The following is a 56,193-nucleotide window of genomic DNA, read 5'->3' as shown; positions in this document are numbered from 1 at the left end:
CGCTCGGCCAGGTCCACCTGGCCGGGTACGGCGACCGGCGCATCGACCAGCTCTCCGGCGGCCAGCAGCAGCGCGTCGCGCTGGCCCGGGCCCTGGTGATCCGCCCCCGCACGCTGCTGCTCGACGAGCCGCTGTCCAACCTCGACGCCAAGCTGCGCGAGGAGACCCGGGTGGAGATCCGTCGGATCCAGAAGGACAGCGGCACCACCGCCCTCTACGTCACCCACGACCAGGCCGAGGCGATGGCCATGTCCGACCGGATCGCGGTGATGGAGTCCGGCCGGGTCCGCCAGGTCGGCACGCCGCAGGAGATCTACCACCGGCCTGCCACCGCGTTCGTGGCCCGGTTCATCGGCCGCAGCAACGTGCTCGACCTGCCGGTGGCCGCGGCCGGCCCGGAACGCGTCACCGTGGCGCCGCCCGGCGGCTCGGAGGTCCCGGTCGCCGCGCCCGCCGACCACGGGCTCACCGCGGGTGCGACCGCCCTGGTCAGCGTCCGGCCCGAGCACATCACGCTCACCTCCGCCACCGACGAGGGCGCGCTCAGCGGCCGGGTGACCGAGCTGGAGTTCACCGGCATGGCCACCAACCTGCTGGTCGACGTGGCCGGTGAACCGGTCCAGGTGGCCGCGATCGACGTGCCGGCCGGGCTGGGCGTGGGCGACCAGGTCGGGCTGCGGCTGCCGCCGGAGCGGATGTGGGTGGTGGGCGAGTGAGCGCGAGGAGTGAGCCGGTTTTGCGAGCCCCGCAGTCGCGATCTGAGGTGACGCTGTGAGCGCGAGGAGTGAGCCGGTTTTGCGAGCCCCGCAGTCGCGATCTGAGGTGACGCTGTGAGCGCGAGGAGTGAGCCGGTTTTGCGAGCCCCGCAGTCGCGAACTGAGGTGACGCTGTGAGCACGATTCCCGCGACCCCGAGCGCGGCCACCGTCCCGCCGATCACCGAGGACCCCACCCCGCCGTCGGGCCGGCGGTCCCGCCGGCCGGGGCTCAACGCCAACTCGCGCTGGTTCCCGTACGTCCTGGTGTTCCCGCTGGCGCTGGTGCTGTTCGGCTACGTGGTCCAGCCGATGCTCGCGACCTTCGGCGAAAGCGTCGGGGTGGACGGGGCGGCGAACTGGGCCCGTTTCCTCACCGGCGACGGCGTGGCCCGTTCCGCGCTGGTCACCTCGCTGCTGATCTCGGCGGCGAGCGTGCTGCTCTGCGGCGTCGTCGGCGTGGCCATGGCGTTCCTGCTCAAGCGGTTCTCGTTCCCCGGCCGGCGGATCATCGAAGCGATCATCCTGGTGCCGGCGGCGCTGCCGCCGCTGATCGGGGCGATCTCGTTCCAACTGCTCTACAGCGAGACCGGCATCCTGCCGCGCGCCCTGCAACAGCTGTTCGGCACGGAGAACCCGGTGCTGCCGTTCAGCGGCATCGCCGGCGTGCTGGTGGTGCACACGTTCACCATGTACCCGTTCTTCTACCTCGCCACGTCCGCCGCGCTCGTCGGCATGGACCCGTCGGTCGAGGAGGCCGCCTACAACCTCGGCGCGGGCCGGGTCCGGGTGTGGCGGACGGTGCTGCTGCCGATGCTCACCCCGGCGCTGGTCTCCGCCTCGCTGCTGGTCTTCATGACCTCGCTGGCCTCGTACACCGCCCCGCTGCTGTTCGGCGTGGACCGGACCATGACCATGCAGATCTACATCAACCGCACCAACGGCGACCTGCCGATGGCCTCGACCTACGCGTCGGTGCTGGCCGTGGTGTCGGTGCTGTTCCTGCTCGGGATGCGCTGGTACGAGGGGCGGCGCAGCTACCGCTCCCAGTCCAAGGGCGTGGCCGGCCACCGCCGCGAGCTGACCAACCCGTTCGCCCGTTGGCTGGCGCTGCTCGCCTCGCTGCTCGCCGTGGTGGTGCTCCTCGCGCCGGTGGCGACCATCGCCCTGGTGGCGTTCTCCCGGGACGGGTCGTGGACCACCGAAGTGATCCCGTCCGGCTACACCACGCAGAACTTCGTCACCATCTTCTCCGACCCGGACGCGTACCGACCGATCCTCAATTCGCTGCAGATGAGCCTGCTCGCCACCGTCGGCTGCGTCGTGGTCGGCGTGCTCATCGCGTACGCGGTGCGCCGGCTGGACTTCCGCGGGCGCGGCCTGCTGGACGTGGCGGTCATGCTGGCCTGGGCGCTGCCCGGCACGGTGGTCGCGATCAACCTGATCTCGGCGTTCAGCACCGGCAACGCGTTCAGCTTCGGCCAGGTGCTGATCGGCACCTTCTGGATCATGCCGCTGGCCTACTTCGTCCGCTTCCTGCCGCTGGTGTTCCGCTCCAGCTCGGCGACGCTGGCCCAGCTCGACCCGTCGCTGGAGGAGGCCGCCCGCAACCTCGGCGCGTCCTGGTGGCGGGCGTTCGGCACGGTGACCCTGCGGCTCATGCTGCCCGGCGTGCTGGCCGGCGCGTTGCTCGCGTTCGTCAACGGCGTCGGCGAGTTCGTCGCCTCGGTGCTGATCTACACCTCGGAGACCGCGCCGATCTCGGTGGAGATCAACAACCGGATGTACTCGTTCGAGGTCGGCACCGCCGCCGCGTACGGGATGCTCCAGGTTGTGTTGATCTTCGTGGTGATGGTGATCTCCGGCCGGATGCAGAACGGCGGCCGGGCGGCGCGGGAGGCGACGAAGTGGACGGCGTGACCGGCCGCTGGGCCGACGGCGGCGGGCTGCTGCCCGCCGCCGGCATCCCCGGCGGCGAACTGGCCGACGTGGTCGCGGCGGCGGACTTCGCGGTGCTGCCGGTCGGCGCGGTGGAGTGGCACGGACCGCACCTCCCGCTGGGCGCGGACCTCGTCCTCGCCGAGGGCTTCGCCTCCGAGAGCGCCGCGCCCGGGCCCGGCCCGCGCGGCGTGCTGTTCCCGCCGGTGGCCTACGCGGCCTGCCCCGGGCAGACCCGGCCCTGGCCCGGCACGGTGGCGATCCGGCCGGAGATCGCCGTCGGTTACCTGGCCGACGTGATCGAGGGCATCGTCGCCGCCGGCTTCCCCCGGCTGCTGGTGGTCAACGGCCACGACGCCAACATGTCCACCGTCCGGGCCGCCATGGAGTGGGTCTCCGGCCGGCGCACCGCCAGCCTGCTGCTGGTCAACTGGTTCCAGCTGGTCACCCCGGCGGAGACCGCCGAACTCTACGGCGACGCGATCGCCCGCGGGCACGGCGGCGCGTACGAGACCTCGGGCGTGCTCGGCTTCGCGCCCGAGGCGGTACGCCTGGACGCCGTCGCCGACCTGCCGCCCCGGCCCAAGCTGCCGGTGGACCACCCGTACGTCCTGGTGGAGTCCCGCCCCGACCCGTGGCAGGGCTGGTCCGGGCACGTCTCGCTGGCCACCGAGGAGGCCGGGCGGACGGTCCGCGCCACCGCGGGAGCGCGGTTGCGGGAGATCGTGGCCGCCTGGGTGGCCGCCCCGCCACCGGCCCCGCCCACCGCCGACCCGCTGCCGCAACCGCCCACCGCCGACCCGCCGCCCGAGGAGGACACGTGACCGTCGACCGGGGACTGGACGTCGTCGACTTCCACCTGCACTTCCGCATCGGCGCCGACCAGACGGTGCACGCCTGCGAGGAGGCCGCCGGGATGCATCCGGGTGGCGAGCGCGAACGGGCCGTGCGGGCCGCCGGGTCCGCTCCGTACGCCCGCGGGTGGCGTCGGGCCTGGGCCTTCCCGGACCCCGAGCCGCCGGCCGAGCGCTGGCAGGACGAGGCGGACCGGTGGGCCGAGGAGCTGCGCGCCGCGCGGGTCCGGCGGGCCGTGTTCGTCACCGGCGGCGGCAACGACGCGGTCGCCGACGTGGTCGACCGGCACCCGGACCTGCTGCTCGGCTTCGCCCACCACGACCCGTACGGACCGGACGCCGCGGCCGAGCTGGAACGCGCGGTCACCGAGCGGGGCCTGCGCGGGCTGAAGCTGTTCGCCCCGCTGCTGCGGGGCCCGCTCGACCACGCCGACCTGGACCCGCTCTGGGGCACCGCCCAGCGCCTCGGTGTGCCCGTCCTGATCCACATCGGGCACTACGGCAGCGCCGGCGGGCTCAGCGTCGGCCGCCACGGCGGACCGGACGAGTTGGCCCGGATGGCCCGCCGCTTCCCCGAGCTGGCCGTGGTGGTGCCGCACTTCGGCGTGCAGCACGTGCAGGAGCTGTTCTTCACCGCGTGGGGCTGCCCGAACGTGCACATCGACACGTCCGGCTCCAACCAGTGGGTGCGCTGGATGCCGTACCGGCTCACGCTGGAGGACCTGTTCCGCCGCTGCTACGAGACGATCGGGCCGGACCGCATCGTGTTCGGCAGCGACTCGTCCTGGTTCCCCCGCGGCTACGTCACCCGCTACCTCGACGACCAGCTCCGGATCTGCCACGAGATGGGCGTGCCCGAGGAGCACCTGCGCGCGATCTTCGCCGGGAACGCCGAGCGACTGCTCGGCCTGACCGCGGACCGGAAGGAAACCCGATGAGCACGCTGACCACCTACCAGCGCAACCACCTGGCCCCGACCTACGACCACCACGTCGGACGCCTCTACCCGGCGATGGTGCGGGCCAGCCAGGCGCACGTGGTGATGCTGACCGAGCAGGGGCTGATCCCGGCCGACCGGGGCGCCCGGCTGCTGCGCGGGCTGGCCGAGCTGCGCGCCGACCCCAGCGCGCCGCCGGCGTACGACGGCGGCTTCGAGGACACCTACTACCTGCTGGAGAAGCGGCTCGCCGAAGCGTGCGGCATCCCCACCTCCGAGCTGGACGTGCAGCTGGCCCGCAGCCGCAACGACCTGGACGCCGGTGTGTTCCGGATGCTGCTGCGCGACCAGCTCGTCGAGGTGCTCCAGCGGGTGGTCGACACCGGCCGCACCGCGCTCGACCGGGCCGACCGGTACGCCGACGTGGTCATCACCGGCTACACCCACCGCCGGCCGGCGCAGCCCACCACGATCGGGCACGCCCTGGCCGGCTACGCCGAGGCGCTGACCCAGCAGGCGGCCACCTACGCCGACGTGATCGACCAGCTCAACGTCTCCCCGCTGGGCTCCTGCGCCTTCGCCGGCACCGACCTGGACATCGCCCCGGCCCGGGTGGCCGAGCTGCTCGGCTTCGCCGGCCTGGTCACCAACTCGTACGAGGCGGTGGCCGGCGCCGACCACCTGGTCCGGGTCGGCACGCTCAACGCGCGGGCCCTGGCCACCGGCGCGCGGCTGGCCCGCACGCTGATGGACTGGCTGAGCTGGAACTGGGTCACCACCCCCGGCGACTTCACCCAGGGCAGCAGCATCATGCCGCAGAAGCGCAACCCGGTCGTGCTGGAGCACCTGGTCTCGTACGCCGGGCAGGCCGCCGCGGACGCCGCCTCGGTGCTCAACAACGTGGGCGCCGCCTGGTGGGAGGACTCCAACAACGCCACCACGGACGTGCAGGTGCGGCTCTGGGAGAGCAACGACCGGGCCGAGCGCTTCTTCGCCCTGGTCGGTGGCTTCCTGGCCGAGATCGCACCGCTCAACCCGCCCAGCCGGGAGGAGATCGTCGCGTCCGGCGCCACCACCACCGCCGCCGCGGACGCGCTGACCCGCCACGGCGTACCGTTCCGGGCCGCCCACTCGGTGGTCGGCCGGCTGGTCCGCGCCGGCGGGCCGGACACCTGGACGCCCGAGGGCGTGCGGGCCGCCGCCGACCCGATCGCCGGCCCGCTGGACGACGCGGCCGTGGCCGACCTGATCGCCGCCGCCGTCCGTCCGGAGCTGGTGCTGCGGCGGGCGCAGGCGGACGGTCCGGGCGCCGCGGCGGTCCGCGCCCAGGTGGGCGCGCTGCGCGCCGCCCTCGACCCGGTGGCGGAGCGGCTGGGCGCGGTGCGGGACCTGCTGCGTGTGGCGGACGAGGCGCTGGACGCCGTGGCCGCCGAACTGGTGGCGCGGTGAGCGTGCGCCTGTCCGGCCCGCCCGTCGCCGGCGCCCACGGGGCCGGGCTGCTGCTCGGCATCGACTTCGGCGGCACCAAGATGGCCGTCGGGGTCTCCGACGCCGACGGTCGGCTGCTGGCCCACCGCCGGGTACCCACCCTGGCCGAACAGGGCGCCCCGCAGGCGCTGGCCCGGGCGCTGGACCTCGCCGGCGACCTGGTCGGTGAGGTCGGCGGCCCGGTCGCCGCGGCCGGGGTCGCCTCGCCCGGCGTGGTCCGCCCGGACGGCATCGACCTGGCGCCCAACGTGCCCGGCTGGGAACGGCTCCGCCTCGCCGACGCGGTCCGCGACGCGCTGGACGTGCCCCGGGTCGCGGTCGACAACGACCTGAACGCCGCCGCCCTGGCCGAGCTGCGGCTGGGCGCCCTGCGCGGGGTCGACCCCGGCCTCGTGGTGGGAATCGGCACCGGGATCGCGGCGGCCGTGACGGTCGGCGGCGCGGTGCTGGCCGGGCACCGCGGCGCGGCCGGCGAGATCGGGTACGCGGTGGCCGGCGGTCCCTGGCCGGGGACCATGCTGGAGCGGGACTTCTCCGGGCTGGCGCTGGACCGGCTCGCCGCCGACCTCGGCCTGCCGGGCGGGGCCGCCGGGCTGGCCGCCGAGGCCGAGCGGCCCGGCCCGGCCCGCGACGCGCTGGCCGCCCGGGTGGACGAGGCGGCCCGGGCGCTGGCGACCTGCTGCCTGCTCCTCGACCCCCAGCGGCTCGTGCTGGTCGGCGGCGTGACCCGCAGCGACCTGATCCGGCGGATGCTGGTCGACCGGCTGACCGAGGCGCTGCCGCACCCGCCCGACGTGGTGCGCTCCCGCTTCGCCGACGACGCCGCGTTGTTCGGCGCGCTCACCCTGGCCCGGGAGGCCGTGCCGGCGGCGCGCTGAGGGACGTTCCACGCGGCGGCGCGGCTGTCGTCTGCGTCACATTTTCCGGCGTCCCGGGAAGTGGACGCGGGTGCGCCGTCGAGCAGCCGATCCCTTGTCACGCAACAACTGCGAGCCGGGCGCGGTCCGGTCGCCAGCCGGGCGTCGGGGGTCACGCCGGCACACACCGGAACGGCCCCGACACCGGTGGTGAAGAACGATCAGACTTCGGCGATCTGCGAATTTGCGGCCGTCATTACGCTGCGGGTGGTTGATCGCCGGAACCACGGACGACAGGTGGAAGAACCTCAGATGAGTGACAATCACCCTCCCTACGGAGGCTATCCGGACCCGAACGCCGGAGCGTGGGGCAACCAGCCCGACCCGAACGCCCCGTACGGTGCGCAGCCGGGCTCCGGCGCGCCCTACGGCGCCCAGCCGGCGTCCGGCGCCCCCTACGGCGCCCAGCCGGCGTCCGGCGCCCCCTACGGCGCCCAGCCGGCGTCCGGCGCCCCCTACGGCGCCCAGCCGGCGTCCGGCGCCCCCTACGGGACCCCGCCGGGCTCCGGCGCGCCGTACGGCGCCCAGCCCGCGGCGCCCTACCCGGGCCAGCCGGGCGGCTATCCCGGGCAGCCCGCGCCGTTCGCGCCGGTCCCGCCGAAGCGCGGGATGACGAAGGGCCTGATCGTGGGCCTCGTCGCCGGCGCGGTCACGCTGACGCTGCTCTGCTGCGGCGGTGGGCTCGCCTACGTCGCCTTCAGCGGGGACGAGGACGACCCGAAGCCGGTCGCGTCCGGGAGCGCGACCCCCGGGCCGGGCACGCCGACCGCCGCCCCCAGCGAGTCCGGACCGGCGTCGACCGGACCGGACGAGCCGTCCAACAACGACGCGCTGACCGCCCGGTACTCCAGCGAGATGTCAGCCGTCTGCGAGGGCGGCGCGATCCTCAACGCCGCCGCGTACACCGGACCGTCGAGCGCGAAGGCGTTCGTCTTCTCCAACGCCCCGGACCGGCCCACGTTCTGGTCGCAGAAGTCGTTCAGCTCGGACAAGAGCTACTACACCAAGTCGGCGGACTTCGCGACCGCGTCGGTGATCGGCTGCCTGAAGGTGGTCGAGGGCAGCGAGGGCACGCCGAAGAAGTGCCAGTACAAGAACACCGACGGCAAGGTCGTCACGGTCAACTACATCTCGTCGCGATACACGCTGACGTTCCACGCGGCCAAGACCGGTGAGAAGATCGGCGACGGTGGCACCGTGACCGCGCCGGCCAGCCGCTGCCCGAGCTTCATCTCCTACAACAAGGTGACGTTGAAGTCGTACGCCGCGCCGGACAGCGGCACCATCGAGGCCGCGCTCGACCGCTTCCTCAAGTAACGCGTCACGCCCACGCCACGGCCCGGAACGTCGACCCGACGCTCCGGGCCGTTCGCGTCGCCGGCTCAGGCGGTGACGTCGACCGGGCCGTCCCGCTCCGCGCGGGCGCCGCCGTTGGGCCCGACCGGCGGCTCGGCACGCGGCCGGGGCGGGCGGGGGAACGGGGCGCAGACGGCCAGCACCCCGAGGCCGAGAGCGACGAAGAAGCCGCCGAGCGGCACCACGTCGCCGAGCAGGCCGGCCGCCGCCGCGCCCAGGACGGTCGCCACGCCGACGCCCAGCCGCAGCACGCTGCTCGTCCGGCCCAGCTCGTCGCGGGCCACCACCCGCTGGCGGTGGGTGGCGGCCAGCACCGCGGTCCAGACCGCGGCGGCGAGGTTCACCGCGAGCAGGCCACCGATCACCGGCACGCCGGCGCCCAGCGGGAGCGACGCGAAGGAGAGGCCGAAGGCGATGTTCGCCACCCAGGTGCTCCGCCACAACGGGACGCGGTCGCCGTACCGCGACACCAACCAGCCGCCGAGCACCCCGCCGACCGCGCCGACCGCGAGCACGTATCCGTAGTGGCTGACCGGAAGCCCTCGTTCGGTGACCACGAAGACCGCCAGCACGGAGAGCACCGCCGCCGCGGCGAAGGCCCGCGCCACCGCGAAGGCGAAGAGCCCGCGCAGGACCGGGTCGGAGAAGGTGGCCCGGAAGCCGGCGGCGAGCAGCGCCACCGCGCCGGCCGGTCCGGTCCGACCGGCCGGCGCCCCGCCCGGGGTCCGCCTCGGGGTGGGCACCCGCCCGTTGCAGACCGCCGCCGCCACGAACGAGACGGCGTCGACGAGGAAGGGCAGGACCGGTGCGAGCCCGAACAGGAAGGCGCCGGCGCCGGGTCCGGCGAGACTGTTGGCCGTGGTGGTGACCGACGCGACGCGGCCGTTGACCACGCCCAGGTCGGACCGGTCGAGCGCGTCGGCGAGGAACACCTGGACCGCGCTGAAGTAGACGACCTCGGCCGTCGCGAGGACGAAGATCAGCAGGTAGACCCACCACACCGTGACCACGTCGAGGACGAGGGCCACGGTGAACACGGTCGCGGCGACGGCCCGGACGAGATCGACTAGGACCACGACGCGCTTGGCCGGGTAGCGGTCGGAGATGAGGCCACCGAAGAGCACGAAGAGCACGCCGGGAACGCTGTTGACCACGTACGCCGTCGACAGGGTGTCGGTTCCCGCACCCACCGACAGCAGCAGCAGCGGCAGCGCGGTGTAGCGGAAGCCGTCGCCCAGCGCGGAGAAGCTGGTGGCGGCGAGGATCAACCGGCCGGCGCGGGCACCGGGACGGGGCACGGCCGTCACCTCCGGCGGACGACGATCGCGGGTCCGGCCGGCGCGACGTGGTCGCGGACCAGGGCCCGGATCGTCTCCGGCGCGCTGTCCCGCAGCACCGTGGGCGTGTCCACGGCGGCATCGACCGCGAGCAGGCCGGCGCGCGCGTCGTACTGCGCGAGCGTCTTCGGCTCGTCCAGGTACGCGCCCAGGTAGCCGGCGCCGGCGGCGGCCAGGCTCGCCGCGTCGACGTCGTGCCGCAGCAGGTCGAAGGAGCGCTCCAGCAGCCGGCACACGTCCGCGGCGACCTCGCCCCGGCACTCGGTGACGGCGACCACGACGGCCCGGTCGGCGAGGAACTCCTGCCGGTACTCGATCGACCGGATCGCGTGCCGGCGCTTGAGCTCCCGCTGGATCTCGACGGTCAGGCCCCGGTCGAGCGCGCCGTTGAGGCAGTGGCCCGCGGCGGCGCGCGGGGACCGCCGGCCCGGCACCTCCCGGGCGCAGCACACCACCACCCGGTCGGCGTCGGGGATGTCCCGGGGCGCCGGCGACGAGGTGAACGACGTCCAGGGCAGGTCGGGAAGCGCCACCGCGTCGCCCGGCTTCGGCTCCGTGTACCGGCCGGAGCCCCGCCACGGGTCCCGGGGGCCGACCGCGGTCAGGTGGGCGCCGAGCCCGACCGCCCCGCGCTGCCAGTCGAGCAACTGGTCGACGCCCAGCCCGGCGAGGTCCTCGACCGGCCCGGAGAGCGGCCGGGCGGCCCAACTTCCCGGGGCGTACCTGCCGAACACCAGCGGCCACAGGCGGGGCATCAGCTCGAAGCGTCGCTCCGCCAGCTCCTCTCGGATCACCGGCAGCTCCTCGGCGACCAGACGGGCGGTCAGCCGGAAGTCGAGCCACCACCGCTCGAGCAGGGCGACGATGCCCGGCGCGGCCTCCGGCGCGCAGACGACGTCGACCTGCATGGTCTCCCGCGAGGTGAACATGCCCAGCCGGGCCCCGCGCAACGGCGAGTCCGGCGGCTCGGTCTCGACCCGCCGGAACAGCAGGTGCTCCAGCAGGTGACTGGTGCCGGTGGGCGCGCCCACCAGCTGTTCGAGCGCCGGCCCGCCCACGGTGGCCAGGCAGAGATAGGTGTTGGCCAGCGGGCGTTCGAGCCAGCGGTGCGTCATCGTCGGCCGCATCGGGTCCTCCGGTGTGTGCGGGGTGGTCGCGCGGCCCGCCTCAGCGGCCCAGCGCGATGAGGTACAGCGGCAGTTGGTCCGCTCCGCGCAGACCGAGGGTCTCGGCGAGACCCTCGTCGTCGAAGGCGCCGACCGGCAACGCGCGCAGGCCGGCCCGGGCGGCCGCGTCGAGCAGGCACTGCGCCAGGTGCCCGGCCTCCAGCAGCAGGTAGCGGTAGCCGCGCAAGCCGTAGCGCTCCTGGTAGCGGGGCTGGCGGCCGGTCAGCACCACCCAGTTCGGTTCGCCGGCCACCTGGGCGAAGGCGCGTGCCCGCACCTCACCGGCGTCGACCACGCCGACCGTGGGCTGCTCGTCGCCGGCACAGGCCAGCACCGCACCGGCGTGCGACTGCACGAGGTGACCACGCACCGCGTACAGCCCGCCGGCCGACGGATACGCGCGGCGGCCGTCGCGGTCCCGGCCGAACACCTCCCCGGTCACCTGACGGGCCGCGGCGTCGACGTCCGGTCCGGCCGGGCCGAAGCGGCGCGCCGACGCGGGCCGCGTCACCGCCGGACGTCGGCCGGGCTGCTGTCGGGGTACCCGGAGCGTGGCCACCGGCGGTCCCTCCGGTGGCAGCCCGGTGAGGGCGTGGAACACCAGGGCCGCCGACCGTCGGTCGGTGACCGTACGTTCCTGGTCTCGGTCTCGCACCGGCGCCGCCTCAGCCCGTCTGGAACAGTCGCAGCAGTTCGGCGCCACGGATCGCCGCGGCGTCCAGCAGCCGTTCGGGCAGCGGCCCGCCGGGCATCGGAAGGTCGGCCGCGACCGGTGAGATCACCTTGCGCACCACGATGCCGTCGGCGCGCAGCCCGGGGGTGTCGAGGTCCACGCTCACCGCCCGGTAGTGCCGGCGCAGCCGGTCGAAGTGGAAGTCCGCCTCGAACGCGGCCACGCCGGCCCGGTCGAGCGGGTCCGCCACCACCGGCGCGGCCAGCGGCGCCGGCGCGCCGACCGGTACGCCCCGGTGGTGCAGCATCAGGGCCTCCTCGAAGGCGTGGGCGGCGGCCTCGGCGACGGTGGGTGCGGCGGCACAGCCGCCGACGTGCGCGGCTCCGGTGTCCGGGTCGTGCAGCGTGACCACGCAGACCGACGCCAACGGGTCGGCGCACAGGTACAGGTGGGGGTCCCGGCCGAGCTGCCGGGCGACCTGGTCCAGCTCCCGGGCCCAGACGCCCGGGTCCAGCCGGTGCAGCCGGCCGGCGGGCCAGTGGCGCGCGACCAGGTCCCGCTCCGCCACTTCGAGCAGCCCGCCCTGCTCGGCGAGCAGGGCGCTGGTGTGCGCCGCGGTGCCGGTGCTGGTACGCGGTACGCACGGGCGGTCACCGGCGACGGCGGGAACGAGGCAGGCCACCTCGGTCGGCACCCAGCACGGCCGTCCGTCCACCAGCGAGGTCGCCGACGTCCACGGCCGGGGCGCGCGCGGGTCCACGGCCGGGTGGGGGAAGTCCGCGGCGGTCCGCTGCGCGTCGGTGAACGGCTCCGGCGTCACGACGGACTGGCCGGCGGGCAGGTCCTCGCGGGCGCAGGTGACGGTCCGGGCGGGACGGCGGTTGAGCGCGAAGCGTTCGGCGGCCTCCAGCGCCGCCCGGGCGGTGGCGAGGCCGGCCAGCGGGGAGACCGCGGCCGACCGGACCGGGCGTACCGGATCGCTCGCGGCGCCGAGCGCGACGGTCAGGGGGATAGCCGCGTCGATCTCCTCGTGGTCCACCCACGGCTGGAAGACCGGGCCGTCCGGCGGGTCCGTCCGCGCCGCCCGCCGCACCGAGCGGGGTGGCCGGACCCGCTGGCGCGACCCGCCGCGCAGGTCGCGCAGGTGGATGTCGGCGCCGTCCGGGTCCACCTCGCGGGCGGCGACGACCGCCGACACCACCGAGGCGGGCAGCGCCCGGCCGGCGGGATGCGCGAGCCGGTGGTCGCCGTCGATCCGGGCCGACAGCTGCGGGTCGAGCTGGCCCAGCAGGGACCGGAGCCAGCGGTGGTCGGTGCGGTTGCGGACCACCGGGCCCACGACCAGCCAGCGGCCGAGGACGAGGACGGGTTGGTGCGGCACGGCGCCGGCGAGGTCGGCCAGCGCCGCCGCCCACGGCGCCGGGCGGTACGCGCAGGCCGCCACCGGCACCGTCGCGTCCGGCGCGTTCCGGCAGGCCGTGACCAGGTCGTCGGCCGTCCACCAGCGGCCCAGCCGCCAGCCGTCGTCAGGCGCGTCGAGCAGGACGTGCTCCGGCAGCGGGGCCGAGCGTTCGCGCGGTTCTCCGCCCGGGACCGGCGCGTCGCCGGCGAGACGCCGCGCCTGGGCGAGCACCGCGGCCGGGTCGGGGGAGCGCAGCCGCCAGCCCCGCGCCCCGTGCCGGAGCAGGGCTGCGGCGCCCCGGTCGTCCACGCTGACGATGTCGCAGGTCGCGGCGACGTCCCGCCACGCTCCCGCGACGTCCACGGCCTCCGGCGCCCTCACGCGGGTTCCAGCCGGGCCCCGCTCGCCAGCGCGTGCCAGTCGGTCGGCAGGTTGCCCCGGCTGCCGTGGTCGCACCCGTCGCAGATGGCGAACTCGGCCGGCCGCCCGAGCAGCTCGGTGCGCCAGCGGCTCATGATCGTGTCGGTGTCGTCCGCGTTCAGGTTCGCGTAGCGGTGACGGCTACCGACGTCGTTGCTGCACGGCAGCAGGTCGCCGTCCCAGGCGACGAAGAGGGACTGCTTGCGGAACAGGCAGTGCGCCTGGTCGGCGGCGCCGGGACGCGAGGTGAGCTGCATGATCGGCAGGGTGCCGCCGCGGCCCTGGACCTCGATCTGGCGGAACCTGCCCCGGGACAGTCCCCGTTCCTCGATCCAGCGGTGGAAGTCGTCCACCTCGTCCTGGTTGATGTCCATCTTGACGAAGTTGAGGGCCACCAGGTCGGGCGCCACCCGGATCGCCGCCTCCAGGTTCGCCACCGAGGCGTCCCGCTTGTCCCGCCCGAAGATGGTGGCGAACCGTTCCCGGCGCAGGCTGTGGATCGACCACTTCAGCAACGACAGGCCGGCGTCGCGCAGCGCCGTCACCGTGTCGGCGTCCATCCGGAAGCCGTTGGTGACCGCGACGATCGGGAACCGCTCCTCCGGCCCGAGGGCCTCCCGCATCCGCCGGACCCACGGCACCAGCCGCCGGTGCAGCGTGGGCTCGCCGATGCCCTGCAGGATGATCCCGGGCGCCTCGATCGCGGCGGCGAACTCCAGGAACCGGTCGAACGTCTCCTCGCTCATGTCGCCGAGCGGGCGCAGCTCCTGGCGGGGGCACATCATGCAGTCCGCGTTGCACCGGTTGGTGATCTCCAGCTCCAACGACGGTCGCGGCGTGCGGATGGCCGACACGTCCACCAGCAGCCCCACCTCGACCAGCGTGGCCAGCGTGCGGGCCAGGTCGTCGGCGTGCGACCCGGCGGAGAGCACCAGCGCGGCAGTGGACTGCGGGTGTTCGAACCGGCCGAGCAGGCGGGTGATCCGGTCGGTGGCGGCCACGCCCCGCTTCGCCCCGCGCCAGAGGTCGAGCCGGCGGTAGACCCGGGGGGTGTCCCCGGTGTACCGCCGGGTGCCGGTGAGCTTGACGAACGGCGCCAGCACCAGCTCGGCGGGGAGGTCACCGATGGTCTGTGTGGTCATGGGTTCACTCTCATCTTCCAGCGGTCGAGGTCGACGGTGACCGTGCGGCCCAGGGACGGAGACCGGAACGACTCGCCGACCGGCTTGGCGCCGACCGGCGCCTCCGGCCGCCCGTCCTGGGCCACGGCCATGAACATCGCGAAGGACCGGTCCACCGCCCGTTCGAAGATCGGGTCGAGGTCGGGGAACTCCGCGTGCAGTTCCGCCAGCCGGCGGTCCAGCCGCGTGCGTTGCCGGTCCACCTCGGGGCCCGGGGCGTCGGCGGTGGTGTAGTTCTGCGCGAGGGCGTACGGCACGTGCGCCTCGAGCAGGTTGATCCGGTAGCGGGTGGGGTCGTTCCAGACCGGCGAGTCCCGTTCCAGGGCGAAGGTCCCGACGGAGGCGTACGAGATGTGGTCCCGGTTGCGTCGGATCATCTCGAAGGTGGCGCGGGCCTCCTCGTCGGTCTCGCCGGGGAAGCCGATGAAGAACATCCAGCCGACCGGAATGCCGGCCCGCTTGAGCAGTTCGGCGTGCCGCTCCACGTCGGTGAGCCGGATGCCCTTGCGCATCAGGTCGGCCACCCGCTGGGAGCCGGCCTCGATGCCGTTGACCAGCAGCACGCAGCCGGAGTCGACCAGGCTGCGCACGGCCGCCTCGGTGAGCATCGGCTTGTCCACCCGCGCCTCGGCGGTCCACCGGAACCGCCGGTCCGCGGTCGGCCGCGCCGTCGTGGTCTCCGCCGGGACGTCGGCGATCGCGGCGAGCCGGCGGGCCAGGTCGTTGATCTCCCGCGGTGGGATGGCCTCGTCGACGAAGTACAGGTAGGAGCCGCCGACCGCGGTGATCGCCTTCAGGGCGTCGTCGACGGCGTCGGCGCCGAGCCGGAAGTAGCCGTCGCCGTATCCCTCGTGGTGGGTGCAGAACGCGCACTTGCCCCAGTAGCAGCCCTTGCTGGTCAGCAGCGGGTAGATCGGCTCCGGGGTGGGGTAGAGGTGGTCCAGGTCGGTGAAGTCGGGCGCCCCCGCCGGCGGACCGGTCTGCGGGGCGGCGCGTTGGTAGGCGACGGCCCCGTCCCGGATCCGGGCGACACCGTCGACGTCGACGTCGGTCGCCCCGGCGGCCAGCGCGGTCAGCAACGCGGTGAGCGGCTCCTCGCCCTGGAAGGCCACCGCGTAGTCGATGTCGCGCCAGAACGAGGTGTCGTGCGCCAACACCTCCCGTCGGACGTGGGTGACGGCGTTGCCCCCGATCACCACCACGGTGCCCGGCTGGTGTTCCTTGACCAGTCGGGCGATGAGCAGCGCCGGCGCGAGTTGTTCCAGGTAGGCGGCGCTGAGGCAGACCACCGCGCAGTCGCGGTAGCGCCCGTCCCGGACGTCCCGCTCCAGCCACCGGCCGAGGACGCTGTGCCGCAGGCGGTCGACCAGGGTGGGCCAGTCCTGCTCCGGCGTGGGCACCGGTCGGGTCAGGCCGTGGTGCCGCAGGTCGTAGGAGAGCGCCAGGTCGGCGAAGCGCAGCGTCCGGGACGCCCGGGCGACCGCGCGGGTGCTCCGGTAGGTCGCCAGGTCCCGCAGCGCCTCCCAGGCCGACGACCCGCGGGCCGCCAGGTACTCCAGGCTGAGCCGGACCCGCGTCGGGGTCGAGGGGTCCAGCTCCGTCGGCTCGACGCCGCCGGTCCACAGGGCGTGGAAGAACCGGATGTTCGCGTCGTCGGTCCGGCAGGTCACCGGGCTGCTGGCGTGCAGGTGCCCCTTGAGCAGGTACGGAGCGAGGTACGGCATGTGGTAGTAGGTGGCCGGGGGAAAGATCAGGGAGGTGTGCACGACGGGGGCTCTCCTCCGGTCGTCGGGTGCCGGGCGGGACGTGGCGTACCGGCTGGCCGCCACGTCCCGCCGGCGTTCCGTACTGCTCAGGCCGGATCGGTCAGAACGCGACGTTGCAGCACATCGACAGCGACTCGAAGCGTCCGAGCTCGTCGAACTCGATCTCGACCACCTCGACCTCGTTGACGTCCGTGAGTTCGATCGCGGCACTCTCCGTGATGGTCGCGTCGGTCATGGTGGACATCGCGATCACCTTCCCTTCGTATCGCGCGTCGGCTCGTGATCCACGCCGCGAGCCGTGGACGGCAATCTATGGCAAAGGTTTGTCGAGCTGAACCCCTTGATCCAAGGGGTGGTGGCGGAGGGCGCAAAGTTTCCTGCTGCTGAGCCGCTAATCAGTATCGATTCGCTTCACCTCTCTGTCGGACGGCACGGTTTGCTACCGAGGGTGAGGGGTGGGTCGGGATGGCCCGAGCCGAGGCAGGGGTGCCCCCGGCGTGCTCAGGGGTTGCCATCGGGCGAGCCCCGTGCGGACCTGACCGGAGACCGAACCGGTCTCGAGCGCGGTTCGAGCGCCGTCCCGGACGCTGGGGCGCGACGCCGGTTCCTGACCCCGGCGTCGCCGTTCCCGCCGTCGCGAAGGGACCCATCGGTGACGCATCGCCCATCCCGTCCGGCTTCCGCCCCGGGCCGCCCGACCGCCCGGGAGGTCCGCCGATGAACCGCCGAGTCGTCATCACCGGCATCGGTGTCCGCACCCCCGGAGGGCGCGGCGCCAAGGAGTTCTGGGACCTGATCTCCAGCGGACGCACCGCGACCCGGCGGATCTCCTTCTTCGACCCCGCGCCGTTCCGCTCCCGGGTGGCCGGCGAGTGCGACTTCGACCCCGAACTGGAGGGGCTCAGCCCGCGGGAGATCCGCCGCATGGACCGGGCGAGCCAGTTCGCCGTGGTCTGCGCCCGGGAGGCGGTGGAGGACAGCGGGCTCGACCCGTCCGAGGTCGACCCGACCCGGATCGGGGTGAGCCTCGGCAGCGCGGTGGCCGCCGCGACCAGCCTGGAGCGGGAGTACCTGGTGCTCTCGGACAGCGGGCGACGGTGGCTGGTCGACCACGACTACCTGTCACCGCACATGTTCGACTACCTGATCCCCAGCGTGATGCCGGCCGAGGTCGCCTGGACGGTGGGCGCCGAGGGTCCGGTCACTATGGTCTCCGACGGCTGCACCTCCGGCCTGGACGCGGTCAGCCACGCCGCCGACCTGATCCGCGAGGCAGCGTCGACGTGGCGCTGACCGGCGCGGCGGACACCCCGGTGACCCCGATCGTGGTCGCCTGCTTCGACGCGATCAAGGCCACCACGCCCCGCGACGGCACGCCGGTGACCCCGGGCGCCCCGGCCTCGGCGCGGACCTGTGCCGCGTACCGGTCGCCGTCGAGCACCCGCCGGGTCTCCGCCGGGTCCAGGCCGACCTCGGTGGCGAGGCCGACCAGCACGTCGTGCTCGGCCACGTTGACGTTCTCGGTGAGGTGGGCCCGGAACAGCCGTTCGGTCATCTCGTCGCGCGACCCGGCGGCGTCGGCCAGGTGGCACAGCCGGTGGGCGTCGAAGGAGCTGACCGGGCGGGTGGTGCCGAGGTTCAGCTCCAGCCCCTCCTGCGCACCGAGGGTGCGGATCCAGCCGAAGAGCTTGGTCACCTCCGCCTCCGTGCGGCCGCGCCAGCGCACCATCACCTCGCCCAGCGTGAGGTCGGGGGTACGCCGGTGGCCCGGCCGCAGTTCGAAGGCCCGCCAGGTGATCCGGGTGTCCGGGTCGCCGTGGTCGGCCAACGCGCGTTCCAACCTCCGCTTCCCGATCCAGCACCAGGGGCACATGATGTCGGCCCAGACCTCCACCAGCACGGCGTTCCTCCTCTCCTCGCCCGGCCGCTCAGGCGGCCCGGCCGGTGCGGCGCAGCCCCGGGATGAGCACGGCGGCCAGCGCGGTGTGCACGAGCGCGACCGCCACCCGGTCGGCCAGCCGGAAGCCCGGCAGGTAGGGCAGGCTGAGCAGGAACACGACCAGGGCGACGCCGGTCCACACCGCCCGGGCCCGGGCCGGGGCGGTGAAGCGTTCCAGCACGGCCAGCAGCGCCCAGCCGGCCAGGCAGGCCAGCGCGGCGGCGAAGGTGACCGCGCTGAGGGTCAGCGGTTCGGTCTCGGACGAGGCGGGCCGCTGCGGTACGCGGATCTCGCCGGCCACGGCGTCGGCGACGGCGAACACCACGACCGCGGCGACCACCGCCGCCACGACGACCACGGCCCGGGTGGCCCGGCGCCCCAGGGCGGGGCGGGCCTCTCCGATGGCGCTGCTCATGCTCTGCTCCCTCTGCTGGTCGGTGGCCGGACCGGTCTCTCAGCCCGGCTCGGGGGTTCCGCCGGCCGGGCTGTCCGGGACCTCCCAGGACAGGTCCAGCGCGGCGATGTACCTCATGTGCTCGGCCTGGAACCGCCGGCCGGCGTCGATGAAGCCCTCGATGAGTGCGAGTTCCTCGGTGGAGTACTTCTCGAAGTTGCGCAGCGACCACGCCACCACCGGCCCGTAGAGCTGCTGGCTGACGTGGTCGGCCAGCGTGGTGAGCCGGACCAGCACCCGACGCCGGTCGGCCGGGTCCTTGACCCGTTCGACCAGCCCGCGCTCGGCGAGCCGGTCGACGACGGTGGTCAGCGCGTTGGGGCTGATGCCGCAGGCCTGGGCCAGGACGCTGGCCGGCATCGGCCCCTCGCTCAGGGCGTCGAGGCACCGCCCGTCGGTGCGGTTGATGCCGATCTTGTGGAAGGCGGCGTCGTCCAGCAGATCGGTCTGCAGGCGGGACGCCCGCCAGGTCCGCATCAACGCGTAGACCACCTCGTCCCGCGTTCTCCTTGACATGGTCACTCCGAACCCCGAATACTTCGGACTTAGAAGGTATCGACTCTCGAACCTTTTCGCTACTGCCTCCCGGTGGGCGTTCACGGACCCGCCGGGGCACTCCGACGAACGGGACGACATGACCGACAACGTGGCCCTCGCGCCCGCGTCGACGGTGGCCGGCGGAGCCTACCGGTGGCGCTGGTCCGCCTTCGCCGTCGTACTGCTGGCCTCGATCATGGACCTGCTCGACACCCTGGTCACCAACATCGCGGCGCCGTCCATCCGGGCGGAGCTGGGCGGCGGGCCGGCGCTGATCCAGTGGCTCGGCGCCGGCTACACCCTGGCCCTGGCCGCCGGCCTGATCACCGGTGGCCGGCTCGGCGACCTCTACGGCCGCAAGCGGGTCTTCCTGGTCGGCGCGGCCGGGTTCACCGTGGCGTCGCTGCTCTGCGCGGTCGCGACGTCCCCCGGCACGCTGGTCGGCGCGCGGGTGGTGCAGGGCCTGTTCGGCGCCGTGATGCTGCCCCAGGGCCTGGGCGTGATCCGGGCGATGTTCCCGGCGCAGGAGCTGGGCGCGCCGACGAGCCGACAACCTCCACACTAGACACCGGCGATCGCGCCGGCGGAAGGATGACAATGGCCAAGATCGTGGTGTTCAACGAGTACGGCGGGCCCGAGGTGCTGCACCTCGTCGACGCGCCCGACCCGGAGGCCGGCGCCGGCCAGGTGCGGATCCGGGTCAAGGCGGCCGGGGTCCAGCCGTTCGACTGTGCCACGCGGCGGGGTGACTTCGCCGCGTACAACCCGCTGACCTTTCCGGTGCGGCTGGGCAACGAGGTGGCCGGCATCGTCGACCAGGTCGGCGACGGCGTGACCGGGTTAGCCGACGGCGACGAGGTCATCGCCTACCTCGACATGCAGGGCTACGCCGACACCGTGGTGGTCCCGGCCGAGCAGGTGGGCCACAAGCCGGCGAAGATGCCGTGGGCCGCGGCGGGCGTGCTGACCGCGTCCGGGCAGACCGCGTACACCGCCCTCGACGAGCTGCGCGTCGGCGCGCAGGACACGCTGCTGGTCCACGCCGCCGCCGGCGGGGTCGGCTCGTTCGCGGTCCAGCTGGCCAAGGCGCGCGGCGCCCAGGTCGTCGGCACGGCCAGCGAGCGCAACCACGACTACCTGCGTTCGCTCGGCGCGGTCCCGGTGACCTACGGACCGGGCCTGGCCGACCGGGTGCGCGCGGCCGTGCCGCAGGGGATCACCTGCGCCCTCGACGCGATCGGCGGCGAGGCGTTGGACGTCTCGCTGGAGCTGCTGGGCAGCACCGAGCGGATCGTCACCATCGCCGACTGGGCCCGGTCCGCGCAGCTCGACATCCGGCGCATCGGCACCGAACGCTCGGCGCAGAAGCTCGACGACCTCACCCGGCTCTGGTCCGACGGCAAGCTCGTGGTCGAGGTGGCCGAGAGCGTGCCGCTGAGCCGGGCGGCGGAGGCGCACCGCCTGGTCGAGACCGGCCACGTGCGCGGCAAGGTGGCACTCGTCGTCGACTGAGCGACGCGCGAACGGCCCCCGGACGCCGAGGCGTCCGGGGGCCGTGCCGGCCGGTCCGGCTCAGCCCACCGGCTGCCGGTGCGTGGCGGCCACCGCGTCGCGGACCCGCTGCCAGCCGGCCACCGAGCGGGCCACCGACCGCGCCCGGATCACCCGGTGCACGTCGGGCAGGTCCACGCCGATGTCGGTGAGCCGGTCCAGCGCCTGCCGGGCCTCCTCGTACGTGCCGTGCACCGTGTCGCCGCGCGGCTCGCCGTACTCGACGACGGCCCGCCACGTGGCCGGGGAGAGCACGGTGGCCGCGCCGGAGACGACCAGCTCGTCGACGTAGCGGGTCTCCAGGTAGTAGGGGTCGCGGACCTGGGTGGCGGTCCACACCAGCCGGGGCTTCGGCGCGCCCGAGGCGGTCAGCCGGCCCCAGGCCGGCGCGCGCAGCGCGTTCTCGTAGGCCGCGTACGTCATCCGCGCGGTGGCCAGGGCGGCCGTGCCGCGCAGCCGGGCCGAGTCGTCGGCGCCGATCGCCCACAGCCGCATCGGCTTCTTCGCCGCCGCGGCCTTCGACGACCCGGCGACCGTCGGCGCCCGGATCGAACTCGCCGGGGACGAGTTGAGCGGCGAGCAGATCGCCGCCACGTTCGCCCGGCACACCGGCCTGCCCACCCGCTACGAGCCGGTGCCGATGGACGAGCTGCGCCGGCAGAGCGAGTGGCAGGCCACCGCCTACGGCTGGCTGAACCGGATCGGCTACCACGCCGACATCCCGGCCCTGGGCCGGCAGAACCCCGACCTGCTCACCCTCGCCGGCAGCAGTTGCCGCGGGCCGAACTGCTCGGCGGAGGCCTTGTAGCCGAACCTGACCATCTGCCACCCCTGTCTGTCGGTGGCTCGACGATCTCCGGTGCGGTTCGGGGCGGCCTCGAACCGCGGTCGAGACCGGCGGTGTTGGAAGGTGATCAGTGTCCGCTTGCCGACCGGCCGCGCGTGCGCCGGCTCCTATGGTCCGCTCGTGACGCTTTCCAGCACCGCAGCGGACCGGGCGTGGGTCCGCGAGGTGGCGACCGGGATCGGCGCGCTGCGCGGGCGCGCGCTCGTCGACACCGTGCTCGCCGCCGTGGCCCACCGCCTGCACAGCGAGCTGTCCACCTACGCGGAACTGGACCTGGCCACGCTGCGCCTGCCCGACCTCGCCGCGGACCGGCCGGTCGACCGGACGCTGGTGCGGCGGATGCACCACCAGCTCACCGACCATCCGCTGTTCGCCCCGACCGTACGCCGGTCGCACCCGTACCCGGCGGCGCCGCTCCAGGTCAGCGACGTGCTGTCGGAGCGGCAGTGGCGGCGGCACGCGCTCTACCGCGAGGTGCTGGCGCCGCGGGGCATCGGGGCGCACACGGTCGCCCTGGTGGTCGGCCCGACGCCGGTGTTGAGCTGGTACCAGTTCAACCGGGACCGGGTATTCGACGCGCGCGAGATGGACCTGCTCGCCCGGTTGCAGCCGGCGTTGATCGCCGTGCACCGGTGCGTGCGGCTGCCCGGCGGGCCGGTGCCGCCCGGCGGCGCCGGCCTGACCGGGCGGGAGGTGGAGGTGCTGCGCGGCATCGCCGACGGCCTGACCGTGCCGGCCACCGCGCGCCGTCTCGGCCTGGCCGCCGGCACCGTGCGCAAGCACCTGGAGAACGTGCACCGCAAGCTGGGCACCTCCGGGCCGGTCGCCACCGTCATGCGGGCGGTGGCGCTCGGCATCCTGGAGGTGCCCGGCCCGCGCGCCTAGATGGTGGCGCAGGGCAGCGGCGCGTTCCGGCAGGCCTGGATCAGCGAGGCCACCTCGACCTGACCGATCCGCCGATCGGCCAGCACCACGTCCACCACGAACGCGGTGTCGGTGACCGGCAGGTCCACCACCACGTCCGCCTCCTTGGCCCGGGGGGTGTCGTGGGCCTTCTCCTTGCTGCCGTAGACCCGCGTGGCCAGCGGGTCGTCCAGCCACAGGGTGTCCAGCACGGCCCCGCCGGAGTCCCGGACCACGAGCTGGAACGGCCCGCCGGTGCCGCGCAGCGACGAGGCGAACCCGCTGTCGATCTCCAGCAGGTTCGGCGTGGCGGCGCGTGCCGACACGCGCAGCCCGAGCCGCAGGTGCGTGCCGGTGGTCGGGTTCGCCGGGTCGACGGTCGGCGCCGGCACGACCGGCGCCGCGCCGGCCGCGGTGGTCCCGGCCCGGGTGGCCACCGCGGCGGCGCCCAGGAACGGCACCGTGAGCGCCGCCGCGAGGAGGATCCGGATCCGTCGGTTCAGCATTGCCCTCTCCCGCATCGTGCGAAGGTCGCCTCGGCGGCCCGGATGTCGTCGGCCCGCTCGACCGAGTTGTCGATCATGACGTCGGCCATCGGCCCGTCGCTGCGCCACCAGCCGGTCGGGCTCACCCCGTCGGTGATCTCGTTGCAGGTGCGCGCGTCCGAACCGCCCCGCTGGCAGGCCGACAGCGACGGGTAGGTGTTGCGCCCGTCGCCGTAGGAGTAGCCGCCGTCGCAGCAGTACTCGTCGCCCTCGTGGTAGGCGCTGTGGTGCAGCTCGTGCCAGCCGACGGTCGGCGAGTCGGCGCTGAACACCGTGCCGGAGGCGTTGTCCCGGCAGTTGACGGTGTGCAGCACGCCGTTGGTCTCGGCGAAGCTGACCGGGCTGAACGGCCCGCGCCGGCACAGCGCGTCGCCGTCCGGGCTGACCGTCACCTCGACCGGCACGTTCTGCACCCAGATGCCCACCTGGGACCAGTGCGTGCCGATCGAGCTGGGGAACACCCGCGAGCGGATCCCCAGCAGCTGCCACGCGTTGTCGTCGACGGCGTTGCCGAACTGTCGCGCGCCGTCCAGCGTGGACGTGTCGTAGCCGGTGCCCGGCGCGTACGCCACGTCGATGCTCTGGTTGAGCGGCCGGGTGTTCACCCGCCCGTCCGAGCCCACCACCGCCGGCACGCTGGCCCGCCACAGCGGCACCAGGGTGACCTCGGGGCCCTCCGACGGATCCGGCGGGTTCAGGTCGGTGATCCGCCAGTCCGCCGTCGCGGTGCGCATGTCCGGCACCCCGTCCGCCTCGCTGGCGGTGACGCGGTACGCGACCGCCGCCCCGGCGAGGATGTCCGACGGGATCACCGCCTGGCACTCGGTGGTCTGCACGCAGGTCTTCACCACCCGGGGCGCCAGGGTGACCGGACGCCCGATCCAGCCGGCCGGGCTCATCTCGACGGTGATCCGGGCCGCCGGTCGCGCGCTGTGGTCGGCGGCGACCACCTTGGCCCGGATCGACGTGCCCGGCACGGCCTGCGGGTTGACCGCCGGTACGCCCGGCTCGGCCAGCGCGTACACCTCCAGGCCGGGCGGCGGGTCGCTGACCGGCAGGACCCGCGAGGCGGCCGGGAACGGCCGGCCGTCGTCGGCGGTGCCCTCCAACGTGAACGCGTAGCTGCCGGGGGTGGCCCAGGAGCCGTCGGCGTGCCGGCCGGTCCAGGAGAACGAGAGCGGGCCGGCGGCCCGGCGCTGGTCGGCGGTGCGGTACACCTCGGTGGCGCCGCGCAGCACCCGCATCCGGAACGTCCCGGCCGCCGAGGCGACCGCGCCGACCACGATCGGGCCGCTGCGGTACTGCCAATTGGTGGCCGGCTGGCTGGTCATGCCGGTGAAGGCCAGGCCGACCCGCTGGATCACCCGCGCCTGGGTGGTGCGCGCCGACGCGCCGTCGACCGGGTCGGCGACGGTGATCGTGTACCCGCCGACCGCCGCGTACGACCCGTCGGACCATCGACCGTCCCAGGTGACGTTGAAGACGCCGCCGTAGAACGGCGCCTCGAACAGCACGAACGACGCCCCGGTCGCCTGCGCGGTGACGGTGAACCGCAGCGCGGAGGGCACCGACAGGGTGCCGCTCACGGTCAGGATCTCGCCCAGTCGCGGATCGAACTCGCGGGGCGTGCCGCCGGGCGGCGGCGACGAGATGGCGATGGCGGTGGGCCGCGGTGACACCGACACGGTGAAGACCGCCCGGGAGGGTCCGCCGCTGGTCGTCCACCGGGACGTGCCGGGCCGGCCGCCGAGCAGGTTCGTCGTCGCCCAGTCCTTGGCCGTACCGGCGTTGAGGTCGGCCTGGTCCCGGCTGCCGCCCTCGGTGGAGTCGTCCTCCCACAGCTCGAAGTTGACCCGGAAGTTGCCGGTCACCGAGCGCCCCGCGCAGACCGTGCTCGGGGTGACGATGTCCGTCCCGCCGGCCGCCGGCAGCGCCATCTCGCACCGCAGCTGCTGGCCGTCGTCCTGGGTGACGATCGCGACGCCGAAGAGTTCCGGGGTGTCGCAGACGACCAGCCAGACCCGGTCCAGGCACTCGGTGGTGTGCATCTCGTCGACGGTCACCGTCACCGTCGAGCCGTAGCTCGCCGCGGCCGGCGCGGCCGGCAGCGCGGTGGTGACGGCGGCGCCGACCACCATGGCCAGCGCCGCCGCCAGGAACGGCCGCAGCCGTTGACGTATCCGTTTCACGCGCGTTCCCCCCTCGTCCGCCGACGCCCGCCCTGGGCTCGGCGCAGACAACGTCGCGGATCGGGGGAGGGCCGGGCGATACGCGCATGCGCGTACCCGGGGTGTCGTCGGACGGACTGCGAACCCGCCCCGGCCGCGCCGGCCGGGGCGGATCCGCCGCTTCAGAAGTCGTCGTCGAAGGTGACGCTGCCGGTGACACCGACCTGGTACGCCGACACCCGCCGCTCGAAGAAGTTCGACAGCTCCTGCACGTCCTGGAGCTCCATGAACGCGAACGGGTTGCGGCTGCCGTACATCGGCGCGATGCCGAGGGTGGCCAACCGCCGATCGGCCACGTGCTGGAGGTACTCGCGCATGTCGGCCGGCGACATGCCGGACACGCCCTGCTCCAGCAGGTCCTCGGCGAACTGCGCCTCGCACTCCACCGCCTCGGCGAGCATCGCCCGGACCTGCCGGACCATCTCCTCGTCGAACAGGTCCGGCTCCTCGGCGCGCACGGTGTCCACCACGTCGAAGGCGAACGCCATGTGCATGGACTCGTCCCGGAACACCCAGTTGGTGCCGGAAGCCAGCCCGTTGAGCAGGCCCCTCGACCGCAGGAAGTAGACGTAGGCGAACGCGCCGTAGAAGAACAGCCCCTCGATGCAGGCGGCGAAGCAGATCAGGTTGAGCAGGAACGCCCGTCGGTCCGCCCGTGTCCGTAGCTCCCGCAGCTCGAAGACCGAGTCGATCCACCGGAAGCAGAACTCGGCCTTGCGGGCGATCGACGGGATGTTCTCCACCGCCGCGAACGCGGCGAACCGCTCCGTCTCGTCCGGCACGTACGTGTCCAGCAGGTTCAGGTAGAACTGGACGTGCACCGCCTCCTCGAACAGCTGCCGGGACAGGTAGAGCCGGCCCTCGGGGGAGTTCACGTGCTGGTAGAGGTTGAGCACCAGGTTGTTGGCGACGATGGTGTCGCCGGTGGCGAAGAAGGCCACCAGCCGCGACACCAGGTGCCGTTCGGCCGGGGACAGCGACGCCAGGTCGGCGAGGTCGGCGTGCAGGTCCACCTCCTCGACCGTCCAGGTGTTGCGGATGGCGTCCTTGAACCGGTCGAAGAAGTGCGGGTAGCGCATCGGGCGCAGGGTCAGGTCCATGCCGGGGTCGAGCAGCATGGGTCGGGTCTCGGTGGTGGTCACTGGCAGGCCTCGCAGCTCTCGGGGTTCTCCAGGGAGCAGGCCAGCGCCTCGTCGTCGGCCACGACGAGCGGTGCGATCGCCGGGGTCACCGCGACGGTGGCCTGCTGGATCCGGGTGGCGGGACGGGACCGCAGGTAGTAGGTCGTCTTCAACCCGGCCTTCCAGGCGTACAGGTACATCGAGGAGAGCTTGCCGATGGTCGGCGCGCTCAGGAACAGGTTCAGCGACTGGGACTGGTCGATCCAGGGAGCCCGGGCCGCGGCCAGGTCGATCAGCGCCCGCTGCGGCAGCTCCCACGCGGTGCGGAACAGCTCCCGCACCTCGGCCGGCAGCTCGGTGACGTCCTGCACCGAGCCCTCCGCGCGCTTGATCCGGTCCCGGATCTGCGGCGTCCACAGCCCACGCGCCTTCAACTCCCGCACCAGGTACGTGTTGACCTGGAGGAACTCGCCGGACATGGTCTCCCGCTTGAACAGGTTGGACACCTGCGGCTCGATGCACTCGTAGCAGCCGGCGATCGACGCGATGGTGGCGGTCGGCGCGATCGCCACCAGCAGCGAGTTGCGCAGGCCGTGCGCGGCGATCCGGGTCCGCAGCGCGGCCCAGCGTCCGACCTGGGTCGGCTCCGCGCCCCACAGGTCCGGGTGCAGGTCACCCTTCGCCGCCCGGGTCCGGTCGTACGCCGGGTGCGGGCCGAACCGTTCGGCCAGCCCGGCGGAGGTCTCCAGCGCGGTCAGGAAGATCTCCTCCTGCACCCGGGTGGACAGCTCCTTCGCCTCGGCCGAGTCGAACGGCAGGCGCAGCGTGAAGAACGCGTCCTGCAACCCCATCAGGCCGAGCCCGACCGGCCGCCAGCGCGGGTTCGACGCCGCCGCCTGCGCGGCCGGGTAGTAGTTGATGTCGATCACCCGATCGAGGAACACCACCGCGGTGCGCACCGTGGCGCGCAGTTTCTCCCAGTCCACGCCGGCGGCGGTGACGTGCGCGCCGAGGTTGACCGAGCCGAGGTTGCACACGGCGGTCTCGGCGTCGTCGTTGACCTCCAGGATCTCGGTGCACAGGTTGGACAGGTGCACGACGTTCCCCGGCTCGCCGGTCTGGTTGGACAGCCGGTTCGCGGCGTCCTTGAACGTCATCCACCCGTTGCCGGTCTGCGCGAGCGTACGCATCATCCGCCCGTACAGGTCCCGGGCCCGGACGGTGCGGACCGCCTTCTTCTCGGCCGCCCGGTACGCGGCGTCGAACGCCTCGCCGTACCGGTCGGGCAGCTCCGGCGCGTCGGACGGGTCGATCAGCGACCACTCGCCGTCGGCCTCGACCCGGCGCATGAACTCGTCCGGGACCCAGTTGGCCAGGTTGAGGTTGTGGGTGCGGCGGGACTCCTCGCCGGTGTTGTCCCGCAGCTCCAGGAACTCCTCCACGTCCGGGTGCCACGGCTCGAGGTAGACGCAGGCCGCGCCCTTGCGCCGGCCGCCCTGGTTGACCGCGGCCACTCCGGCGTCGAGCGTCTTGAGGAACGGCACGATGCCGTTGGAGCGGCCGTTGGTGCCCCGGATCAGCGCGCCCCGGCCGCGTACCCGGGACCAGGAGATCCCGATGCCGCCGGAGAACTTCGACAGCTTCGCCACCTGGTGGTAGCGCTCGTAGATCGAGTCCAGCTCGTCGCGGGGGGAGTCGACGAGGAAGCACGAGGACATCTGGGTGTGCCGGGTGCCGGAGTTGAACAGCGTGGGGGAGCTGGGCAGGTAGGCCAGGCTGGACATCAGCCGGTAGAAGCCGATCGCCTCGTCGGGGGTGTGGGACAGGCCGCAGGCCACCCGCAGCAGCCAGTACTGGGGCGTCTCCACCACGAGCCGGGTCTGCGGGTGCCGCAGCAGGTAGCGGTCCGCCACCGTGCGCAGTCCGAAGTACTCGAACCGCAGGTCACCGGCCGGGTCCACGGCGTCGTCCAGCTTGCGGGCGTGGCGCGCGACGAACGCGGCGGTCCCGTCGCCGATCAGCCCCAGCCCGTGCCCGTACGCGATCGACTGGCTGAAGCTCGCCACCTGCTGCCCGCGCACCTCCTTGTCCACGAACGCGGCGAGCAGCCGGGCCGCCAGCCGGGAGTACTGCGGCTCCTCGCCGATCAGCTCCGCGGCGGTCTGGATGGACAGCCGGTCCAGCTCGGCGGTGGTGGCGCCGTCGTACAACCCGCTGATCGTCTTCGTGGCCACCCGCAGCGGGTCCACCTCGTCCAGGTCGGCGACCCACCGCTCGACCGCCTTGACGATCTTGTTGACGTCGACCGGCTCGGCGTCGCCGTCGCGCTTGCGGACCCGCATCACGGGCCGGCGCTGCTCCGGTCCGCCCACCTCGGACGGTGGACTCTCCTGCACGACCGTCATGACCTCTCCTCGCTGTCACCGATGGCCTCGGACGGCGGGAGGACGCCAACGGGCACGGCGCAGGGCCGGCCCGGCTGCTGGCGTCGGTCGTCCCGCGCGACCTCCGACCGCCGCGCGCGGCAGCGCACGGCGCGCTGGCAGGTCTTCGGACTCGCGGGCACGACACGGGGTCGCCTACTGGCCGTCGCTTCCCGGGCCGGAGGGCCCAGTGCTGATGACGGCGGTCGTTCCCACTCACCGCTGCGGGGCAGTCCCGGACTTCCACCGGGTTCCCTCTTGCGACACCCGGCCGTGGCCGACCGGGTGAACCAGCTGCGGTGAACACCATATATGGCGGTGGTGGTCCGTAGGCAACACCACATGTCGCGTCCGCGTGTCGGCAACGTCTCAGCGTCCACGGTGGCGTCGACGGGTCCCCCGCCCTGGCGGGTGTCGGTGTCGACGGCGATACTCGGCGCATGGCGAATCTGGGGCGCCGCTGGGCGTGGGTCGCGGTCCTGCTGGTCGGTGTCGGGCTGTTCCTGCTGGTGCTGGAGACACTGGCCGGCACCCGGAACATCAACTTCGTGCCCGCGCTGATCCTGCTCGGCGCCTCCATCGCGCCGGCCACGTTCCTGACCTTCGCGCAGGGCCGCACCGGCCGGTGGCGGGTCCCCGGTTCGGTCGTCGGCCTCGCCGCGTTCGTCGGCGGGGTGGTCGGTGTCGTCGCGGCCGGCTGGCTGGAGTACGACACCCTGCACCGCCTCGGCGTGCTGCCGATGGTGTTCGTCGGCCTGATCGAGGAGACGGCCAAGCTGATCGTGCCGGTGGCGATCCTGCTGCTGTGGCGCCGACACCGGTCGCCGGGCGAGGGCCTGGTGATCGGCGTGGCCTCCGGCGCCGGCTTCGCCGCGCTGGAGACGATGGGCTACGCGTTCACCGCGCTGGTGGGGTCGCAGGGCAACCTCGGCACGGTCGAGCAGACGCTGCTGATCCGGGGCCTGACCGCGCCCGCCGCGCACCTGTCCTGGACCGGCCTGACCGCCGGCGCGCTGTTCGCCCTCGCGGCCGCGCCGGGCGGGCGCCGGCTGGCGGCGTTCCTGCTGACCTTCGCCGCGGCCGTCACGCTGCACACCTGCTGGGACACCTTCGGCACCCAGGCCGCCTACCTGTTCATCGGCGGCGTGTCATTGGGCTGGATGCTGCTGCGCCTGCACCTCGACCGGGAGCGGCCGGGCGACGTGCCGGCGGGTCCGGCCGCGGCGGCGTTGCGGGTCGACGACGGGCTGGGCGCCACGCCCGGCCGGTGAGCGCCGCCGCGCCCACCGGCCACCCCGGACGTCAACCGGCCGCCAGCCGGATCCCCAGCGCGACGAACGCCACGGCACAGATCCGGTCGAGCCGCCGCGACCAGCGGCTGTCGCCCCACCGGCCGGCGATCCGGCCGGCGCCCAGCCCCAGGGCCAGGTCGACGGTGAGCTGCACTGCGACGAAGAGCACGCCGAGCAGCACCAGCTGCGCCGCCACTGGTCCCTCGTCGGGCCGGACGAACTGCGGCAGGAACGCCACGCTGAACAGGATCATCTTCGGGTTGAGCAGGTTGGTCAGCAGACCGCGCAGGAACGCCCGGCCGGCCCGCCCGTCGGCCCGGTCCGCCGACGCGCCGGGCCGTCCGGCGCCGCGCAGCGCCCGCACGCCGAGCACGACCAGGTACGCCGCGCCGGCCCACCGGATCGCGGTGAACAGCACCGGCGACGCGGCGACCACGGTGGCGAGCCCGGCCACCACTGCGGCGACGTGCACCGCCTCGCCGGCGGCGACGCCGAGCGCGGCCACCGCGCCGGCCCGGGCGCCGTACCGGGCGGCGTTGGCGAGCACGAACATCATGTCCGGTCCCGGGGTGAGCATGAGTAGCACGATCGCCGCGAGGTAGCCCGCCACTACGGCCGGCGGCAGTCCGGCCGTCACGCCTCGCCCCCGCCGTCGAGCAGCGCCCGCCGCAGCGTCAGCCGGTGCTCCCGGCGGATGTGCGCCTCGCGGTAGCGACGCCGGTCGCCGTCGGTCTCGGGGCGCAGCGGCGGCACGGCGCGGGGGTGGCCGTGGTCGTCCACGGCCACCATCACCAGGTGCGCGGTGGCCACGTCCACCGGCGGCACCGCCCGGTCCCAGCGGTCGGCGCTGACCTTCACCGCCACCTCCATCGAGCTGCGCCCGGCCCAGGTGATGCGCGCGTCGACGTGGACCACGTCGCCGACGCGCACCGCCCGCAGGAAGGCCGTCTCGTCGATGGCGGCGGTGACGGCCGGTCCGTCGGAGTGGCGGGCGGCGACCACCCCGGCCACCGAGTCGATCAGGTTGAGGATCCGACCGCCGTGCACCGTACCCATCAGGTTGGTGTGGTGCTGGTCCATGATCTGCGACAGGGTCAGGTGCGAGGCCGACGGTGGTCGGCCGGTGAGCGTGCTGGTGTCGGGCACGTGTGGTTCCGTCCTCGCGAAGCGGACCGCCGACCGGGCGGGGCACATCGTCGAGGGCACGCGGACGGTGCGCGTCCGCGTGTCACCCGCCCGACCCACCCGCGAGGTCGACGGCAGCGCGCACCGGTCGGTGCGCGCGGCGCGGGCAGGTCTTCGGACTCGCGGGCACGACACGAGGTCGCCTACTGGCCGTCGCTTCCCGGGCCGGAGGGCCCAGTGCTGATGACGGCGGTCGTTCCCACTCACCGCTGCGGGGCAGTCCCGGACTTCCACCGGGTTCCCTCTTGCGACACCCGGCCGTGGCCGACCGGGTGAACCAGCGCTGCCGGCAGCGTAACCCAGCGCAGTCCGGGGCCGCCGGGCCCGCCCGGCGGCCCGGTGTGGAGGGTCGCCGGGCGGGACGGCGGTCAGCTGCCGGCCGGGGCGGGTGACACCGGGACGCTCCGCCGCCGGCGCCCGAGCAGCCCGGCCAGGGCGTCGACCACCAGGAAACCGAGCAGCGTGCCGCCGAACCAGGGCAGCGCCCAGCCGAGCGCCGCCACCACCGGCACGCCGACCAGCAGCGCCCACCACGGCGTGCCGCGCCACGCGCCCCGGGCCGGCGGTGCGCCCAGCGGCGCCCGGCGGTCGGCGCGGGTGGGCCGGCGCTGCCACCACATCCGGTAGCCCCAGACGACGACGCAGAGCAGGCCGAGCGCGAGCGCGGCGAGCAGGACCTGGTTGACCGGCCCGAGGAGACGGCCCATGTGGGCCTGGATACCGAGCTTGCTGAGCTTCGCCAGCAGCGGCCAGTCGGTGAAGTCGCTGCGCGCGGTCACCGTGCCGCCGGCCGGGTCGACGGCCACCCGGTCGTACGCGACCGGCCAGGTGTCGTCGGTCTGCGCGACCGTCCAGGCGGCACCGTCCTGCGCCGCCGGTGCGATCTCGACCGGGCCGGACAGGCCGGCGGCGCGGGCGGCGCCCAGCACCCGGTCGTACGTGGCCGGGTCGGCCGCCGGAGCGGTGGCCGTTCCCCCGTGCTGGTGCTCCCCACCGCCGGTGGCGGGCGGCACGCCGTCGAGCGTGGTCGAGATCTCCGGGGTGCCGGCGCGCAACGCGTCCAGCCCGGCGCCGAAGTTCGCCCCCGCGTAGCGGGACCAGGTCAGCCCGGTGGCGGCGAGGAAGAGCAGACCCACGGTGAGCCAGACGCCGGTGGTGGCGTGCCAGCCCCGGGTGCGGCGTACGCCCCGGCCGGCGGACAGGTCGGGCACGAGCAGGTGCCGAGCGCGGGCCCGGCCGGCGGCGCGCCGGCGCCACCACAGCACCACGCCGCCCAGCGCCAGCACCCACAGCCAGCTCGCCGCGATCTCGGAGTAGTGCCGCCCGACGTCGCCCAGGTGCAGGTTGCGATGCAGGTCGTCCAGCCAGGTGGTGGCCGGTGTCGACCCGAACCAGGTGGTGAGCTGTCCGGCCACCTCGGCGGTGTACGGGTCGACGTAGACGGTGTGCTGCCGGTCGCCGAGATCCTCGCGCGCGAACACCACGCGGGTGGTCCGGTCACCGGCGCCGGGCTGCACCGCGGTGAGCGTGCCGTCCGGGTGCGCGGCGCGGGCGGCGGCGATCTGGTCGGCGAGCGGTCGCGGCTGCCCGCCGACCGCGGTGACGGTGAGCTTGTCGCCGTAGAGCGCGGCGTCGAGCTGCGGCGTGATCGTGTACGCGAGCCCGGTGAGCGCGGCGACCAGCAGGAACGGCGCGACCAGGACGCCGGCGTAGAAGTGCAGGCGGGTCAGCAGGGCCGTCAGCGGCGCGGGCCGGCGGGCAGGTCGGGCGACGTCCGGCGGTGTGGCGGGGGAGTCCGGCGCGCGGTCGCCGGGCAGTTCGGTCACAGACATCAGGGCAACTCCGATCGGGAAACAGGAATTGGGGAACGGGCCGGCCCGTGCCCGTCGAGCCGTGCCGGTGTGCGCGGTTGCCGTCTCCCGGATGAATGGTCGGGCCGGACCGCGCGGAAGTTCCCGCCGATGTTCCGATCAGGTCCGGTCGGTTTCGCGCGCGGTGGCGGCCAGGAACGCGTTGTAGCGGGCCAGCTCGTCGTCCTCGCCGGTGGCCTCGGCCCGGTCCGCGGCCCGGTCGATGCGGCGCTGTTCGCGCTCGTCGGCCCGGATCCACTGCCGGACCAGCAGGACCATGACCACGGCGGCCGGGATCTCGCCGAACGCCCAGGCGATGCCGGCGCCCAGTTTCTGGTCGTCGAGCAGCGACGACGCCCATTCGGGATGGACGCCGAGGTACCAGTCCGGTGCGATGACGGTGGTGGTCTGCATGAGCGCGAGTCCGAAGAAGCCGTGCGCCATCATCGCGGCCAGGTGGATGAGCACCAGGATCGGGTGGGGCACCCGGGGTCGGCCCGGGTCGATGCCGATGAGCACCCAGAACAGCAGGTAGCCGGAGACCACGAAGTGCCCCAGCATGGCCAGGTGCCCGAGGTGGGAGCGCATCAGCGTGCCGAGCAGGTCGCTGAAGTAGAGGCCGAAGAGACTGGCGGTGTAGATGCCGAGCGCCACCACCGGATGGGTGAGCAGCCGGGTGAGGCGGCTGTGCAGGGCCCGCAGCAGCCACTCCCGGGCGCCCCGCACCTGCGGTTCGGACGGGCGGCGCAGCGCCCGCAGCGCCAGCGTGACCGGGGCGCCGCCGACCAGCAGGATCGGCACCAGCATGGACAGCACCATGTGCTGGGCCATGTGGGCGCTGAACAGCACGTACGCGTAGCGGGCGAAACCGAGGCCGGTGGCGGCGGCCAGCACCAGCAGGCCGCCGACCCAGCTCGCGGTGCGAGCCGCCGGCCAGTGGTGTCCGGCCCGGCGCAACCGGCGGACCCCGGCCAGGTAGGCGGCGATGCCGACCACCGTCACGGTGAGGAAGAACAGGTCGGGCAGCGGCTGCCCGAGCAGGTGCGCCGCCGTGGGCGCGGACGGCATGCCGAAGCCCAGCACCTCGGTCACCGGGTCGGCGTCGACCGGCACGGCGACCGGCGTCGGGCTGCGCGACAGCGCCACGGCCAGGCCGACCGTGGCGGCGAAGACCACCAGCTCCCCGGCGGCCAGCCGCGCGAACGCGCCGCGCCGCCCGGCGCGAAGGCCCGGCAGGGTACGCGTGCGATGCGCCGCGCCGACCAGCCCCAGCACCACCAGCGCGGCGAGTTTGCCCAGCACCAGCCACCCGTACCGGGACTGCCACAACTGGTCCACCGCGCCGAGGCGTACCGCGGCGTTGGCCAGGCCGCTGACCGCGACGGCGACGAAGCAGGCCAGCGCGAGCCGGCTGTACCGCGCGGCGGCCCCGGGCAGGTGCCGGCTGCGCCGGATGCTCAGCAGCGCGGCCAGGCCGCCGGCCCACAACGCCGCGGCGAGCACGTGCAGGGCGAGGCTCGACACGGCGATCTGGTGGTTGCCCGCCCCGGCCGCGTGCCCGGTGAGCGCCGGCGGCAGCAACCCCACCAGCGCGACCGCCGACGCGAGCGCCGCCGTGCCCCGGGACACGCCGACCCGGGCCGCCACCGCCACCACCGCGGCCAGCCCCGCCTGTGCCAGCAACGACCGGCCCTGCGCGATGTCGACGCCGAAACTGACCACGCTCGCCGCACCGAGCCGGTCCAGGGGCACGCCGAGCAGGTCGGAGACGGTCAGCACCAGCAGCGCCAGGCTCGTCACGGCCCAGCCGGCCGCCGCCAGGCCGGCGCGGCGCAGCAGCAGCCAGCCGTGCGCGGAGACGCTCGTCCCGTCGCCGGGCAGCAGGAAAGCGGCGGTCACCGCGAAGCCGACGGTGAGGGTGGCGAGCCCGTCGGCGAGCAGCCGCACCGGCGGCAGCGCCCAGGTGGTGACCGGGCCGGGATCGGGCAGGCCGGGGATTGCGGCGGCGAGCGCGCCACCGAGGCGCAGCGCGAGCAGCAGCACGGCCACCGCCGCACCGGCCGCCACCAGCCCGACGAGCCAGCCACCGGCCGCCGGCCCGGCTCGCCCCGCGCGGCCTGGCCCGGGCTGTTCCGGGCGGCCTGGCCCGGCCTGCTCCGGGTGGCCGGTGTCGGGCAGGGAACGGGGTGTCGGGGACGGCGTGGGCTGGTGCACGGTGCGGACCTGACTTCGGACGGGACGCCGGCGACCGGCGTCGTGGTTCAGGAGGCGCGGCGGCGTCGGAACAGCAGCAGGGCCGCGCCGGCCACGGCCACGACGACGACCACGCCGGCGGCCAGCAGGACGGCCGGCGGGCCGTCGTCACCGCCGGCCGCGGCGGACGCCGGACCCGCGGCGGTCGGTGTCGAACCCGCGTCGCCGCCGGTCGTGGCGGCTGCCGGTGCCGGCACGGCCGTGGCCGCCGGGTCGGCGACGGTGAACCGGTACGAGCCCTGCACCGGGTGGCCGTCGGCGGAGACCACCCGGTAGGCGACCGTGTAGGTGCCGTTGGCCAGCGGTTCGTCGACGGTGACCGTGCCGGTGGCGCCGTCGACGGCGGGCGCGCCGGTGGCGATCTTCCGTTGGCCGGCGTCACTGAGCACGATGGTGGTGAACTCCGGGTTGAGCTGCTGGAGGAACCGCAGCGTGACCGTTGTCGGCGCGGCGGTCAGCCGGGCGTCCTGGGCCGGCGTGGCCGCCTGGAGCGTGTTGTGCGCCGCGGCCGGCGCGGCCGGCGCCAGCAGCAGCGCGGCGGCGGCGAGCAGGGCGGCGAGGAACGCGGCGGCGGATCGGGTACGCATCGGGGGAGGAGCCTTCCTGGTGGTGGTCAGCCGAGCACCTGCTGGCCGATCCAGCCGCCCTCCGGGCAGCCGGGCGGGACGGCGAACACGGCGGAGCCGATCGGGGTGGTCCACTCGTTGAGCAGGTCCCGTTCGGCGAGCCGGCGCTGGATGGGCAGGAACTGCCGGGCGATGTCGGCCTGGTACGCGGCGAAGACCAGGCCGCTGTCCGCGTGCCCCTCGGCGGTCGGCACGCCGTCGTAGTTGTAGGGCCGGCGCAGGATCCTCTGCCGGTCGTCGGTGACCCGCGCCCGGGTCAGGTGGGAGAAGTCGGGAATGACGGTGAGCCCGTCCGGCCCGAGTGCGGCGAAGTCCGGTTCGTCGTGCTCGGCGGTGCCGGTCAGCGGCGCGCCGGTGTCGAGGCGCCGCCCGACGGCGACCTCCCGGTCGGTGCGGCCGAGCAGGTCCCAGGTCTCCAGGTTCATGCTGATCCGCCGGACGACGAGCGTGGAGGAGTCGCGCAGCCAGTCCGGTCCGTCGGTCACCCACACGGCGGTGTCGGCCGGGGCGCCCGGCTTCGGGTTGGCGGTGCCGTCGAGCTGGCCGAACAGGTTGCGCTGGGTGCGTCCCGGTTCGGCCCCGGCGGCCCGCCGGAAGCCCTGCTGCACCCAGCGCACGGCGGCGAAGGGCCGGCTGTCCTTGACCAGGACGCGCTGGGCGTGGGCGACGGTGAGCGGGTCGTCGGCGCAGATCTGCAGCAGCAGATCCCCGCCGGACCAGCGGGGTTGCAGCCGGTCGATGCGGAACGCGGGCAGGTCGGCGACCGACGGCGGCCGGCGGTCGGCGCGCCCGGCGGCGGCGTAGAGGCCGGGGCCGAAGCCGAACGTTACGGTCAGCCGGGCGGGCAGCAGACCGAGTTCCGGCTCGGTGTCGGCCAGCGACGGGCGGCCCTGGGTGAGCCGGGCGGCGTCGTCGGAGAGCAGGCGCAGCATCCGCCCGAGCGCGGCCCGGTCGACGCCGGGTTTCAGGGTGAACGCGACGAACGCGGCGTGTGCCTGCGGCTCGGTGGTCACGCCGGACTGCCGGGCGCCGTGGAACGGCTCCACCGCGCTGCCCACCTGCGCCGCCGGAACCGGGTCGCCGGGGCGTACCCCCGGGGCGTCGGGACGGGTGGCGGCGATCGCGGCGCCACCGGCCAGCGCGCCCCCGACGGCGACGGCGCCGCCGGTGAGCAGGCCACGCCTGCTCACCGGACGGCCCTTGGCGGAACCCTCGGTCATGAGGCCGGGCTCATGCTCATCTCCGGCATCGGGGATTCGCCGTGGCCGGGGGCGTAGGACTCCTGGGCGCCGGTGAACGGCTTCGCCACGGCGGTGAAGGTCTGGGTACGACCGTCGGCGAAGGTGAGGGTGAAGCTGAGTTCGTCGCCGGCCTTCACCGGCTGCTTGAGGTTCATCAACATCAGGTGGTCGCCGCCGGGCTCCAGCGTGGCGCTGGAGCGTGCCTTGATCACGATGCCGCCCGGCTTGGCCTGCATGACCATCTTCCCGTCCTTCATGGTCATCTCGTGCAGTTCCATCGGGGAGACCTCGGTGCTGGCGCCGGTGATCGTCACGTCGGCGTCGCCGTCGTTGACGAGGGTGCCGAAGGCGGCGGTCATGCCCTTGTCGGCGGCCTTGACCCACGGGTCGCGGATGCCGAGCACGCCGGCCGTCGTGCCGGCGGAGGCCGAGGCCGTCGTCGACGCCGACGGCGCGGCGGTCGTCGGGTCGTCGGAGGACCCGCAGGCGGCGACGGACGTGGCCAGGAGGGCGGCGGCGATCAGGGCCGCCGGGCGCAGGAGCCGGCCGCTGGTGGTGCTGGGCATGACGTTGTCCCCTCGAAGATCGGTGTTCGTCCGGTTGGTCGGGTCGAGGGGGCGGATAGTTCCGGGCGGTGCGATCCGTCACGCCGAGCGCCGGGGTGCCGGACGTGGTTCCCCGTGGCGACCGGGCCGGCGCGGGCGGCCCGGTCGCCACGTCCGGGTCAGCGCGTCTGCCGCGACGCGTGGTCGGCGTACCGGGCGCGGAACTTCTCCACCCGCCCCGCCGTGTCGAGGAGGCGTTGCCGGCCGGTCCAGAAGGGGTGGCTGGCCGAGGAGATCTGCACGTCGATCACCGGGTAGGTGTTGCCGTCGGTCCACTCGACCGTCTGGTCGCCGGTGGCGGTGGACCGGGTGAGGAAGGCGAAGTCGGCGGCGCGGTCGCGGAAGACGACGGGCCGGTACTCGGGGTGGATGTCGGGCTTCATGCGGTCTCTCCTTCGGTGTCGGTATCGGTGCGGTCGAGGGCGGCAAGCGGGAAGCAGCCGGCGAACGGGTCGTCGTACCGTCGCCAGCCGTCCTCGCCGTCGGCGAGTTCGGCGTCGGTGAGCAGGCATCCGGCGAGCGTGCGGTGCAGGTGGGCCGGGTCGAGGTCGACACCGATGAGGACCAGGTGCTGGTGCCGGTCGCCGTAGTACGGGTCCCAGTCCAGCGCGGCGGTGAGCCGCCGGTGGTCGGACACCCCGTCCCAGTACGGATCGGGCAGCGCGGTGAGCCACCGGCCGAGACCGCCGAGGGCGAGACCGCCGCCGGCGAAGTTCCACGCCACCACGGTGTCCGGCTGGCTGGCCAGCCAGACATGTCCGCGGGAGCGGACCACCTCGGCGTTGACCTCCTCCAGGACGTCGTGCAACCGGCGGGGGTGGAAGGGGCGGCGGGCGCGGAAGACCACCGAGACGATCCCGCAGTCCGGGTGCGGCTCGTGCACGCCGAGGACGTGGCCCTCCAACCCGCGGGTCAGCACGGCCGGGGTCTCGGGACGGTGGCGCAGGGTGCCGCGCAGCTGCCGGGTGAGCAGGTTCGCGTCGACGGTGTCGTCGTCGACCCGGATCCGCGTCGCCCAGGGCGCCATCCGGTCGAGCAGCACGGCCAGCCGATCGGTGTCGTGGACGCCGTCGCGGGAGTGTCCCCACAGCACCAGGGTGTCGGCGTACTCGATCTGTCGGACGAGCACGTCGGCCAGGGCCCGGTCGTCGTTGTCCGCGGCGGCGATGCCGAGGCTTCTGAGGTCGTCGGTGCGGGCCAGCCCGTCGAGCAGGTGTTCGGCGTCGACCACGGTCACGTAGGAGTCGACGGTGAGCAGGTCGGTGATCGGCTGCCCGTCGACGAGGCAGTGCGCGCAGACGGCGGCGACCGCCTCCGGCTCGACCACCTCGGGCAGCATCAGCAGCAGGTCCCGCCGGGGGTGGGCGCGGGCCAGACGGGCCAGGGTGGGTAGCACGTCCTCACGCAGGGTGCAGGACACGCACCCGTGCGCCAGCGCGATCCGTTCGTCCTCCAGCACGCCTCCGACGTCCCGGACCACCCGGTGCACGGTGCCCGCGCGCAGGTCGGCCAGGTCGTGCCGGACCAGCAGCAGGGACGGGTCCGCCGCGAGGAGCGCCCGGGCCGCGGCGTACGTCGCGGACGTCCAGAAGCCGCTGAGCACGGTCAACGACGGACGGGCGTCCGCCCTGGCGGTGGTCACGTCGGACGGTGCGAGCGGTGACGTCGACATGGGAACCCCTTCCTCCAAATGAAAACCATTGTCATTATAAGGTGAGTGACGTCCGTGTCGAATCCCCACCCCATGAGGAGAGATCAGTTGTCCAGGCGATGTGACCTGACCGGCGCGAAGCCCAGCTTCGGCAACGCCGTGTCGCACTCGCACCGGCGCACCCGGCGCCGGTGGAACCCCAACCTCCAGAACCACCGCTACTGGCTGCCGTCGGAGGCACGGTGGGTCCGGTTGACCCTCACCGCCAAGGCGCTGCGGACGGTCGACCGCAGGGGCGTCGAGGCGGTCGTCGCGGAGCTGCGCGCCCGAGGGGTGAAGCTCTGATGGCCCGACAGACCGACGTACGTCCGATCGTGCGGCTGCGCAGCACCGCCGGCACCGGCTACACGTACGTGACCCGCAAGAACCGCCGCACCGACCCGGACCGCCTCGTCCTGCGCAAGTACGACCCGGTGGTGCGCCGGCACGTCGAGTTCCGCGAGGCCCGCTGATGGCGCGCCGCAGCCTCGGCAACCGCCAGGCCCGCCGGGTCGGGCTCGTCGACCGGTACGCGGAGCGCCGCGCCGGGCTGAAGCGGGCGATCAGGCACCCGGACACCGACCCGGCGGCCCGCGACGAGGCCGTCCGCCGGCTCGCCCGGCTGCCCCGCGACTCCAGCCCGGTCCGGCTGCGATCCCGGGACCAGATCGACGGTCGACCGCGCGGCGTGCTGACCCGGTTCGGGCTGTCCCGGGTCCGGTTCCGCGAACTGGCTCTGCGCGGCGAGCTGCCCGGGATCCGCAAGGCCTCCTGGTGATCCGGTGTCACCGGGCGTGACACAGGGCCCCCGAGCGTCCGTCGTCTGATGGGGGACCGGTCGGCGCGGCGTCCCGTTCGGGGCGAGCGCGCCGGCCGGTCACTCGTACGGCTCGGCCGGCGCCGCGATCCGCTCCCACGTGTCCACCCGGAAGGAGGGCACGTCTGCGTCGTTGACCGGGTCCTTCGCCGTGTGCGGGATCCACCGGCCGGTGGCGCGGATCCACGTGTCGGCGGGCAGCGCGGAAGCCGGTGAGCTGGAGCTGCCGGCCCCGCAGGGTGCGGCCGTCGTCGTAGACGGCGCGGTAGCCGTACTCCAGGAGGGTCAGCCGCCGGGCAGCACCACCCCGGCGGCGCCGGCGACCGGGACCGCCAGCGTCGGGTGCCGGGGCAGGGCGCGGGCCCAGAAGGAGCGAGGTACGAAGACCGCGATGACCGCGGACGGCACCACCCCGAAGACCAGGAACGGCATCGCCTGCACCAGCACCGAGACGAAGACGGTCAGCCAGGTCCGCGAACGGGGGTCGGAGACGAGCGAGCCCACCTGCCGGTGCGGCACACCGACCAGGACGAGCAGGCGCAGAGCACCTCGGTGGAGCCGACCACCCGGTCCCGGCCGGGTGGTGGCGCGGCGGCGTCCGCCCGCGCCGGAGCCCTGTCCGGTTCGTGCCGGCCCGGGCGGGGGCGTGAGAGGCACATATGCGCGAGGCATAATGGTTCCGGATGTCACGTGGTCGGCGGGCCGCGGGCGCGACCGGGTGCCGGAGGGCGCCCGCACGAGGGGAGGCGGCGCACGGTGACCCAGGCGACGACCGGGGCGCCCCGGAACACCCGGCAGCGCGCCGAGGTGCTGGCCCTGCTGCGCGAGCTGGAGGGCTTCCACAGCGCGCAGCAGCTGCACCAGATGCTCGTGCAGCGCCAGGCGAAGGTCGGCCTGACCACCGTCTACCGGACGCTGCAGATGCTGGTGGACAACGGCGAGATCGACTCCGCCCGGCTGCCCGGGGGTGAGCATCTCTACCGGCGGTGCAGCCAGAGCCGCCATCACCACCACCTGGTCTGTCGTCAGTGCGGCCGGGCCGTGGAGGTAGCCGGCCCGGCCGTCGAACGGTGGGCCGACCAGGTCGCCAGCGAGCACGGCTTCACCGACGTCGGGCACACGCTGGAGATCTTCGGCACCTGCGACCGCTGCGCGGGCTGAGCCCCCGACCCGTCGACGGCGGGGGCGGGCCGCGGCCCGCCCCCGCCGTCGCGTCGGTCAGCAGTTGCGCAACGTCGGGGACTGGTTCAGCAGTTGGCCCCGGCTGGAGGTGAACCGGCGGTGCGTCTCCGAACCGACGGCGGCCAGCCGGAACGCGGCCACCCGGTGGCAGTTCTGGAACGCCAGCCCGACCCCGAAGTGCCGCTCCAGTCCGGCGCGGATCGCGTCGCTGGCCAGCGCGCGCAGCAACTGCCCGCGCTCGGCCTCGGTGGGCGGCGGCACGACGTTGTCGGCGAAGTCGGCGTCCGACGTTTCCAGATCGGCCACCACCCGGCTGACCGTCTCCCAGGCGTACGGCAGGGAGTCGCGGACGCAGGCCACGAACTCCTCCTCGTCCACGGGTCCGGTCTCGGCGGCGTGCAGCAGGTCGGGCGGAACGGTGAGCGACATGTGTCCTCCGGATCGCTAACGAACACGGTTTCCGTTACCGACTGAGCACATCACGTGGTCGGTGCCCCGTCAAGCATCGGCGCACGCGAAACGGCGGACGGGCCCGAAGGCCCGCCCGCCGTCCGACAGGGGAACGTGTCAGCGCAGGTGCGACTCGATCGCCTCGATGACGCGCGGACGCAGCTCGGCGGCGCGGATGACCGCGTCCACCGACCCGACCTCGACCGCCCGCTGGATGCTGTGCACCCGGTCGAACTCGGCGGCCACCTCGCCCAGCTTCTCCGCCCGCACCGACGAGCGGAGTTCGTCCAGCTCCGCGGCCAGCGTCGCGCGTGCGGTGCCGGACGCTGCCGCCACCCGGCCCTCCAGTTCGCGTACCCGGGCGTCGGCCGCGGTGCGGGCGGCGACCTCGCCGGCGAACACCACGGCGGCGGCCGGCGCGCCGCCGAGCACCGAGGCGAACGACCCCTCGATCGCCAGCACCGTCATGGCAGGGTTCAGCGCCTTGGAGAACACCACGAACGCGCCGCCGTGATAGCGGGAGATGACGACGAAGACGATCGGGCCGCGGAAGTTGACGATCGCCCGGCCGATCTCGGCCCCGTACTCCAGTTGCAGCTTGCGCATCGACTCCGGCGAGCCGTCGAAGCCGGAGAGGTTCGCCAGCACGACCAGCGGCCGGTTGCCGCTGGCCGCGTTGATCGCCCGCGCGGCCTTCTTCGACGAGCGGGGGAACAGCGTGCCCGCGGTGTAGGTGTCCGGACCGTCGGTGGGCGGGAAGCCGTGCCGGGGCACCGACCGGGACTCGATGCCCAGCAGACACACCGGGATGCCGCCCAGGTGCACGTCCTGCACCACCGCGGTCTCCGCGTCGGCCATGCCGGCCCACCGCTCCAGCACCGGGTGGTCCTGGTCGGCGAGGGCCCGCATCACGGTACGGATGTCGAACGGCTTCTTCCGGTCCGGGTTCGCCGTCGCGGAGAAGATCTCGCCGACCGTGGCGAAGTCGCTGCCGGGCACCGCGTGCGGGAACGCCGACACGTCCCGGTCCACCGGGTCGGTGGTGGTGGCCCGGCGCGGCGCGTCCTCGCCCGGCGCCACGTACGTGTGGTCGTAGTGCGCCATCAGCACGTCCCGCGCCGCCGGCAGGTCCGGGGCCCAGTACTGCGCCTGCCCGTTCGGACCCATCACCCGGTCGTAGCCGCCGATGCCGAAGTTGTCCTCGGCGGAGACGCCGCCGGAGAAGTCCAGCGACTGCTTGCCGGTCAGCACCATCGCCGAGTCCGGCGTCATGACCAGCACACCCTTGGTGTGCATGAGCATCGTCGCCTCGGCGTTCCAGTACGGCTGCGCGCCGACGTTGATGCCCGCCACCACGATGTTGATCTCACCGCCGGCCTGGGTGAACTCGACGATCCGCTTCAGCGCCGCGGCCACCCAGTCCATGTTCTCGGTGCCCGAGGTCATCGAGATCCGGGCGCCGGCGGAGAGCGCGTACCACTCCAGCGGCACGCCCATCCGCTGCGCCAGGTCGAGCGCCGCGATCACCCGTCGGCACTCCGGCTCGGAGAGCGCGCCGAGCGACTTCGTCGGGTCGCCGAGCAGCACCACCCGGGTGACGCCCTGCGGGTGCCGCGCCGTCGGGGTGGTGACCACGCCGGCCACGATCGCCGCGACGTTGCGCCCCTTCGGCCGGTCCACCGGCACCAGCGTGTGGTCGGCGTCCAGGTCGTGCTCGGTGAACTCGCCGAGCAGGCCGGTCAGCTCGTACGGGTAGACCGTGTTGCGGCTGGCCGCCCGCAGCACCTTGAGCCGGTAGTCGTCCAGCGGCTCGACCGGCTCGGTCGGCGGCTCGCCCACGGTGAGCTGGGCGCGACCGGTGACGTCGAAGGTGATCCGCACGCCGACCTTGGTCAGCTCGCCGGTGCGGCGGTCGCGCTGGCGCGCGATGAACAGGATCTCCTCCAGGTCGGCGCCGACCGTCGTCGGGCGCATCCGCCCGGCGATCAGCTCCATCTCCTCGCGGGTCAGTTCGCTCGGCGGCCACACGTAGATGACGATCCGGTTGGTCCGGAACCGCACCTTCGACGGCCGCCGGGACTGCGCGCGGCGGATCGAGTCGATGCAGGCCGCGACCGCGTCCTCGGTGGTGGGCAGCGCGACCAGCCGGCCGTCCTGGTCGCGCAGCTCGGCCAGGTCGCGCACCTGCGCGAACGCCACCAGCCGCTGGTCGGACGGGTTCTCCTGGGCGACCGCCTGGAAGAGGTAGACCTCCTCGTCCAGCGACGGCAGCCGGGTCAGGTCGAACCGGTGCAGCCGCTCCAGCTGCATCCGCTGCGCGATGTACGGGTGCAGGCCCCGGATCAGCCGCTCCTCCACCATGCCGTCGCCGGTGGGTCGGAAGGTGACGTGGTGGTGCATCACCGCGCCGCCGCGCCCGGCGACCGTGGTGGTCAGCCGGCGGACCCGGTCCGGCAGCGGGTGGGCGTTGATCACGTCGAGCAGCGCGGCGGCGGTGGCGTCCAGGTCCTCCGGCTGGTTCTCCCAGGCCAGGTAGACGTCGGCGTCGACCGCCTCCTCCGCGCTGGCCACCTCGGCGAGCCCGCGCAGCGCGTCGCCGAGCGCGTCGAACCGCACCGCGGCGGAGACCACGCTCGACCCGGCGCGTCCGGCCACCACGAACAGGCAACCCCCCGCCGTACGGGTGGTCACGCCGGTGAGCGCCTTGTTGCCGTAGTAGCGGCGGGTCAGCACCTCCAGCATGGTCGCGTTGTCCAGGTTGTCCCGGACCAGCCGCTGGCCGAGCAGCCGCACCAGCGGCTCGGTGCTGCGCACCATCTCGGCCATCCGCTCGGTGCGGTCCGGCGCGTCCGGTTGCGTGTCCAGGTGCCGCAGGTGCGTACGGACCTGGGCGTAGACCCGGGCCCGGTTGCGGCGCAGCAGCGGCTGCGCGAACCAGGCGAACACCACGCCCCGGGCCAGGTCGGCGACGACCGGGAAGCGGACCTGCGTCGCCGCCACCAGGCGCTCCAGCGCGAGGCCGGCGGGCTCGCGCAGCGCGTCGTCCGGCGGGGGCTCGCGCAGCCATGAGCGCAGCAGCGCGGCGATCACGCCGGCGTCGACGGTGGCCCGCTGCTGGGCCAGGAAGATCCGGAACACCGCGGCCTCGAGGGCCGGGGAGCGGTCCAGCTCGGTGACGCCGTAGTGGCCGAGCGCCTTGGCCAGGCGGGCCCGGAACGGCTCCGGCGACCCGGCCCGCTCCACGTCGAGGCTCTGCAGGTAGGTGTGGAAGTACTCGCGGGCGCTGTGCACGTGACCGCCCGGGCCGTCCTCGCCGCTGGGCCGGTTGCGGCTCAGCTCGGCCAGGTCGGCGAAGACGTTGACCAGCTCCAGCTCCTCGGCCAGCGGACGGTGCCCGGCCTCGGTGGCCGCGCGCCGCGCGTCCAGGTACTCGTCGAGCACCCGCCGTTCGTCGTGCGGGTCGACGTCGAAGCCGAGCAGCAGGCCGCGCAGGTCCTCCTGGCCGCGCTCGGCCCGGCTGCGCGCCGGGACGTCGGCGGGCGCGGCGGGCAGGTCCAGCTCGACCGCCGGTTCGGCCGGGCCGGCGGCGGCCTCGACGCCCTCCTCGGCGACCGGTTCCAGGCGCAGCAGCGGCGCTCCGGCCTCGACCTGGGTGCCCACCGCGACGGCGGACTCCTTCAGGCGGGCCCGGAACGGCGCCCGCAGCACCGTCTCCATCTTCATCGCCTCGAGCACCAGCACCGGCGCCCCGGCCTCGACCTCCGCGCCGATCTCCAGCGGGGTGGCCACGACCAGCGCGGGCATGGGGGAGCGGACCACGCCGCCCTCGTCCCGGCTGACCCGGTGCGTCACGCCGTCCACCTCGACCAGATGGACCGGGCCGTGGGTGCCGGTGAGCAGCCGGTAGCGGACGCCGTTGACGGCGATCTGCCCGGTATGCCGGTCGAAGCGGTCCAGCTCCACGTCGGCGGTCCGTACGCCGGCGCCGGCCTCGACGCCGACCCGGAACCGGTGCGCGCCGACCCGGGCCACCCGCATCCGGTAGGTCACGCCGCGCAGCTTCAGGTCCAGCGGCCGGCCGCTGCGGTGCTGCACCTGCGGGCGCCCGCCGGCCGCGGTGGAGAGCAGCCGCTGCCGCTCGGCGCGCTCGTCCTCCTCGTACGCCTCGATCGCGGCGGCGGCCAGCGCCACCGCGGAGTGCCGGTGCGCGACCAACCGGCCCTCGCTCCGGACCCGGTCGATCCAGCCGGTGTCGGCGCTGGCGTCGATCACCTCGGGCTGGTCGAGCAGGTCGAGCACGAAGCTCTTGTTGGTCGCTCCGCCCTCGATCACCACCGTGGTGTCGGCCATCGCCCGGCGCAGCCGGCCCAGCGCCTCGTCCCGGTCCCGGCCGTACGCGATGATCTTGGCGATCATGGAGTCGAAGTCGGCGGGGATGGTGTCGCCCTCGCTGACCCCGGTGTCGACCCGGATGCCCGGCCCGCCGGGCAGGTCCAGCCGGGTGATCCGGCCGGGGGAGGGGGCGAAGTCGCGGTCCGGGTCCTCGGCGTTGAGCCGGGCCTCGATGGCGTGCCCGCGCTCCGGCGGCGGCGTGCCGGTGAGCCGCCCGCCGCCGGCCACGTGCAGCTGCGCCTTGACCAGGTCGAAGCCGGTGGTCGACTCGGTGATCGGGTGCTCCACCTGGAGCCGGGTGTTGACCTCCAGGAAGGCGAACATCCGGTCGCCGGGGTGGTAGAGGAACTCGACGGTCGCCGCGCCCCGGTAGCCGACCTTGACCGCCAGCCGCTCCGCCGCCCCCTTCAGCTCGGCGGCCTGCTCCGGGCTCAGCACCGGCGACGCCGACTCCTCGATCACCTTCTGGTTGCGCCGCTGCACCGAGCAGTCCCGCACGCCGAGCGCCCACGCGGTGCCCTGTCCGTCGGCGATTACCTGCACCTCGACGTGCCGGGCGCCGGTGACCAGGCGCTCCAGGAACACCACGCCACTGCCGAACGCGCGGGCCGCCTCCTGGCTGGTGCGCTCGTACGCGTCGGCCAGCTCGGCGTCGCTGCGGACCACCCGGATGCCGCGCCCGCCGCCGCCCGCGGTCGCCTTGAGCATCAGCGGGTAGCCGATCTCGGCCGCCGCGGCCACGGCCGCGTCCAGGCTCTCCACCGCGCCCCGGCTCCACGGCGCGACCGGCACGCCGACCTCCTCGGCGATCAGCTTCGCGCCGATCTTGTCGCCGAGCCGGCGCATGGCGTCCGGGCTCGGCCCGACGAAGGTGACGCCGACCTTCTCGCACAGCTCGGCGAAGGCCGGGTCCTCGGCCACGAAGCCCCAACCGACCCACGCGGCGTCCGCGCGGGTCTCCACCAGCGCGCGCTCCAGCGCCTTCAGGTCCAGGTACGGGCGGGCCGAGGCGGGCCCCAGGTCGTAGGCGACGTCCGCCTCACGCACGAAGGTGGCGGTACGGTCGACGTCGGTGTACAGCGCGACGGTCTCGATCCGGCTGCCGGTCTCCGCGGCCAGTTCCCGGACCGCGTGGATGAGCCGCATGGCGGCCTCACCACGGTTGACGATGGCGACACGGGTGAACACGTGACCGTCCCCTTCGGTTGACCCACGGTGTGGCGCCGGGTGGCGGCGGTGCCTCCGGCTTGCCTCACCTTTCCGTCTGTCATCCGGCGGCGCCATGTCGTAACCGCCGAAGCCTGAGCGGGGACCGTTGTAGGAACCGAACAAAACTTTTTAGCCAGCAGGCCACAGCCAGGAGACCTTCCGGCAGCGCGGACGGCGCCGGACCCGAGCGGGTCCGGCGCCGTGCGGCGTGTTCAGGGGGATCCAGCGCCGTCCGGCGCCTTGCAGGGGATCAGCCCGGGATCTCGCGGGGGTCGCGGCTGCGGGGGTAGGTGTTCTTCTCACCGATCGTGCCGTCCTGCTTCTTGATCACGTGCTCGGTGCCGCGCTCGGCCGCCATCTCCCGGCCGGCCGCCTCGGCCTCCGCCTTCGTGTCGTGCCGGCTGCTCGCCCGCTCGTTGCCCTCCGGGCGGTTCTTCCACTGCCCGTCCTGCTGGTAGGTGTCGATGTCACCCTTGGCCATGTCGTCAGCTCCCTCGGCATCCGTGGTCGATGACAAATGTCTGCCCCTGCGCGAGGCGCGCTAATCCTGCCGTAGCGTCCTAGGCTCGACGTGGAGGTGCCGACGATGAAGCTCGGACTGCACTACTGGACCTACTCCACCCCGGCCGACCCGGCGGCGATCGCCCCGACGTTGGCCGAGACGGCCACCCTCGCCGAGCAGGCCGGGATCGCGTCGTTCACGGTGATGGACCACTACTTCCAGATGGAGGCGATGGCGCCGGCGAGCGAGCCGATGCTGGAGGCCTACACGACGCTCGGCTACGTCGCGGCGCTGACCCGGCGGATGACGCTCGGCGTGCTGGTGACCGGCGTGATGTACCGCTACCCGGGGCTGCTCGCCAAGATCGTGTCCACGCTCGACGTGCTCTCCGGCGGCCGGGCCCGCCTCGGCGTCGGCGCGTCCTGGTACGAGCGGGAACAGCGCGGCCTGGGCGTGCCCGTGGTGCCGGTGGCGGAGCGGTTCGAGCGGCTGGAGGAGACGCTGCGGATCTGCAAGCAGATGTGGAGCGACGACGACGGGCCGTTCGAGGGCCGGCACCACCACCTCGCCGAGACGCTCAACTCGCCGCAGCCGCTGCGCCGCCCGCACCCGCCGATCATGGTCGGCGGGGGCGGGGAGAAGAAGACGCTGCTGCTGGTGGCGCGGTACGCCGACGCCTGCAACCTGTTCGGCACCGGACGGGAGGACGTCGCGCGCAAGCTCGACGTGCTGCGGGCGCACTGCGCCGCCGAGGGGCGCGACTACGACACCGTCGAGAAGACGGTGCTGGTCACCCGTCCGCCGCTCGACGACGTCGACGCGTTCCTCGCCGACGTGGCCGCGTACGCGGAGCTGGGGGTGACCGAGGTGCAGACCATGCCGGACCGGCACCCGGTGGAGTTCACCCGGCGGCTCGCCGACGAGGTCCTGCCGAAGCTGGCCACGATCGGCTGACCCGGGGCCGGGCGCGCGCGGATCTCGCGCGCCCGGCCCCGGTCGGACGGCCGCTCAGGCGGCGGCGTGCAGCCCCTGCCAGGCGCCGTAGCCGCCGAGCAGGTCGGACACGTCGGCGCGGCCGGCGTTGCGCAGCAGGCTGGCGGCGACCGAGGAGCGGTACCCGCCGGCGCAGTGCACGACGACCGGCCGGTCGGCGGGCACCTCGTCGAGGCGGCGGGTCAGCTCGGCGAGCGGGATGTGCAGGGAGCCGTCCACCGCACCCTGCTCCCGTTCACCGGCGTTGCGCACGTCCAGCACCACCGGCGCGTCCGGACGGTCGAGCGCCTCGCGCAGCTCGGTGGCGGTGACCCGGCTGGCCCGCGTCACCTCACCGATCACCTCCAGGAAGGCGCCCTCGGGCTCGCGCAGGTAGCCGGCCACCCGGTCGAAGCCGATCCGGGCGAGGCGGACGACGATCTCCTCCTCGCGGTCCTGCGGGGCCACCACGAGCACCGGTCGGTCCGGTGCGACGACGCTGCCGGCGGTCTCGGCGAACCGACCGTCCGCCGGGACGTTGAGCGCGCCGCGCAGGTGCCCGGCGGCGTACTCCTGCGGGTCGCGGGCGTCGACCACGACGGCGCCGTCGGCCCGGGCGGCCAGGAACTCGGCCGGGGTGAGGGGGCGGGCCGGTCGGGCGTGGTCGAACAGCTCGCGGGCCTTGCGGTTGAGCACGGCGTCGAAGGCGAAGTAGCCCGGGGCGGCCGGCTGCCCGCCGGTGACCAGGGCGAGGAACTGCTCCTCGCTCATCGGGGCGCAGGCGTAGTTGGTGCGGCGCTGCTCGCCGATCGTGGACTGCCGCTCGGTGGACAGGTTCTTGCCGCAGGCCGAGCCGGCGCCGTGGGCGGGGAAGACGCGCACCTCGTCGGGCAGACCCATCAGCTTGCGCTGCACGCTGTCGTAGAGCATCCGGCCGAGCTCGTCGGCGGTGACACCGAGGGAGGCGAGCAGGTCGGGCCGGCCCACGTCGCCGATGAACAGCGCGTCCCCGGTCAGCACCCCGTACGGCGTCGGATCGGTCGCGTGCTCGTACACGAGGACGCTGATCGACTCCGGGGTGTGGCCGGGCGTCTCCATGATCTCCAGGGTGACGTCGCCGAGGCTGATCCGTTCACCGTCGGTGAGCTTGCGGCTCGCGTACTCGGTCTCGGCCCGGTGTCCGTAGCCGATCCACGCGCCGGTCGCGGCCGCCACCTCGAGGTGCCCGGCCAGGAAGTCGGCGTGGAAGTGGGTGTTGATCACCCCCTCGACGGTCAGGCCGTGCGCGCGGGCGTCGGCCAGGTACTCGTCGATGTCCCGGCGCGGGTCGACGAGCACCGCGCGCCCGGTGGCCTCGTCGGCGATCAGGTACGAGGCCTGGGACAGGCAGTCGAGGTAGTACTGGGTGAACAGCATGAGCCGCACTCCTTCTCAGCGATGCCGGACGATACGACGACTGTAGCGCATACCCCCGGGGGTATATTCCCGGGCCGATGGTCCCGCGCTCCGGGACCATCGGCCCCCGCCGGGCGGCACGCTCAGGCCACCCGGCCCGGCCGGCCGCCCTTGGCCTGCACCGCCAGCCCGGCGTCCGCCCAGGCCCGCATCCCGCCCGACAGGTCGTGAACCTGGCGACCGGCGTCGGCCAGGATCCGCGCGGCCTGGCGAGACCGCGCGCCCGAGCGGCAGACGGTCACCACGGGCCGGTCCGTCGGCACCTCGGCCAGGCGGTCGGCGAGCTGGCCCAGCGGGATGTGCCGGGCCCGGGGCGCGTGCCCCGCGCGCCACTCGGCCGGTTCACGTACGTCGATCAGCAGCCCTCCCGCGGCGACGACGGCCGCCGCCTCCGCCGGACCGACCGACGGGACGCGGGCGCCGAGGAGGCGGCGCAGCAGACCGCCCCGTGGCCGCCCGGCGGCGCCCTGCGTCCGCGCGCTCACGGCCGGCTGCCCTCGGTCACCGGACGACCCGAGCGGATCCAGGCCGAGGTCCCGCCGGCCACCGACCGGGCGGTGATGCCGGCGCGTTCCAGCACCTCCGCACCGACCTGGCTGCGGTTGCCGCCGGCGCAGATCACGTAGACGGTTCCGTCGCGGGGCACCTGCGGCAGGCTGGCGGCCAGGTGACCCAGCGGGACGCAGCGCGCACCCGGGACATGGCCGCCGAGATACTCGACGGGCTCCCGTGCGTCGATCACCGTGGCCCCGTCGGCGTGGGCTGCGGCGAAGGTGGTCAGGTCGACCTCCTGCATGGTTGCTCCTTTCGTTGTTATACCCCCGGGGGTATCTCGGAACGACGATAGCCCGGTGCCGCATCACCTGCCACCGGTGGCTCCTCCCGCTCGTCGGCGAGCCGCCGCCGGCGGCGGAGCAGCACGAGGAGGGCGGCCGCCGCGACCGCCAGCAGCACCGCCTCGTCCGGCGACTCGCCGACACCGTGCCGGGCCACGCGCTCGGCGCCGGCGCCGGCTCGGTCGACCGGGTGCGGCGGCTGCTGGTGCCCGCGCCGCGCCGGTCGCGGGTACGCCGCGTGCTGGGTGGCCTCGCGGTCGCCGCGCTGCTGGGCTTCCCGGTCGCCACGACCGTGACCGCGGCCGGGCTCGCGGTGCACGCCGCCACCTGCGACCGCCCGGCCGCCGCCGACTGCTGACCCGCCTCGCACCGACGGCTCAGCCGGTCGCCGTGCGGACACCGATGAAGGCGGCCACCAGCAGCACGAGCGCCGCGAAGGCGCGGGTGGTCGCGGTCGGCGGCAGCCGGTCGGCGACCCGCTTGCCGGCGAGGCTGGCGACCATCGCGGCCAGGGTGAACGGCGTGATCACCGCCCAGTCGTAGTGGGTGGAGCCGGTCCGGGCGAGCAGGGACGCGGCCGAGTTGACCGCGATCACCAGCAACGAGGTGCCCACGGCGGCGGGCATCGGCAGGCCGACGGCGAGCACCAGCGCCGGCACGATCAGAAAACCGCCGCCCACGCCGAGGAAACCGGTGAGGAAGCCGACGGCGAGGCCTGCGGCCACCACCTTCGCCGCACCTGCCGGCGTCGAGCGGGACGGAACGGTGGGGCCGTCGGCCTCGCAGGGCTCCGTGCCACCGCGCGACTGCGCGAGCATGCCGATCGCCGCGACGGCCATCAGCGCGGCGAATCCGAGCAGCAGCACGTGCTGCTCGACGTGCCGATTGGCGAGGCTGCCGGCGAACGCCGCCGGCACCCCGACACCGCCGAAGACGGCGCCCGTGCCCCACCGCACGCGGTGCGAGCGCGCGTGCCCGGCCATGCCGACGACCGCGGTCAGCCCCACGATCACCAGGCTGCTGGTGGTGGCCTCCTGGGCGGACTCGCCGAGCAGGTAGACCAGCGCCGGAACGGTGAGGATCGCCCCCCCACCGCCGAGGGCGCCGAGAACGAGGCCGATGAGCAGACCGAGGCCGCCGGCCGCGGCCGCCGTCACGCCAGCGCGCCGGGCGCGCCCGCGTCGGTCACCAGCGGCAGGCCGGCGGCGGCCCAGGCGCGCATGCCGCCGGTCAGGTTGTACGCCGGGACGCCAACGGCCCGCAGCCGAGCGGTGGCGACGGCCGAGCGTTTGCCGGAGCGGCAGACGGCGACGACCGGCCGGTCCGACCTGATCGCGTCCGGCCGCAGGGTGCCCAGGGGCAGGTGCCGGGCCTGCGGGGCGTGCCCGGCACGCCACTCGTCGGGTTCCCGTACGTCGAGCAGTTCGACCCGGCCGTCGTCGGCGAGGCGGGCGGCCTCGACCGGGCCGATCTCGGTGTCGGGCGGAACGGGGGACTGACTCATCGGGTTTCCCTCCTGGCGGCGGCGTGCAGCCGGGCACGGGGGCCGGGCAGCGTGCCGGCCACGTCGAGCCGGTAGCCGGTGCGGGCGGTGAAGTCGGCGGTGACGGCGAACCGGTCGCCGCGCACGAGGGTGTGCCGCCACTCGACCGGTTCGCCGCGGTGCTCGCCGAGGCGGTCGATGGCGAAGGCCGCGACCCGGTCGTCGATGCCGAGCAGGGTGCGCTCGGCGGGCGTGGGCACGACCGCGCGGATGTGCTCGGCCCCCTTGGTCAGGGAGACACCGCAGCGGCGGGACAGTTCGGTGTAGAGGGCGGTGTGGGTGAAGTCCGCGCTCAGCAGTGGTGCGGCCACGCGCGCCGGCAGCCAGACGCGGTCGACCGCGAGGGGTTCTTCGCCGGCCAGCCGCACCCGCTCCAGGTAGAGCAGGGGAGTGGACTCCTCCAGGCCGAGCCGGACGGCGACCACGCCGTCCGCCCGGACGTCGAGGGTCCGTACCACGCTGCGCTGCCGCAGCCCGGCCGCCTCCACGGAGGCGAACAGGCTGTAGAGGGCGCCGACCGGTTGCTCGATCTCCATCGTGCCGGCCAGCCGTGGTGGTCGGCCGCGCGCGGCCACCACCAGGCCCTCGGCGCGCAACCGGCGTAGCGCCTCACGCACCGTGTGCCGGCTGACGCGGTATTCGTCGACCAGCGCCAGTTCGCCCGGGAAGGCGTCGGTGAACTCGTCGTCGGTGAGGCGCCGGCGCAGGTCCGCGAGCACCTGGGCCCAGAGTGGCAGCGCACTGTCGCGGTCCACCCGCTTCGCCGCGGAGCCTGTCGTGGGGGACGTCATGCCACCTCCGGTCGGTTGCCACCCTGCCTGACGACGCCTAATGTACGGACATTCGTACATGCGAGCAAGCGGAGGTGGCGACGTGGCCGGATCAGCCCTGCACCACGACATCCTGATCATCGGTGGTGGCAGCGCCGGCATCGACGTCGCCGCCCGGCTGCGCCGGGCCGGGGCGCCGGACGTCGGCCTGCTCGACCCGGCCGAGACGCACTGGTACCAGCCGCTCTGGACGCTCGTCGGCGGCGGCGCGGCCAGGCTCGAGGAAAGTCGGCGTCCTCAGGCGTCGGTCATGCCCAGGGGAGTCGCGTGGATCAAGGACGCCGCCGTTGCCGTCGACCCGGACGAGCGGGTCGTGACCACCGCCGGCGGGATTCGGATCAGTTACCGGCAGCTCGTCGTGTGTCCCGGCATCCAGTTGGACTGGGAGCGGGTGCCCGGGATGGCCGAGGCGCTCGACACTCCGGCCGGGTCGAGCAACTACCGCCCCGACCTGGCACCCAAGACCTGGGAGCTGGTCCGCGACCTCCGCTCGGGCACCGCGGTCTTCACCATGCCGACCGGGCCGATCAAATGCGCGGGAGCGCCGCAGAAGATCGCCTACCTGGCCGCCGACCACTGGCGGCGTACGGGCGTGCTCGCCGACATCCGCATCGTGCTGGTGCTGCCCACGCCGGGGATGTTCGGCATCAAGGAGTTCGCCGACGAGTTGGAGCGGGTCGCCGCCCGCTACGGCATCGAGGTCCGCACGCGCAGCGAGCTCACCGCGGTCGACCCGGCGAACCGACGGGCCACCGTGACCCGTCACGCCACGGGCGAAGCCGAGACCATCGACTACGACCTGCTGCACGTCGTGCCGCCGCAGTCCGCGCCGGACTGGCTCAAGACGAGCCCGCTCGCCGACCCGGCCGACCCCGCCGGGTACGTCGAGGTGGACCGGCACACGCTGCGGCACGTCCGGTACCCGACCGTCTTCGCCCTGGGTGACGCCGGCTCGACGCCGAACTCCAAGACCGGCGCGGCGATCCGCAAGCAGGCCCCGGTCGTGGTGCGCAACCTCATCGCCGCCGCGGAGGGACGACCGCTGCCGGCCGTGTACGGCGGTTACGCCTCCTGCCCGCTGACGACGGCACGGGACCGGATGCTGCTCGCCGAGTTCGACTACAGCATGCGACCCACGCCGAGCTTCCCGTTCCTCGACACCACCAGGGAGCGCCGGGACATGTGGTACCTCAAGCGGTACGGACTGCCGGCCCTCTACTGGAACCTCATGCTCAAGGGCCTGGCCTGACGGCGTCCTCCGGTGCTCGGGCCACGTCGACGGTCACCGTCGGTCCCGTGGTCAGCGTGTTGTGCACCGTGCAGTGCGAGGCCACCGCCAACAGGGCCTGGGTGCGCGTGGCCGGGAACCCGTCCGGCAGTCGGAGCGCCAGCCGCACCTCCTCGACCCGGGCCGGCCGGTCCTCGGCCATCCGGTAGGTGACGGACACCCCCAGCCCGTTGCGGTCCACGCCGTGCCGGGTGAGGTACCGCCCGGCGTAGAAGGCCACGCAGGTGGCCAGCGACGCCACGAACAGTTCCGTCGGCGTCGGCGCCGTGTCGTCGCCGTCGGCCTCCGCCGGCTGGTCCACCCGCATCCGGTGCCCCCGCACCGTGAACTCGTACGCCTCGCCGGCCGTCCAGCCGACGTCCACGGTGCCGACCTGCCCACTCATCCTCGTCGCCCCCTCGTCTCGCGCCGATTCCAGTCAACATCCACCGACGCGCGCCCGACGATGTGCCGATCGGCCCCGATCGGGGGACCTTGGGCCCGGTGTGGAGGGTCCGGGCGGAATCAACCGACGTCGATCGACGGCAATTTTTCCCTCGTCGATCTTGTCCCGCCATCTGGTAGGCAGTCCCATTTCCGGCTCCCCGAGCGTCGGCGCCAATCGCATTACTGACCAGTAAGGACGGGTGTGAATACCGCCAATCGCCTGAGTTGCCGCCGATCGGGCCTTCGGGATCCAAGCTCTGAGATCAGGTCCGATCGGCGCAACTGGAACTCTTGCCATCAATGACAAACGTGTGACAACTTCGACGAGCCCGATCGGCCGAGCCTCACCGGCCGAACGGCTGCCCGGGGCTGCCCGAAAGGGTTGCCCGTGCTCAGCTCCAGGAGGTTTCCACATGCGACTCTCCGGGTCTCCGCGGCGTCACGCCACCGCCCTCACGGTGGCCGGCGCGCTGGTCGTCGGCTCACTGGCCGGCGCGCCGGCGCACGCCGCACCCGGGACGTCCGCGTCCCCCGAACAGGCCACCGCGCTCGCCGCCGCACTCGGCGACCGCTCCGCCGGCACGTACGCCGAAGCCGGCGGCGCGATGGTGGTCACGGTGACCGACGACGCCGCGGCCCGCAAGGTCCGCGCGGCCGGCGCCACCCCCAAGCTCGTCAGCCGAGGCGCGGACGACCTGGCCCGCGCCACCACCGCCCTCGAGAAGTCCGCCCGCATCCCCGGCACCGCCTGGTGGACCGACCCGGCCACCAACCAGGTCGTCGTCTCCGTCGACAGCACCGTCACCGGCGCG

54 protein-coding genes, 2 pseudogenes and 2 riboswitches (2 of these 58 running past the window's edge) are annotated in these 56,193 nt (G+C 74.1%); of the genes and pseudogenes, 21 read left to right on the top strand and 35 right to left on the bottom strand.

The features are described from left to right. The 7 genes from O7600_RS06525 to O7600_RS06495 form a co-directional block, all read left to right on the top strand. Positions 1-716, top strand: the 3' portion of a protein-coding gene (locus tag O7600_RS06525) for an ABC transporter ATP-binding protein (protein ID WP_281592777.1). Its footprint begins 358 nt before the window's first position; 716 of the gene's 1,074 nt are visible here — the last part of the coding sequence; its start codon lies off the left edge, out of view; it ends in the stop codon at positions 714-716. Positions 717-889: 173 nt separating this feature from the next. Next, a complete protein-coding gene (locus O7600_RS06520) occupies positions 890-2,674 on the top strand; it encodes an iron ABC transporter permease (protein ID WP_281592776.1) in 1,785 nt (594 codons plus the stop codon). Further along, on the top strand, positions 2,671-3,516 hold the full coding sequence (locus tag O7600_RS06515; RefSeq protein WP_281592775.1) for a creatininase family protein: 846 nt from the start codon (positions 2,671-2,673) through the stop codon (positions 3,514-3,516). Before O7600_RS06520 ends, O7600_RS06515 begins: the two co-directional genes overlap by 4 nt. After that, complete coding sequence (locus O7600_RS06510; protein ID WP_281592774.1) at positions 3,513-4,484, top strand: amidohydrolase family protein; 972 nt, start codon at positions 3,513-3,515, stop codon at positions 4,482-4,484. The genes O7600_RS06515 and O7600_RS06510 overlap by 4 nt, the downstream gene beginning before the upstream one ends. After that, the gene (locus tag O7600_RS06505) at positions 4,481-5,932 is read left to right on the top strand and encodes a lyase family protein (protein ID WP_281592773.1); all 1,452 of its coding nucleotides are present in this window, start codon (positions 4,481-4,483) and stop codon (positions 5,930-5,932) included. Before O7600_RS06510 ends, O7600_RS06505 begins: the two co-directional genes overlap by 4 nt. Continuing rightward, positions 5,929-6,849: an ROK family protein gene (locus tag O7600_RS06500; protein ID WP_281592772.1), complete on the top strand. Its 921-nt coding sequence runs from the start codon at positions 5,929-5,931 to the stop codon at positions 6,847-6,849. The genes O7600_RS06505 and O7600_RS06500 overlap by 4 nt, the downstream gene beginning before the upstream one ends. Positions 6,850-7,140: 291 nt before the next feature. Further along, positions 7,141-8,205 carry a hypothetical protein gene (locus O7600_RS06495; protein WP_281592771.1) on the top strand — a complete coding sequence of 355 codons (1,065 nt, stop codon included), beginning with the start codon at positions 7,141-7,143 and terminating at the stop codon, positions 8,203-8,205. A gap of 65 nt (positions 8,206-8,270) precedes the next feature. Here O7600_RS06495 and O7600_RS06490 read toward each other — a convergent pair whose 3' ends face one another. The 7 genes from O7600_RS06490 to O7600_RS06460 all read right to left on the bottom strand — a co-directional run bounded on the left by O7600_RS06490 (position 8,271) and on the right by O7600_RS06460 (position 16,433). Then, the gene (locus O7600_RS06490; RefSeq protein ID WP_281592770.1) at positions 8,271-9,542 is read right to left on the bottom strand and encodes an MFS transporter; all 1,272 of its coding nucleotides are present in this window, start codon (positions 9,540-9,542) and stop codon (positions 8,271-8,273) included. Between the two features lie 5 nt (positions 9,543-9,547). Beyond that, positions 9,548-10,708 carry an insulinase family protein gene (locus O7600_RS06485; protein ID WP_281592769.1) on the bottom strand — a complete coding sequence of 387 codons (1,161 nt, stop codon included), beginning with the start codon at positions 10,706-10,708 and terminating at the stop codon, positions 9,548-9,550. A gap of 40 nt (positions 10,709-10,748) precedes the next feature. Continuing rightward, a complete protein-coding gene (locus O7600_RS06480) occupies positions 10,749-11,402 on the bottom strand; it encodes a nitroreductase family protein (protein WP_281592768.1) in 654 nt (217 codons plus the stop codon). 10 nt (positions 11,403-11,412) lie between these two features. Further along, positions 11,413-13,203, bottom strand: a complete 1,791-nt coding sequence (locus O7600_RS06475) for a YcaO-like family protein (protein WP_281592767.1) — start codon at positions 13,201-13,203, stop codon at positions 11,413-11,415. Continuing rightward, a complete protein-coding gene (locus tag O7600_RS06470) occupies positions 13,200-14,384 on the bottom strand; it encodes a radical SAM protein (protein WP_281592766.1) in 1,185 nt (394 codons plus the stop codon). The genes O7600_RS06475 and O7600_RS06470 overlap by 4 nt, the downstream gene beginning before the upstream one ends. Continuing rightward, positions 14,381-16,189: a radical SAM protein gene (locus O7600_RS06465; protein ID WP_281592765.1), complete on the bottom strand. Its 1,809-nt coding sequence runs from the start codon at positions 16,187-16,189 to the stop codon at positions 14,381-14,383. The genes O7600_RS06470 and O7600_RS06465 overlap by 4 nt, the downstream gene beginning before the upstream one ends. A 100-nt stretch (positions 16,190-16,289) precedes the next feature. Further along, positions 16,290-16,433, bottom strand: a complete 144-nt coding sequence (locus O7600_RS06460) for a hypothetical protein (protein WP_281592764.1) — start codon at positions 16,431-16,433, stop codon at positions 16,290-16,292. Positions 16,434-16,906: 473 nt separating this feature from the next. On the opposite strand from O7600_RS06460, the pseudogene O7600_RS06455 reads away from it, so the two are divergent. After that, positions 16,907-17,559, top strand: a pseudogene (locus O7600_RS06455) (beta-ketoacyl synthase N-terminal-like domain-containing protein); the annotation flags it as partial. Between the two features lie 56 nt (positions 17,560-17,615). On the opposite strand, the pseudogene O7600_RS06450 reads toward O7600_RS06455, so the two are convergent. The 3 genes and pseudogenes from O7600_RS06450 to O7600_RS06440 form a co-directional block, all read right to left on the bottom strand. Next, a pseudogene (locus tag O7600_RS06450) lies at positions 17,616-18,062 on the bottom strand (DsbA family oxidoreductase); the annotation flags it as partial. 55 nt (positions 18,063-18,117) lie between these two features. Further along, on the bottom strand, positions 18,118-18,543 hold the full coding sequence (locus tag O7600_RS06445) for a DUF6069 family protein (RefSeq protein ID WP_281592763.1): 426 nt from the start codon (positions 18,541-18,543) through the stop codon (positions 18,118-18,120). A gap of 39 nt (positions 18,544-18,582) precedes the next feature. Continuing rightward, positions 18,583-19,098 carry a MarR family transcriptional regulator gene (locus tag O7600_RS06440; RefSeq protein ID WP_281592762.1) on the bottom strand — a complete coding sequence of 172 codons (516 nt, stop codon included), beginning with the start codon at positions 19,096-19,098 and terminating at the stop codon, positions 18,583-18,585. 118 nt (positions 19,099-19,216) lie between these two features. Here O7600_RS06440 and O7600_RS06435 point away from each other — a divergent pair, with 118 nt between their 5' ends. After that, entirely contained in the window at positions 19,217-19,684 is a 468-nt protein-coding gene (locus tag O7600_RS06435; protein WP_281592761.1) for an MFS transporter, read from the top strand. Positions 19,685-19,716: 32 nt separating this feature from the next. Then, complete coding sequence (locus O7600_RS06430; protein ID WP_281592760.1) at positions 19,717-20,631, top strand: NADP-dependent oxidoreductase; 915 nt, start codon at positions 19,717-19,719, stop codon at positions 20,629-20,631. Positions 20,632-20,691: 60 nt separating this feature from the next. On the opposite strand, the gene O7600_RS06425 is transcribed toward O7600_RS06430, so the two are convergent. Continuing rightward, positions 20,692-21,165 carry a transaldolase family protein gene (locus O7600_RS06425; RefSeq protein WP_281592759.1) on the bottom strand — a complete coding sequence of 158 codons (474 nt, stop codon included), beginning with the start codon at positions 21,163-21,165 and terminating at the stop codon, positions 20,692-20,694. Here O7600_RS06425 and O7600_RS06420 point away from each other — a divergent pair. Both O7600_RS06420 and O7600_RS06415 read left to right on the top strand, forming a co-directional pair. After that, positions 21,116-21,478: an NmrA family NAD(P)-binding protein gene (locus O7600_RS06420; RefSeq protein ID WP_281592758.1), complete on the top strand. Its 363-nt coding sequence runs from the start codon at positions 21,116-21,118 to the stop codon at positions 21,476-21,478. The two genes, O7600_RS06425 and O7600_RS06420, sit on opposite strands and share 50 nt — an antisense overlap. 159 nt (positions 21,479-21,637) lie before the next feature. Beyond that, positions 21,638-22,402, top strand: coding sequence for a LuxR C-terminal-related transcriptional regulator (locus O7600_RS06415; RefSeq protein WP_281592757.1), 765 nt, complete (start codon positions 21,638-21,640; stop codon positions 22,400-22,402). Here the strand turns inward: O7600_RS06415 and O7600_RS06410 are convergent. From O7600_RS06410 to O7600_RS06395, 4 genes are all read right to left on the bottom strand, one after another. Next, positions 22,399-22,926 (bottom strand): hypothetical protein, encoded by a 528-nt coding sequence (locus O7600_RS06410; protein ID WP_281592756.1) that lies wholly within the window; start codon positions 22,924-22,926, stop codon positions 22,399-22,401. The genes O7600_RS06415 and O7600_RS06410 overlap by 4 nt on opposite strands. Beyond that, on the bottom strand, positions 22,920-25,154 hold the full coding sequence (locus tag O7600_RS06405) for a hypothetical protein (protein WP_281592755.1): 2,235 nt from the start codon (positions 25,152-25,154) through the stop codon (positions 22,920-22,922). The genes O7600_RS06410 and O7600_RS06405 overlap by 7 nt, the downstream gene beginning before the upstream one ends. A gap of 161 nt (positions 25,155-25,315) precedes the next feature. Continuing rightward, positions 25,316-26,311: a ribonucleotide-diphosphate reductase subunit beta gene (locus O7600_RS06400; protein ID WP_281594081.1), complete on the bottom strand. Its 996-nt coding sequence runs from the start codon at positions 26,309-26,311 to the stop codon at positions 25,316-25,318. Positions 26,312-26,331: 20 nt separating this feature from the next. Beyond that, entirely contained in the window at positions 26,332-28,719 is a 2,388-nt protein-coding gene (locus tag O7600_RS06395) for a ribonucleoside-diphosphate reductase subunit alpha (protein ID WP_281592754.1), read from the bottom strand. 118 nt (positions 28,720-28,837) lie between these two features. After that, positions 28,838-29,047, bottom strand: a riboswitch (cobalamin riboswitch). A gap of 130 nt (positions 29,048-29,177) precedes the next feature. Between O7600_RS06395 and O7600_RS06390 the strand changes: the two genes are divergently transcribed. Next, positions 29,178-30,008, top strand: a complete 831-nt coding sequence (locus tag O7600_RS06390; RefSeq protein ID WP_281592753.1) for a PrsW family glutamic-type intramembrane protease — start codon at positions 29,178-29,180, stop codon at positions 30,006-30,008. A 31-nt stretch (positions 30,009-30,039) separates the two neighbouring features. Here the strand turns inward: O7600_RS06390 and O7600_RS06385 are convergent, their stop codons facing one another. From O7600_RS06385 to O7600_RS06345, 9 genes are all read right to left on the bottom strand, one after another. Next, positions 30,040-30,666: a LysE family translocator gene (locus O7600_RS06385; protein WP_281592752.1), complete on the bottom strand. Its 627-nt coding sequence runs from the start codon at positions 30,664-30,666 to the stop codon at positions 30,040-30,042. Continuing rightward, complete coding sequence (locus O7600_RS06380) at positions 30,663-31,175, bottom strand: acyl-CoA thioesterase (RefSeq protein WP_281592751.1); 513 nt, start codon at positions 31,173-31,175, stop codon at positions 30,663-30,665. Before O7600_RS06380 ends, O7600_RS06385 begins: the two co-directional genes overlap by 4 nt. A 147-nt stretch (positions 31,176-31,322) precedes the next feature. Continuing rightward, positions 31,323-31,461: riboswitch (cobalamin riboswitch) on the bottom strand. Positions 31,462-31,582: 121 nt separating this feature from the next. Further along, a complete protein-coding gene (locus tag O7600_RS06375) occupies positions 31,583-33,046 on the bottom strand; it encodes a PepSY domain-containing protein (RefSeq protein WP_281592750.1) in 1,464 nt (487 codons plus the stop codon). Between the two features lie 138 nt (positions 33,047-33,184). Next, positions 33,185-35,131 carry a cytochrome c oxidase assembly protein gene (locus tag O7600_RS06370; protein ID WP_281592749.1) on the bottom strand — a complete coding sequence of 649 codons (1,947 nt, stop codon included), beginning with the start codon at positions 35,129-35,131 and terminating at the stop codon, positions 33,185-33,187. A gap of 194 nt (positions 35,132-35,325) precedes the next feature. Next, entirely contained in the window at positions 35,326-35,904 is a 579-nt protein-coding gene (locus tag O7600_RS06365; protein WP_281592748.1) for a copper resistance CopC family protein, read from the bottom strand. 26 nt (positions 35,905-35,930) lie between these two features. After that, a complete protein-coding gene (locus O7600_RS06360) occupies positions 35,931-37,163 on the bottom strand; it encodes a Dyp-type peroxidase (protein WP_281592747.1) in 1,233 nt (410 codons plus the stop codon). Further along, positions 37,160-37,750, bottom strand: coding sequence for a copper chaperone PCu(A)C (locus tag O7600_RS06355; protein ID WP_281592746.1), 591 nt, complete (start codon positions 37,748-37,750; stop codon positions 37,160-37,162). Before O7600_RS06355 ends, O7600_RS06360 begins: the two co-directional genes overlap by 4 nt. A gap of 158 nt (positions 37,751-37,908) precedes the next feature. Beyond that, entirely contained in the window at positions 37,909-38,172 is a 264-nt protein-coding gene (locus tag O7600_RS06350; RefSeq protein WP_281592745.1) for a type B 50S ribosomal protein L31, read from the bottom strand. Beyond that, positions 38,169-39,461 carry a GTP-binding protein gene (locus O7600_RS06345; RefSeq protein ID WP_281592744.1) on the bottom strand — a complete coding sequence of 431 codons (1,293 nt, stop codon included), beginning with the start codon at positions 39,459-39,461 and terminating at the stop codon, positions 38,169-38,171. The genes O7600_RS06350 and O7600_RS06345 overlap by 4 nt, the downstream gene beginning before the upstream one ends. An 87-nt stretch (positions 39,462-39,548) precedes the next feature. On the opposite strand from O7600_RS06345, the gene rpmB reads away from it, so the two are divergent. The 3 genes from rpmB to rpsN are packed head-to-tail and all read left to right on the top strand — an operon-like array spanning position 39,549 to position 40,257. After that, positions 39,549-39,785: a 50S ribosomal protein L28 gene (rpmB, locus tag O7600_RS06340; protein ID WP_281592743.1), complete on the top strand. Its 237-nt coding sequence runs from the start codon at positions 39,549-39,551 to the stop codon at positions 39,783-39,785. Then, positions 39,785-39,952: a 50S ribosomal protein L33 gene (rpmG, locus tag O7600_RS06335; RefSeq protein WP_281592742.1), complete on the top strand. Its 168-nt coding sequence runs from the start codon at positions 39,785-39,787 to the stop codon at positions 39,950-39,952. The genes rpmB and rpmG overlap by 1 nt, the downstream gene beginning before the upstream one ends. Next, positions 39,952-40,257, top strand: a complete 306-nt coding sequence (rpsN, locus tag O7600_RS06330; protein WP_281592741.1) for a 30S ribosomal protein S14 — start codon at positions 39,952-39,954, stop codon at positions 40,255-40,257. The genes rpmG and rpsN overlap by 1 nt, the downstream gene beginning before the upstream one ends. A 324-nt stretch (positions 40,258-40,581) precedes the next feature. Here rpsN and O7600_RS30100 read toward each other — a convergent pair whose 3' ends face one another. Beyond that, entirely contained in the window at positions 40,582-40,815 is a 234-nt protein-coding gene (locus O7600_RS30100) for a permease (RefSeq protein WP_348651367.1), read from the bottom strand. Positions 40,816-41,052: 237 nt separating this feature from the next. On the opposite strand from O7600_RS30100, the gene O7600_RS06320 reads away from it, so the two are divergent. After that, positions 41,053-41,457 (top strand): transcriptional repressor, encoded by a 405-nt coding sequence (locus O7600_RS06320; protein WP_281592740.1) that lies wholly within the window; start codon positions 41,053-41,055, stop codon positions 41,455-41,457. A gap of 57 nt (positions 41,458-41,514) precedes the next feature. Here the strand turns inward: O7600_RS06320 and O7600_RS06315 are convergent, their stop codons facing one another. The 3 genes from O7600_RS06315 to O7600_RS06305 form a co-directional block, all read right to left on the bottom strand. Continuing rightward, a complete protein-coding gene (locus O7600_RS06315) occupies positions 41,515-41,907 on the bottom strand; it encodes an SCO5389 family protein (RefSeq protein ID WP_281592739.1) in 393 nt (130 codons plus the stop codon). A gap of 138 nt (positions 41,908-42,045) precedes the next feature. Beyond that, a complete protein-coding gene (locus tag O7600_RS06310; protein WP_281592738.1) occupies positions 42,046-47,508 on the bottom strand; it encodes a carboxyl transferase domain-containing protein in 5,463 nt (1,820 codons plus the stop codon). A 271-nt stretch (positions 47,509-47,779) separates the two neighbouring features. Beyond that, positions 47,780-48,010 carry a DUF2188 domain-containing protein gene (locus O7600_RS06305; protein WP_089154306.1) on the bottom strand — a complete coding sequence of 77 codons (231 nt, stop codon included), beginning with the start codon at positions 48,008-48,010 and terminating at the stop codon, positions 47,780-47,782. 105 nt (positions 48,011-48,115) lie between these two features. Here O7600_RS06305 and O7600_RS06300 point away from each other — a divergent pair, with 105 nt between their 5' ends. Beyond that, positions 48,116-48,985: an LLM class F420-dependent oxidoreductase gene (locus O7600_RS06300; RefSeq protein WP_281592737.1), complete on the top strand. Its 870-nt coding sequence runs from the start codon at positions 48,116-48,118 to the stop codon at positions 48,983-48,985. Positions 48,986-49,039: 54 nt separating this feature from the next. Here the strand turns inward: O7600_RS06300 and O7600_RS06295 are convergent, their stop codons facing one another. From O7600_RS06295 to O7600_RS06285, 3 genes are all read right to left on the bottom strand, one after another. Beyond that, entirely contained in the window at positions 49,040-50,419 is a 1,380-nt protein-coding gene (locus O7600_RS06295; protein ID WP_281592736.1) for an MBL fold metallo-hydrolase, read from the bottom strand. Between the two features lie 122 nt (positions 50,420-50,541). Further along, on the bottom strand, positions 50,542-50,895 hold the full coding sequence (locus O7600_RS06290; RefSeq protein ID WP_281594080.1) for a rhodanese-like domain-containing protein: 354 nt from the start codon (positions 50,893-50,895) through the stop codon (positions 50,542-50,544). Positions 50,896-50,939: 44 nt separating this feature from the next. Continuing rightward, complete coding sequence (locus O7600_RS06285; protein ID WP_281592735.1) at positions 50,940-51,254, bottom strand: rhodanese-like domain-containing protein; 315 nt, start codon at positions 51,252-51,254, stop codon at positions 50,940-50,942. 14 nt (positions 51,255-51,268) lie between these two features. On the opposite strand from O7600_RS06285, the gene O7600_RS06280 reads away from it, so the two are divergent. Next, the gene (locus O7600_RS06280) at positions 51,269-51,652 is read left to right on the top strand and encodes a hypothetical protein (RefSeq protein WP_281592734.1); all 384 of its coding nucleotides are present in this window, start codon (positions 51,269-51,271) and stop codon (positions 51,650-51,652) included. A gap of 19 nt (positions 51,653-51,671) precedes the next feature. Here the strand turns inward: O7600_RS06280 and O7600_RS06275 are convergent, their stop codons facing one another. From O7600_RS06275 to O7600_RS06265, 3 genes are read right to left on the bottom strand one after another with little or no spacing between them, the layout of a single operon-like run. After that, complete coding sequence (locus O7600_RS06275; protein WP_281592733.1) at positions 51,672-52,451, bottom strand: sulfite exporter TauE/SafE family protein; 780 nt, start codon at positions 52,449-52,451, stop codon at positions 51,672-51,674. Beyond that, the gene (locus tag O7600_RS06270; protein ID WP_281592732.1) at positions 52,448-52,798 is read right to left on the bottom strand and encodes a rhodanese-like domain-containing protein; all 351 of its coding nucleotides are present in this window, start codon (positions 52,796-52,798) and stop codon (positions 52,448-52,450) included. The genes O7600_RS06275 and O7600_RS06270 overlap by 4 nt, the downstream gene beginning before the upstream one ends. Then, a complete protein-coding gene (locus O7600_RS06265) occupies positions 52,795-53,628 on the bottom strand; it encodes a GntR family transcriptional regulator (RefSeq protein WP_281592731.1) in 834 nt (277 codons plus the stop codon). The genes O7600_RS06270 and O7600_RS06265 overlap by 4 nt, the downstream gene beginning before the upstream one ends. A gap of 82 nt (positions 53,629-53,710) precedes the next feature. Between O7600_RS06265 and O7600_RS06260 the strand changes: the two genes are divergently transcribed. Next, entirely contained in the window at positions 53,711-54,916 is a 1,206-nt protein-coding gene (locus tag O7600_RS06260; RefSeq protein WP_281592730.1) for an FAD/NAD(P)-binding oxidoreductase, read from the top strand. Here O7600_RS06260 and O7600_RS06255 read toward each other — a convergent pair. After that, positions 54,900-55,340 (bottom strand): OsmC family protein, encoded by a 441-nt coding sequence (locus O7600_RS06255; RefSeq protein ID WP_281592729.1) that lies wholly within the window; start codon positions 55,338-55,340, stop codon positions 54,900-54,902. The two genes, O7600_RS06260 and O7600_RS06255, sit on opposite strands and share 17 nt — an antisense overlap. A gap of 454 nt (positions 55,341-55,794) precedes the next feature. Here O7600_RS06255 and O7600_RS06250 point away from each other — a divergent pair, with 454 nt between their 5' ends. After that, positions 55,795-56,193, top strand: partial view of a S1 family peptidase gene (locus O7600_RS06250; RefSeq protein ID WP_281592728.1) — the 5' end (the start) only. Its footprint extends 654 nt past the window's final position; 399 of the gene's 1,053 nt are visible here — the first part of the coding sequence; its start codon is at positions 55,795-55,797; the stop codon falls past the right edge of the window.

This window comes from Micromonospora sp. WMMA1998 (genome assembly GCF_027497375.1).
Taxonomy (GTDB): domain Bacteria; phylum Actinomycetota; class Actinomycetes; order Mycobacteriales; family Micromonosporaceae; genus Micromonospora; species Micromonospora sediminicola.
This window is presented reverse-complemented; position numbering and strand designations above follow the sequence as displayed.

Bases quoted from the DNA above. Each gene is read 5' to 3' on its own strand.
- O7600_RS06345 (WP_281592744.1), bottom strand. From the start codon at position 39,461: ATGTCGACGTCACCGCTCGCACCGTCCGACGTGACCACCGCCAGGGCG.
- O7600_RS06300 (WP_281592737.1), top strand. From the start codon at position 48,116: ATGAAGCTCGGACTGCACTACTGGACCTACTCCACCCCGGCCGACCCG.
- O7600_RS06355 (WP_281592746.1), bottom strand. From the start codon at position 37,750: ATGCCCAGCACCACCAGCGGCCGGCTCCTGCGCCCGGCGGCCCTGATC.
- O7600_RS06440 (WP_281592762.1), bottom strand. From the start codon at position 19,098: ATGTCAAGGAGAACGCGGGACGAGGTGGTCTACGCGTTGATGCGGACC.
- rpsN (WP_281592741.1), top strand. From the start codon at position 39,952: ATGGCGCGCCGCAGCCTCGGCAACCGCCAGGCCCGCCGGGTCGGGCTC.
- O7600_RS06350 (WP_281592745.1), bottom strand. From the start codon at position 38,172: ATGAAGCCCGACATCCACCCCGAGTACCGGCCCGTCGTCTTCCGCGAC.
- O7600_RS06460 (WP_281592764.1), bottom strand. From the start codon at position 16,433: ATGTCCACCATGACCGACGCGACCATCACGGAGAGTGCCGCGATCGAA.
- O7600_RS06315 (WP_281592739.1), bottom strand. From the start codon at position 41,907: ATGTCGCTCACCGTTCCGCCCGACCTGCTGCACGCCGCCGAGACCGGA.
- O7600_RS06285 (WP_281592735.1), bottom strand. From the start codon at position 51,254: ATGCAGGAGGTCGACCTGACCACCTTCGCCGCAGCCCACGCCGACGGG.
- O7600_RS06485 (WP_281592769.1), bottom strand. From the start codon at position 10,708: ATGCGGCCGACGATGACGCACCGCTGGCTCGAACGCCCGCTGGCCAAC.
- O7600_RS06255 (WP_281592729.1), bottom strand. From the start codon at position 55,340: ATGAGTGGGCAGGTCGGCACCGTGGACGTCGGCTGGACGGCCGGCGAG.
- O7600_RS06270 (WP_281592732.1), bottom strand. From the start codon at position 52,798: ATGAGTCAGTCCCCCGTTCCGCCCGACACCGAGATCGGCCCGGTCGAG.
- O7600_RS06435 (WP_281592761.1), top strand. From the start codon at position 19,217: ATGACCGACAACGTGGCCCTCGCGCCCGCGTCGACGGTGGCCGGCGGA.
- O7600_RS06305 (WP_089154306.1), bottom strand. From the start codon at position 48,010: ATGGCCAAGGGTGACATCGACACCTACCAGCAGGACGGGCAGTGGAAG.
- O7600_RS06375 (WP_281592750.1), bottom strand. From the start codon at position 33,046: ATGTCTGTGACCGAACTGCCCGGCGACCGCGCGCCGGACTCCCCCGCC.
- O7600_RS06505 (WP_281592773.1), top strand. From the start codon at position 4,481: ATGAGCACGCTGACCACCTACCAGCGCAACCACCTGGCCCCGACCTAC.
- O7600_RS06295 (WP_281592736.1), bottom strand. From the start codon at position 50,419: ATGCTGTTCACCCAGTACTACCTCGACTGCCTGTCCCAGGCCTCGTAC.
- O7600_RS06360 (WP_281592747.1), bottom strand. From the start codon at position 37,163: ATGACCGAGGGTTCCGCCAAGGGCCGTCCGGTGAGCAGGCGTGGCCTG.
- O7600_RS06470 (WP_281592766.1), bottom strand. From the start codon at position 14,384: ATGACCACACAGACCATCGGTGACCTCCCCGCCGAGCTGGTGCTGGCG.
- O7600_RS06265 (WP_281592731.1), bottom strand. From the start codon at position 53,628: ATGACGTCCCCCACGACAGGCTCCGCGGCGAAGCGGGTGGACCGCGAC.
- O7600_RS06390 (WP_281592753.1), top strand. From the start codon at position 29,178: ATGGCGAATCTGGGGCGCCGCTGGGCGTGGGTCGCGGTCCTGCTGGTC.
- O7600_RS06395 (WP_281592754.1), bottom strand. From the start codon at position 28,719: ATGACGGTCGTGCAGGAGAGTCCACCGTCCGAGGTGGGCGGACCGGAG.
- O7600_RS06365 (WP_281592748.1), bottom strand. From the start codon at position 35,904: ATGCGTACCCGATCCGCCGCCGCGTTCCTCGCCGCCCTGCTCGCCGCC.
- O7600_RS06425 (WP_281592759.1), bottom strand. From the start codon at position 21,165: ATGCGGCTGTGGGCGATCGGCGCCGACGACTCGGCCCGGCTGCGCGGC.
- O7600_RS06495 (WP_281592771.1), top strand. From the start codon at position 7,141: ATGAGTGACAATCACCCTCCCTACGGAGGCTATCCGGACCCGAACGCC.
- O7600_RS06445 (WP_281592763.1), bottom strand. From the start codon at position 18,543: ATGAGCAGCGCCATCGGAGAGGCCCGCCCCGCCCTGGGGCGCCGGGCC.
- O7600_RS06400 (WP_281594081.1), bottom strand. From the start codon at position 26,311: ATGCTGCTCGACCCCGGCATGGACCTGACCCTGCGCCCGATGCGCTAC.
- O7600_RS06430 (WP_281592760.1), top strand. From the start codon at position 19,717: ATGGCCAAGATCGTGGTGTTCAACGAGTACGGCGGGCCCGAGGTGCTG.
- O7600_RS06410 (WP_281592756.1), bottom strand. From the start codon at position 22,926: ATGCTGAACCGACGGATCCGGATCCTCCTCGCGGCGGCGCTCACGGTG.
- rpmG (WP_281592742.1), top strand. From the start codon at position 39,785: ATGGCCCGACAGACCGACGTACGTCCGATCGTGCGGCTGCGCAGCACC.